This window comes from Actinomadura sp. 3N508, assembly GCF_044326375.1.
In the GTDB taxonomy this organism is placed as follows: domain Bacteria; phylum Actinomycetota; class Actinomycetes; order Streptosporangiales; family Streptosporangiaceae; genus Spirillospora.
In genome coordinates this window covers 171,091-228,761 of sequence record NZ_JBIRAX010000009.1, presented here as the reverse complement: position 1 = coordinate 228,761, position 57,671 = coordinate 171,091, and the positions used below count along the sequence as shown (strand labels likewise).

45 protein-coding genes and 1 pseudogene (2 of these 46 only partly in view) are annotated in these 57,671 nt (G+C 72.4%); 17 read left to right on the top strand and 29 right to left on the bottom strand.

Annotation, left to right across the window (positions count from 1 at the left end; all coding sequences use genetic code 11):
• Positions 1–1,638, top strand: the 3' portion of a protein-coding gene (locus ACH34S_RS29455; protein ID WP_395956081.1) for an ABC transporter ATP-binding protein. It extends 252 nt beyond the left edge of the window; the window shows 1,638 of its 1,890 coding nt (coding positions 253–1,890); its start codon lies off the left edge, out of view; the stop codon is at positions 1,636–1,638.
• A 28-nt stretch (positions 1,639–1,666) separates the two neighbouring features.
• On the opposite strand, the gene ACH34S_RS29450 is transcribed toward ACH34S_RS29455, so the two are convergent.
• Both ACH34S_RS29450 and ACH34S_RS29445 read right to left on the bottom strand, forming a co-directional pair.
• Entirely contained in the window at positions 1,667–2,767 is a 1,101-nt protein-coding gene (locus ACH34S_RS29450; RefSeq protein WP_395956080.1) for a DUF6183 family protein, read from the bottom strand.
• Positions 2,768–2,829: 62 nt separating this feature from the next.
• Positions 2,830–3,051 carry a hypothetical protein gene (locus ACH34S_RS29445; protein WP_395956079.1) on the bottom strand — a complete coding sequence of 74 codons (222 nt, stop codon included), beginning with the start codon at positions 3,049–3,051 and terminating at the stop codon, positions 2,830–2,832.
• 223 nt (positions 3,052–3,274) lie between these two features.
• Between ACH34S_RS29445 and ACH34S_RS29440 the strand changes: the two genes are divergently transcribed.
• On the top strand, positions 3,275–3,775 hold the full coding sequence (locus tag ACH34S_RS29440; protein WP_395956078.1) for a SigE family RNA polymerase sigma factor: 501 nt from the start codon (positions 3,275–3,277) through the stop codon (positions 3,773–3,775).
• Positions 3,768–4,898, top strand: a complete 1,131-nt coding sequence (locus ACH34S_RS29435; RefSeq protein WP_395956077.1) for a hypothetical protein — start codon at positions 3,768–3,770, stop codon at positions 4,896–4,898. Before ACH34S_RS29440 ends, ACH34S_RS29435 begins: the two co-directional genes overlap by 8 nt.
• On the opposite strand, the gene ACH34S_RS29430 is transcribed toward ACH34S_RS29435, so the two are convergent.
• The gene (locus tag ACH34S_RS29430) at positions 4,871–5,761 is read right to left on the bottom strand and encodes a winged helix-turn-helix domain-containing protein (protein ID WP_395956076.1); all 891 of its coding nucleotides are present in this window, start codon (positions 5,759–5,761) and stop codon (positions 4,871–4,873) included. The genes ACH34S_RS29435 and ACH34S_RS29430 overlap by 28 nt on opposite strands.
• A 127-nt stretch (positions 5,762–5,888) precedes the next feature.
• Here ACH34S_RS29430 and ACH34S_RS29425 point away from each other — a divergent pair, with 127 nt between their 5' ends.
• Complete coding sequence (locus tag ACH34S_RS29425; RefSeq protein WP_395956075.1) at positions 5,889–6,614, top strand: class I SAM-dependent DNA methyltransferase; 726 nt, start codon at positions 5,889–5,891, stop codon at positions 6,612–6,614.
• Positions 6,615–6,636: 22 nt separating this feature from the next.
• Here ACH34S_RS29425 and rox read toward each other — a convergent pair.
• Together rox and ACH34S_RS29415 are read right to left on the bottom strand one after the other, a co-directional pair.
• Positions 6,637–8,067, bottom strand: a pseudogene (gene rox / locus ACH34S_RS29420) (rifampin monooxygenase).
• A gap of 196 nt (positions 8,068–8,263) precedes the next feature.
• Positions 8,264–8,809: a TetR/AcrR family transcriptional regulator gene (locus tag ACH34S_RS29415; protein WP_395956074.1), complete on the bottom strand. Its 546-nt coding sequence runs from the start codon at positions 8,807–8,809 to the stop codon at positions 8,264–8,266.
• Between the two features lie 116 nt (positions 8,810–8,925).
• On the opposite strand from ACH34S_RS29415, the gene ACH34S_RS29410 reads away from it, so the two are divergent.
• Together ACH34S_RS29410 and ACH34S_RS29405 are read left to right on the top strand one after the other, a co-directional pair.
• Entirely contained in the window at positions 8,926–9,777 is an 852-nt protein-coding gene (locus ACH34S_RS29410) for an alpha/beta fold hydrolase (protein WP_395956073.1), read from the top strand.
• A complete protein-coding gene (locus ACH34S_RS29405) occupies positions 9,774–11,231 on the top strand; it encodes an erythromycin esterase family protein (protein WP_395956072.1) in 1,458 nt (485 codons plus the stop codon). Before ACH34S_RS29410 ends, ACH34S_RS29405 begins: the two co-directional genes overlap by 4 nt.
• Before the next feature lie 100 nt (positions 11,232–11,331).
• Here the strand turns inward: ACH34S_RS29405 and ACH34S_RS29400 are convergent, their stop codons facing one another.
• Positions 11,332–11,871, bottom strand: a complete 540-nt coding sequence (locus ACH34S_RS29400) for an EF-hand domain-containing protein (protein ID WP_395956071.1) — start codon at positions 11,869–11,871, stop codon at positions 11,332–11,334.
• A gap of 213 nt (positions 11,872–12,084) precedes the next feature.
• Here ACH34S_RS29400 and ACH34S_RS29395 point away from each other — a divergent pair, with 213 nt between their 5' ends.
• Positions 12,085–12,540: a tellurite resistance TerB family protein gene (locus tag ACH34S_RS29395; RefSeq protein ID WP_395956070.1), complete on the top strand. Its 456-nt coding sequence runs from the start codon at positions 12,085–12,087 to the stop codon at positions 12,538–12,540.
• A 15-nt stretch (positions 12,541–12,555) separates the two neighbouring features.
• Here ACH34S_RS29395 and ACH34S_RS29390 read toward each other — a convergent pair whose 3' ends face one another.
• From ACH34S_RS29390 to ACH34S_RS29350, 9 genes are all read right to left on the bottom strand, one after another.
• Positions 12,556–13,485, bottom strand: a complete 930-nt coding sequence (locus ACH34S_RS29390) for a M56 family metallopeptidase (protein WP_395956069.1) — start codon at positions 13,483–13,485, stop codon at positions 12,556–12,558.
• Positions 13,482–13,844 (bottom strand): BlaI/MecI/CopY family transcriptional regulator, encoded by a 363-nt coding sequence (locus tag ACH34S_RS29385; protein ID WP_395956068.1) that lies wholly within the window; start codon positions 13,842–13,844, stop codon positions 13,482–13,484. The genes ACH34S_RS29390 and ACH34S_RS29385 overlap by 4 nt, the downstream gene beginning before the upstream one ends.
• A 207-nt stretch (positions 13,845–14,051) precedes the next feature.
• The gene (locus ACH34S_RS29380) at positions 14,052–14,642 is read right to left on the bottom strand and encodes a snapalysin family zinc-dependent metalloprotease (protein ID WP_395956067.1); all 591 of its coding nucleotides are present in this window, start codon (positions 14,640–14,642) and stop codon (positions 14,052–14,054) included.
• A gap of 263 nt (positions 14,643–14,905) precedes the next feature.
• Entirely contained in the window at positions 14,906–16,300 is a 1,395-nt protein-coding gene (locus ACH34S_RS29375; RefSeq protein WP_395956066.1) for a serine/threonine-protein kinase, read from the bottom strand.
• On the bottom strand, positions 16,287–18,527 hold the full coding sequence (locus ACH34S_RS29370; protein WP_395956065.1) for a serine/threonine-protein kinase: 2,241 nt from the start codon (positions 18,525–18,527) through the stop codon (positions 16,287–16,289). The genes ACH34S_RS29375 and ACH34S_RS29370 overlap by 14 nt, the downstream gene beginning before the upstream one ends.
• A gap of 140 nt (positions 18,528–18,667) precedes the next feature.
• On the bottom strand, positions 18,668–19,903 hold the full coding sequence (locus ACH34S_RS29365; protein ID WP_395956064.1) for an ABC transporter permease: 1,236 nt from the start codon (positions 19,901–19,903) through the stop codon (positions 18,668–18,670).
• A 2-nt stretch (positions 19,904–19,905) separates the two neighbouring features.
• A complete protein-coding gene (locus tag ACH34S_RS29360) occupies positions 19,906–20,670 on the bottom strand; it encodes an ABC transporter ATP-binding protein (protein WP_395956063.1) in 765 nt (254 codons plus the stop codon).
• Positions 20,671–20,675: 5 nt separating this feature from the next.
• On the bottom strand, positions 20,676–21,893 hold the full coding sequence (locus ACH34S_RS29355) for an efflux RND transporter periplasmic adaptor subunit (RefSeq protein WP_395956062.1): 1,218 nt from the start codon (positions 21,891–21,893) through the stop codon (positions 20,676–20,678).
• Positions 21,890–22,402 carry a hypothetical protein gene (locus ACH34S_RS29350; protein ID WP_395956061.1) on the bottom strand — a complete coding sequence of 171 codons (513 nt, stop codon included), beginning with the start codon at positions 22,400–22,402 and terminating at the stop codon, positions 21,890–21,892. The genes ACH34S_RS29355 and ACH34S_RS29350 overlap by 4 nt, the downstream gene beginning before the upstream one ends.
• A gap of 125 nt (positions 22,403–22,527) precedes the next feature.
• Between ACH34S_RS29350 and ACH34S_RS29345 the strand changes: the two genes are divergently transcribed.
• Positions 22,528–23,202, top strand: a complete 675-nt coding sequence (locus tag ACH34S_RS29345) for a response regulator transcription factor (RefSeq protein ID WP_395956060.1) — start codon at positions 22,528–22,530, stop codon at positions 23,200–23,202.
• A 43-nt stretch (positions 23,203–23,245) separates the two neighbouring features.
• Positions 23,246–24,451: a sensor histidine kinase gene (locus ACH34S_RS29340; RefSeq protein WP_395956059.1), complete on the top strand. Its 1,206-nt coding sequence runs from the start codon at positions 23,246–23,248 to the stop codon at positions 24,449–24,451.
• Positions 24,452–24,490: 39 nt separating this feature from the next.
• On the opposite strand, the gene ACH34S_RS29335 is transcribed toward ACH34S_RS29340, so the two are convergent.
• Both ACH34S_RS29335 and ACH34S_RS29330 read right to left on the bottom strand, forming a co-directional pair.
• Complete coding sequence (locus tag ACH34S_RS29335) at positions 24,491–24,739, bottom strand: hypothetical protein (protein WP_395956058.1); 249 nt, start codon at positions 24,737–24,739, stop codon at positions 24,491–24,493.
• A 4,940-nt stretch (positions 24,740–29,679) separates the two neighbouring features.
• Complete coding sequence (locus ACH34S_RS29330; protein WP_395956057.1) at positions 29,680–31,461, bottom strand: phospholipid carrier-dependent glycosyltransferase; 1,782 nt, start codon at positions 31,459–31,461, stop codon at positions 29,680–29,682.
• Between the two features lie 657 nt (positions 31,462–32,118).
• Here ACH34S_RS29330 and ACH34S_RS29325 point away from each other — a divergent pair.
• A complete protein-coding gene (locus ACH34S_RS29325) occupies positions 32,119–33,780 on the top strand; it encodes an alkaline phosphatase D family protein (protein WP_395956056.1) in 1,662 nt (553 codons plus the stop codon).
• A gap of 57 nt (positions 33,781–33,837) precedes the next feature.
• Here ACH34S_RS29325 and ACH34S_RS29320 read toward each other — a convergent pair whose 3' ends face one another.
• Positions 33,838–34,980, bottom strand: coding sequence for a winged helix DNA-binding domain-containing protein (locus tag ACH34S_RS29320; protein ID WP_395956055.1), 1,143 nt, complete (start codon positions 34,978–34,980; stop codon positions 33,838–33,840).
• A 129-nt stretch (positions 34,981–35,109) separates the two neighbouring features.
• Here ACH34S_RS29320 and ACH34S_RS29315 point away from each other — a divergent pair, with 129 nt between their 5' ends.
• Positions 35,110–36,015 carry an LLM class flavin-dependent oxidoreductase gene (locus ACH34S_RS29315; RefSeq protein WP_395956054.1) on the top strand — a complete coding sequence of 302 codons (906 nt, stop codon included), beginning with the start codon at positions 35,110–35,112 and terminating at the stop codon, positions 36,013–36,015.
• Between the two features lie 194 nt (positions 36,016–36,209).
• Here the strand turns inward: ACH34S_RS29315 and ACH34S_RS29310 are convergent, their stop codons facing one another.
• The 5 genes from ACH34S_RS29310 to ACH34S_RS29290 all read right to left on the bottom strand — a co-directional run bounded on the left by ACH34S_RS29310 (position 36,210) and on the right by ACH34S_RS29290 (position 44,498).
• A complete protein-coding gene (locus ACH34S_RS29310) occupies positions 36,210–36,845 on the bottom strand; it encodes a DUF4360 domain-containing protein (RefSeq protein ID WP_395956053.1) in 636 nt (211 codons plus the stop codon).
• Positions 36,846–36,887: 42 nt separating this feature from the next.
• Positions 36,888–37,568: a DUF4360 domain-containing protein gene (locus tag ACH34S_RS29305; RefSeq protein WP_395956052.1), complete on the bottom strand. Its 681-nt coding sequence runs from the start codon at positions 37,566–37,568 to the stop codon at positions 36,888–36,890.
• 792 nt (positions 37,569–38,360) lie between these two features.
• The gene (locus tag ACH34S_RS29300) at positions 38,361–39,671 is read right to left on the bottom strand and encodes a M14 family metallopeptidase (protein ID WP_395956051.1); all 1,311 of its coding nucleotides are present in this window, start codon (positions 39,669–39,671) and stop codon (positions 38,361–38,363) included.
• Between the two features lie 436 nt (positions 39,672–40,107).
• On the bottom strand, positions 40,108–41,397 hold the full coding sequence (locus ACH34S_RS29295) for a S8 family peptidase (protein ID WP_395956050.1): 1,290 nt from the start codon (positions 41,395–41,397) through the stop codon (positions 40,108–40,110).
• Positions 41,398–41,543: 146 nt separating this feature from the next.
• Positions 41,544–44,498 (bottom strand): ATP-binding protein, encoded by a 2,955-nt coding sequence (locus ACH34S_RS29290; RefSeq protein WP_395956049.1) that lies wholly within the window; start codon positions 44,496–44,498, stop codon positions 41,544–41,546.
• A gap of 240 nt (positions 44,499–44,738) precedes the next feature.
• Between ACH34S_RS29290 and ACH34S_RS29285 the strand changes: the two genes are divergently transcribed.
• Entirely contained in the window at positions 44,739–46,583 is a 1,845-nt protein-coding gene (locus ACH34S_RS29285; protein WP_395956048.1) for a serine/threonine-protein kinase, read from the top strand.
• Positions 46,584–46,608: 25 nt separating this feature from the next.
• On the opposite strand, the gene ACH34S_RS29280 is transcribed toward ACH34S_RS29285, so the two are convergent.
• The 3 genes from ACH34S_RS29280 to ACH34S_RS29270 form a co-directional block, all read right to left on the bottom strand.
• The gene (locus ACH34S_RS29280) at positions 46,609–47,454 is read right to left on the bottom strand and encodes a hypothetical protein (protein WP_395956047.1); all 846 of its coding nucleotides are present in this window, start codon (positions 47,452–47,454) and stop codon (positions 46,609–46,611) included.
• A gap of 108 nt (positions 47,455–47,562) precedes the next feature.
• Positions 47,563–49,044 carry a serine/threonine-protein kinase gene (locus ACH34S_RS29275; RefSeq protein ID WP_395956046.1) on the bottom strand — a complete coding sequence of 494 codons (1,482 nt, stop codon included), beginning with the start codon at positions 49,042–49,044 and terminating at the stop codon, positions 47,563–47,565.
• The gene (locus tag ACH34S_RS29270) at positions 49,031–51,217 is read right to left on the bottom strand and encodes a PQQ-binding-like beta-propeller repeat protein (protein WP_395956045.1); all 2,187 of its coding nucleotides are present in this window, start codon (positions 51,215–51,217) and stop codon (positions 49,031–49,033) included. The genes ACH34S_RS29275 and ACH34S_RS29270 overlap by 14 nt, the downstream gene beginning before the upstream one ends.
• A 193-nt stretch (positions 51,218–51,410) precedes the next feature.
• On the opposite strand from ACH34S_RS29270, the gene ACH34S_RS29265 reads away from it, so the two are divergent.
• From ACH34S_RS29265 to ACH34S_RS29250, 4 genes are read left to right on the top strand one after another with little or no spacing between them, the layout of a single operon-like run.
• The gene (locus tag ACH34S_RS29265) at positions 51,411–51,884 is read left to right on the top strand and encodes a 4Fe-4S single cluster domain-containing protein (protein WP_395956044.1); all 474 of its coding nucleotides are present in this window, start codon (positions 51,411–51,413) and stop codon (positions 51,882–51,884) included.
• A 20-nt stretch (positions 51,885–51,904) separates the two neighbouring features.
• Positions 51,905–52,291, top strand: a complete 387-nt coding sequence (locus ACH34S_RS29260) for a YchJ family protein (RefSeq protein WP_395956043.1) — start codon at positions 51,905–51,907, stop codon at positions 52,289–52,291.
• 11 nt (positions 52,292–52,302) lie between these two features.
• Entirely contained in the window at positions 52,303–53,151 is an 849-nt protein-coding gene (gene sigJ, locus ACH34S_RS29255) for an RNA polymerase sigma factor SigJ (protein WP_395956042.1), read from the top strand.
• A 50-nt stretch (positions 53,152–53,201) separates the two neighbouring features.
• Complete coding sequence (locus tag ACH34S_RS29250) at positions 53,202–54,317, top strand: NAD(P)/FAD-dependent oxidoreductase (RefSeq protein ID WP_395956041.1); 1,116 nt, start codon at positions 53,202–53,204, stop codon at positions 54,315–54,317.
• Between the two features lie 62 nt (positions 54,318–54,379).
• Here ACH34S_RS29250 and ACH34S_RS29245 read toward each other — a convergent pair whose 3' ends face one another.
• Positions 54,380–56,398, bottom strand: coding sequence for a GTP-binding protein (locus tag ACH34S_RS29245; RefSeq protein WP_395956040.1), 2,019 nt, complete (start codon positions 56,396–56,398; stop codon positions 54,380–54,382).
• Between the two features lie 285 nt (positions 56,399–56,683).
• Between ACH34S_RS29245 and ACH34S_RS29240 the strand changes: the two genes are divergently transcribed.
• Positions 56,684–57,034 (top strand): DoxX family protein, encoded by a 351-nt coding sequence (locus ACH34S_RS29240; RefSeq protein WP_395956039.1) that lies wholly within the window; start codon positions 56,684–56,686, stop codon positions 57,032–57,034.
• A 3-nt stretch (positions 57,035–57,037) separates the two neighbouring features.
• Here ACH34S_RS29240 and ACH34S_RS29235 read toward each other — a convergent pair whose 3' ends face one another.
• Together ACH34S_RS29235 and ACH34S_RS29230 are read right to left on the bottom strand one after the other, a co-directional pair.
• Positions 57,038–57,445, bottom strand: a complete 408-nt coding sequence (locus tag ACH34S_RS29235) for a cupin domain-containing protein (RefSeq protein WP_395956038.1) — start codon at positions 57,443–57,445, stop codon at positions 57,038–57,040.
• Positions 57,446–57,671: the 3' end of a phosphoenolpyruvate hydrolase family protein gene (locus tag ACH34S_RS29230; RefSeq protein ID WP_395956037.1), read on the bottom strand. Its footprint extends 596 nt past the window's final position; 226 of the gene's 822 nt are visible here — the last part of the coding sequence; the start codon falls outside the window, past its right edge; it ends in the stop codon at positions 57,446–57,448. It lies immediately after the preceding gene.

Genomic DNA, 57,671 nt, shown 5'->3' with positions numbered 1-57,671 from the left:
GTCTTCGCCGGACTCGGGTTGACGGGTGAAGTGCTGTGGCGCGTGGGGTTGCATTTCCTCAACCGGGTGAACGGGCGTGGCATCGAATCGCTCGGTATCGACGGCATGGACGAGTTGCTCGCCAAGGACACCGCGTTCTTCCACGACAACTTCGCCGGTGCGCTGACCAAACGGATACTGAGCTACTCCGGCGGTTTCGAACACTTCGCCGACACGCTCACCTTCTCGGTCGTCGCCAATCTGATCCCGCTGTCGTTCGCCTCGGTGATCCTGTGGCGGTATCACCCGCTCCTGGTCGTCGTCCTGCTGGGGCTGATCGTCGTCACCGGCTTCCTGGTGGCGCCGTTCATCCGCCGCCGGCAGGCGCTGGTGGACGAGCGCGAGGCGGCCAGGGTCCGGGTGTCGGGGCACGTCGCCGACGTGATGACCAACATGGAGACGGTCCGCGCGTTCGCCGCCGAGCGACGGGAGGCCGCCGAGTTCCGGGACCGGATCGCCGAGCAGCACCGCCTGTCGCTGCGCTCCTGGGACTACGCCAACCTGCGGGTCGACACGATCGTCGCGCCGATGTCGATCCTGACCAGTGCCCTGGGGCTGCTCGTCGCGGTGGCGCTGCGCGGCGGGCTCGGGGTGGAGGCCATCGTGGTGACATTCTCCTACTACACCCACGCGACCCGGATCATGTTCGAGTTCAACCAGATCTACCGGCGGCTGGAGAGCACGCTCACCGAGAGCGCGCAGTTCACCGAGTTGCTCCTGGAGCCGCCGACGGTCGTGGACGCGGCCGACCCGCAGCCGCTGCGCCCGGCCGACGCCGCCGTCCGCTTCGAGCGGGTGTTCTTCGCGCACGGCGGCGGCCCGCCCCTGTTCGAGGGGCTGGACCTGGAGATCCCGAGCGGCGCCAAGATCGGCCTGGTGGGCCGGTCCGGTGGCGGCAAGACAACCCTCACCCGGCTGCTGCTGCGCCTGATGGACGTCGACGGCGGCCGGATCCTCATCGGCGGCCAGGACATCGCGCGGCTGCGGCAGAGCGATCTGCGCAACCTGATCGCCTACGTTCCGCAGGAACCGGCGATGTTCCACCGGTCGGTGCGCGACAACATCGCCTTCGCGCGGCCGGGCGCCACCGAGACCGAGATCCTCCAGGCCGCGCGGGCGGCGCACGTCACCGAGTTCGTCGAGGGCCTGCCGGACGGGTTCGACACCCTGGTCGGCGAGCGCGGCGTCAAGCTCTCGGGCGGTCAGCGGCAGCGCGTCGCGCTCGCCCGCGCCATCCTCCGGGACGCCCCGATCCTGCTGCTGGACGAGGCGACCAGCGCGTTGGACTCCGAAAGCGAGCTGCTCGTCCAGGAGGCGCTGTGGCACCTGATGCGCGACCGCACCGCGCTGGTCGTCGCGCACCGGTTGAGCACGGTCGTCCGCATGGACCGGCTCATCGTTCTCGATCGCGGCCGCGTCCTCGAAGACGGCTCCCACCGGGACCTCCTCCAGGCCGAGGGGCCCTATGCCCGTCTCTGGCGCCACCAGTCCGGCGGGTTCCTCACCGATGACGCTCTGGACGCCCGGCACGACGCCCGGCACGACGCCCGGCACGACGCCCGGCGTGAGGAGCAGCGGTCTCAGTCTGCGGCCGGCTGACGCGCGGCTTCCGGCAGGCGGGTGCCGGTCAGTCGGCGTCGGTGGCCGCCAGTACGGCCACGGTCCGGCGGTCGGGGCGGAGGGCGGCGATGCCCACGTCCAGCGTCGGAATGATCCGCATGTGCCAGTCCGAGGTGTAGAAGAGCCAGCCGCACCGGTCGGCGGCCTCTTCGATGGCCGTGACGTTGAACTCCTGGACGTCGGCGAGCGCGGCGAGCGACTCCCAGGACGCGCGTCGCGCGTATGCGCCGTGCATGCCCGGCCCGTAGGCGCCGCCGCCGGCCGCCGCGCCGAAGAGCCTGCGCAGGACGTCCGCGGTGGTCACCCTGCGCACGCCGGTCACGGCCGGGCCGGTGCTCGCCGCGGGGAGGGCGCTGAGCAGCGACGAGCCGAACTCGCCGGCGGCGATGGGACGTCCGAGCCGGAACAGGCGGGCCTCGATGTCCTCGGCGTCCGCCGTCCAGTCGCGGAAGGCGCTGCGCGCCCGTGACGAGTCGGGCCAGTCGACGGCCTCCGCTGCGATGGCGAGGCCGGGAGGTCCCGGCGCCTCCGGCGCGTCGTCGCCGGGCAGGCACCATGCGGGCTTCGGCGGCTCGGGGTAGGCGGTCAGGGCGTGCTCGCGCTCCGCGGGGGCGGGGCGCAGCGGCAGGTCCGCGAGCGGATGCCCGGCCGCGCGCAGCCGCTCGGCGAACTCCGTCGCGGACGTCGCGTCATGGCGCAGCGCCGTCTCCTGCAGCAGGCAGGCCGCGAGCTCGTCCGCGGGGTCGGCGTCGTCGAACACGGCGAGCAGGTGCTCGGGAGGCTGCCCGCAGGCGAGCAGTTCCGCGACCTCGGGCAGGCCGTACCGGACGTCGGCCCAGGCCCGGCCCTGGACGGCGAGCGCGCGGACGTTCGCGACCCGGTCCGCGTCACCGGGCGCGAGCGCCAGCCGCCGCAGCGCGACCTCGAACCCGTACCGCATCGGATAGGTCGGCCGGGTCACCTGGAGCAACGCGCCGAGCAGCGCTTCGAGCCATTCGGGCGCCGCCTTCTGGACGGTGTTGTCGGTCACTTTGACCGCCCGGTTCCAGTGCGGGTCCTTGTAGGTGTTCGCCAGCCCCATCCGCCGGACGGCCTCCGCGATCTCCATTCCGCACGTCTCCCATTCCGGCCGCCGTCGCCTTCAAGGCGAAGCGGCATTCACGCGCCGAGCTAGTAGAGGATGTCCTTCCCGCTGGAATTCCACGCGTTCGTGAGCCCGCCGGCAGGATCTCCGATCTCCAGATACTCCGGCCGGTGGGCTATCGCACCCGGCTCATCCCCCTGCCATTCCACGGTGATGTAGTCACCCTGGCGAATGACCGTCTCCGCTGCCATCGGCTCGAAAACCACGGCGAGAGGTTCCGGTCCGTACGAATAGATCTGAAAGCGCACGTTGCACCTACCCGAAATAGTCACGCCACACTGATCGGCGCGGAGTTGGCGGTTTTACAGTTAATGGGCTCCAATTTCGGGATTGTAGCGGAGGGCGCGACCGCAAAGGATGGGCAAGCCGGGGGCGCGTCCGGTCCGGGCGGGAGAACATGCGTGGGCTCGGCCGCCGTCGCGTGCAGCGCGGGGGCCGGGTCGCGTGTCCTTGGGTGTGAGGAGGTGCATCGTGCCGGACGACGAGCTGGCCCGGTTCGACGATTTCGTGTCGAGCCGGTTGCCGGCGCTCTACCGATACGCCTGCGCGCTCACGGGTAACCGGCACGACGCCGAGGACCTCGTTCAGGAGGCGCTGGCCAGGACGGGCGCCGGGTGGCGGCGGGTGCGGCGCAAGGACGACCCGGAGGGCTATGTCCGCATGACGATGGTGCGGCTCATGCTCAACCGGCGGCGGCGCGACCGGGAACGGCTGGTGGCCGACCCGCCCGATCGGGCGGCCGATGACCGGCGGCTGGACGGTGTGACGGAGCTGGCCGCGACCCAGGCGGTGCTGGCGGGGCTGCCGAGGGGGATGCGGGCCGTGCTCATGCTGCGCTACGTCGACGAGTTCAGCGACGAGCAGATCGCCGACGTGCTCGGATGCAGCGCCAGCACGGTGCGGAGCCAGGCGTGCCGTGCGCTCGCCAAGCTGCGGGCCGCAGCCGACACCCAGGAGGAACCACATGGATGAGTTCGAGCGGACGGTCGGGAAGCTGCTGACCTCGCCGTTCAAGGACGAGGACCCGCCGGCGCCGCTGCAGGGCCGGATCTTGCGGCGCACGGCGGCGGCCCGTCGCCGGAGGGTGGCCGCCGGCGGCATGGTGGCCGCCGCGGTCGCGGGCCTCGGTCCGGTTGCGGTCATGCAGGCCGTCCCGGAGCGGGCCCCCGCCGATGACCTCGCGCCCGTGACGGCGACGGACCTGGGCGCCATTGTCAAGCGCGGCACGATCGTGCGGATTCCGCGAGAACTGCCGAACAAGTCGCCATTCGAGGCAATGGCTCTGAACAAGGACGGCACCGTTCTCGGCGTTCCCCAAGCGGGCGATGGCGGGAATGACGCGCGGTCCACCGGAATCTGGCGCGCGGGCCCGGATGGCGGCCGTCCCGCACTCGTCGCCGAGACCGCGCCCGGCACGCGCGCCTACCTGTGGGCAATGGCGGCCGGGGACGCCGGTTACCTTTGGCCCGACGGTGAGCGGCTTTCCTGCCGCGGACCCGCCGGTGCCGGGCCGTCCCGCACCCTCGACGCGGCCTGGGGTGGACGAGACCGGTTCTTCGCCGACGGCCCGGCCTTCGTCTGGGGCCGCAACGCCGACGTCTTGAGGGTGGCGACCTCCTGCGGTGGCGAGACAAGGACCTATTCGGTCGGCGGGACGCTGGAAGGGTTCTCCTTTCCTTATGCGATCGTCCGGGCGGGGGCCGGTCTCCGGCAGGTCGACGTGCGGGACGGCGCCGTCCGTGACCTCGTCCGGCTGGGGGCCTCGGCCGACCCGGTTCTCGCGGCGAACTCGCGCCTCATCGCCTGGGCGGACGGCGGCGCGCTCACGGTGCTCGACAGGGGCGCCGGCACCTCGCGCCAGGCCGTCCGGACGCTGCCGCACGCCGCGGACCCCACCTATTCGGGCCGCATCACCGCAGGTGACCGGGTCGTCGTCTACACGGCCGAACATCAGGACGAGGATGTGGCCGAGTCGGTGCTCTTCGACGTCCGGACCGGCCGGAAGGTCAGGGTCGGCGGCGAGGCGTGGGCCGCGGGCGGCTGGCTGCTGTGGCGGGAGGGCGCCGACTACCGTCTCGCCCGAGTGCGGTCCTGACCGCCGGCGAGCGCGCCGATGAGGAGGGTGGCGGCGAGACCGCCGGCCAGTGCCCAGAAGCGGGACCACGGGCGGCAGGTCCCGGGTGGTCGCGTACGCGGTCGTCGCCGGTCGACGGTCCGCTCCAGGTCGGCCAGGTCGGTGGCGACGAGCAGGTGGCCGGCACAGGCGGGGAGGACGAGCACCCGCCATGACCGGCCGTTCTCGTCGTCGGTGAGCGTGGAAGGCCGCCCGCTGCGGGCGGCCAGCTCGGCGGGGCTGTCGGGCATATCGCGCGGGAGCGGCGGGGCGGCCTCGTCCTGGACGGTGCTCACCAGCCTCCCGTCCTTGGCGCGCAGCTGCATCGCTGTGGTGCTCGGCAGGCCGCGCGCCCTGCCGCCCGCGTCGTCCAGCTCGTCCACCATCCCGACGGCGATCCGCCTGAGCCGGTCGTCGGTCTCGCCGCGCAGGTGGCTCCGCAGCGCCGAGACGCTCACCACGCTGATCACCACCAGGGCGAGCGCCACCAGCGCCAGCACGACCGCGATGAGCCTCGTCCGGAGGGAGACCCGTGCCGCCGGGCGGCGCGGCACGCCGGTCACCTCGGCACGCGCAGCACGTGACCCGCCCGCGCAGCGTGCGGGTGAGCCGCGGCTCGGTGGTGTCGACCTTGCGCCGCAGGGCGCCGACAGGACACGTCCCGCGTTGGCCATGAAATGGCGCAGCAGCTTGAACTCGGTCGGCGACAGCGGGATGGGATCCCCGGCCCGCCACACCTCGTGCGCGTTCTCGTCCAGCTCGATGTCGGCGAACAGCAGCCGGGCGGGCCGCTCGGCGGCGCCGTCCCGGAAGCGGCGCAGCGCCGCCTCGATGCGGGCGACCAACTCCTCGGCCGCGGACCCGGTCCTCCACTGCGTCGCGGGCGGTGAGGTACAACACCGGCGTCCGGTCATGGGCCCACGGTGCCCGCCCTTCCTGAAGACTCGGCGACAGTCCGAGTAGCCTTGACCGGTGTTCTCGGCTCAAGGTCCTTCTCTGCGCGAGCTGGCGATCCAGGCCCTGTCCTCGGTCGAGGACGCCTATGACCTGCTCGCGCCCAAGTTCGACCACACACCGTTCCGCACCCCGGACAGCGTGCTCGCCGCGACCGCCGACGAGCTGCGCCCGCTCGGGCCGTTCGATGCGGGTCTGGACGTGTGCTGCGGCACCGGCGCGGGAATGCACGTCCTCCAGCCGCTGTGCAAGGAACGGATCTGCGGTGTCGATTTCAGCACCGGAATGCTTGAGCAGGCGCGCAGCGCGCATCCGGACGCCGAATGGGTGCGCGCCGACGTCCGGGCCCTGCCCTTCGACGCGGGCTTCGACCTCGCGGTCAGTTTCGGGGCGCTCGGGCATTTCCTGCCCGCCGAACGTCCGCCGCTGTTCTCCGGGGTGTACCGCGCATTGCGGCCGGGCGGGCTGTTCGCGTTCCCGATCGGTGCGCCGCCGCCCATCGGCTCGGGTGTGTATTGGACGCTCCTCGGATTCGACGTGGTCATGCGGATTCGCAATGCGGTGTGGCGCCCGCCGTTCGTCATGTATTACCGGACCTGGCCGCTGCACGCCCTCCGCGACGAGATGACCGCGGCCGGATTCACCGTGACGACCGTCCCCCTGCACCCCATGGGGCAGCGGGCGGACGGCAGCGCGCGGTACCGGCTCGTACTCGCGCGCAAGCCCGCGAGCACGAGCCGGTAACCGGCCTGTAGCGGCCGGGGCGTCAGGCGGCTGCGCCGAACCAGCGGGGCAGGTGGTCGAGGAGGTCCTGCTGGTCGTCGCCGGCCCACGCCACGTGGCCGTCCGGGCGTAGCAGCACGGCCGGTGCGTCCAGCTCGTCGGCGTGGTCGACTACGTGGTCGACCCGGTCCGCTCAGCCCGCCGCCGAGAGCCGTCCGGTCTGGTCGAGCAGCAGGCCGCGGCCGCCGTGCGTCAGCTCGTAGACGCGACCTCGCTTCAGCTCCATGTCCCGTAGCCGGCGGCCGGCGAGCGGATGCCCGCCGGACCCGTCGCCGAATTCGTAGCGGACGCCGATCGCGATGAGTTTCTCGGTCAGGTGGCGGTTCACTTCCTCGAAGTCCATCAGCTCCGACATGAGCCTGCGCACCGACCGGGGGCCCGCCCCGCCGGCCATGAGCTCGGTCTGCGCGCGGACGTTGTCCAGCACCTCGGCGGCCACGGGGTGCCGTTCGGCGTGGTAAGTGTCCAGCAGCCCGTCCGGCGCCCAGCCGCCGACCGCGGCGGCGAGCTTCCAGCCGAGGTTGAACGCGTCCTGGATGCCGAGGTTGAGGCCCTGCCCGCCCAGCGGCGGGTGGACGTGCGCCGCGTCGCCCGCCAGCAGCACCCGGCCGGACCGGTAGCGCTCGGCCAGCCGGGTCGCGTCGCCGAAGCGCGACAGGCGGCGCGGCGAGTGCACGCCGAAGTCGGTCCCGGCGTAGGCCCGGAGCTGGCGTTTGAACTCCTCCAGGGTCGGCGGGGCCGTGCGGTCGGCGGCCACCCCTTCAGCGGGCACGACGACGCGGTACGCGCCCGCCATGGGGCCGACGCCGAACCGCAGCTGCGTCTTGCGGACGTCCGCGACGATGGCCGCGATCGTCGCGGGGTCTTCGGTCGCCTGCATCTCGCCGAGCAGCGTGTCGGCCCGCGTGGGCTCGCCGGGGAAGCCGACGCCGAGGAGCTTGCGCACGGTGCTGCGGCCGCCGTCGCAGCCGACGAGGTAGCGGGAACGCAGCCGGGTGCCGTCGGCCAGCTCGGCGGTCACCCCCGCGTCGTCCTGGCTCAGCCCGGTCAGCTCGCTGCCGCGCCGGATCTCGGCGCCGAGTTCGGTGGCGCGCTCGGCCAGCAGGCGATCGGTGACGGGCTGCGGGATGCCGAGGACGTAGGGGTGCGTGGTGTCCAGCTTGCTGGGCGGGGGCTTGGGAATGGCGGCGAAGAAGCCGCCGATCGGGTACTTCTGGCCGTGCGCGAGGAACCGTTCCAGCAGGCCGCGCTGGTCCAGCACTTCGATGCTGCGCACGTGCAGGCCGAGCGCGCGGACGAACGAGCTCGGCTCGGCGTCCCTTTCCAGGACGAGCACCCGCACGCCGTGCAGCCGCAACTCGCTCGCCAGCATCATTCCGGTCGGTCCGCCCCCGGCAATGATCACATCAATCATGAACCGCCCATTCGCTGAGGTTGTTTCCGGCCGCAGATTCTCCGGTACGACCCGGGGCTTGCCGCAAGCCCCCCGATGCGCTATAGATTGAAAGTGGCAGGGAGTTGCGGTCTCCCTGCCTTTTTGCTGCCCGCGGGCGAATTGGCCCGCCGGCTCGGCGTTGCGCGGCTCAGCGGCGCGGCTCAGCTTGCGCGGGCTATCGCTGTAGGGCGTCAAGGAACGGTTCTACGACCGCCATCACTTCGCGGCGGGCGGCGGCGGGGTCGTCGGCGGCGCTGATCAGGAGGGCGGTCTCGTCCGCGATCGCGAGCAGCGCGTGGGCGAGCACCTTGACCGGCAGCTCGCGGACCGTCCCGTCGGCCATCCCCTGGGCCAGAAGGCCCTCCATCATGCCGAGGATGTGGCGCTGGCAGATCTCGCGCCAGCGGGCCCAGCCGACCACGGACGGCCCGTCCACCAGGAGGATGCGCTGGAGCTCGGGGTCCTCGCAGGCGTCGAGCCAGGCGAGCATGGCGCGGGTCATCGTCTCCCGGATGTCGCCCTCGGGGGCCGTGGCCGCCGCGTCCGCCACCCGGCGCGCGGCCTCGCCCTCCAGCTCGTCGAGGACGGCGACGAACAGGCCGGTCTTGTCGTCGAAATGGTGGTAGAGCGCGCCGCGGCTGACGTCCGCCGCGCGGACGATCGTGTCGGTGCCGACACCGGCGAAGCCGTGCTCGGCGAAGAGCTTCCGGCCGGCGCGCACGAGGGCCGCCCGGGTGGTGGCCGAGCGGTCTGCTTGCGTTCGACGAGCTTGTTTCATACAGTCTGTCCGTAAGATACATGCAGGTTGTATGTTACTTAACTTAGGAGGTGGGCCGGATGGAAAAGATCGATCTGCCCCACGGAACCGTAAGCTACCGGGCCGCCGGTCCGGAGGACGCCGCGTCGCCGCCGGTCGTCTTCGTCCACGGCTTCCTGGTCGACGGCTCGCTCTGGTCGGGCGTCGCGGACCTGCTGGCCGCCAAGGGCGTCCGGTCCTACGCGCCGCAGTGGCCGCTCGGCGCGCACCGCGTGCCGGTGCCCGGCGCCGACCAGTCGCCGCGGGGCGTCGCCCGGCAGATCCTGGCGTTCCTCGAAGCCCTCGACCTCACCGACGTCACCCTCGTCGGGAACGACACCGGCGGCGCGCTGTGCCAGTACGCCGTCGACACCGACGCGAGCCGCATCGGCCGTTTGGTGCTCACCAACTGCGACGCCTTCGACACCTTCCCGCCGTTCCCCTTCAACGTGATCTTCCAGCTCCTCAAGGGCCCGCGCCGCCTCCGGTTCAACCTGCAGCCGATGAAGCTGCGCGCGTTCCGGCACTCGCCGCTCGGGTTCGGCCTCCTCGCGCGCGAGTTCGACCCGGCGCAGTCCCGCGCCTGGATCGAGCCGGCGCTCACCGACGCGGCCGTCCGGTCGGACGCGGCCCGCTTCCTCCAGGCCGTCGATCCGCGCGAGCTGAACGACGTCGCGACCCGGCTCGCCGCCTTCCGCGGCCCCGTCCGGCTGGTCTGGGGCACCGCCGACCGGGCGTTCAAACCGGCGCTCGGCAGGCGGCTGGCGGAGGCGTTCGGCGGCGCCGAGTTCGTCGAGGTCCCCGGGGCGCGGACGTTCGTCCCGCTCGACGCGCCGCAAGCGCTCGCCGACCAGATCGCCGGCATCGCCACGTCCTCGAAGGAGCAAGCATGACCCGCGAGACAGCAGGGCGGAGCCACGCCCACGGGCTCTCCCGCCGCGCGCTGATCACCGGCGGCACCGCCGCGGCCCTGTCCTTAGGTTTGCCGAGAGCCGCCGGTGCCACGGCCCCGGCGGGCGGAGACGCGCTCGCCGCCTGGCTGGACCGGCACGCGCTGCCGCTCCCCCGCCTCGACGCCGCAGGCCCGCTGGACGACCTGCGGGCGCTGCGTCCGCTGATCGGCGACGCGCGCATCGCCGGGATCGGCGAACCGGTGCACGGCAGCCACACGGTGACGACCCTCAAGCACCGCGTGGCCCGGTTCCTGGTGGAACGGCTCGGCTTCCGGACGATCGCCTGGGAGGAGAGCTGGGCCACCGGAGTCGCCATCGACCGCTACGTCACCACCGGCTCGGGCGACGCCGCCTCGGTGGTCGGCGACGCGATGTTCATGCTCCGCAGCCACGGCATCCTCGAACTGGTGGCGTGGATGCGGGAGTTCAACGAGGGCCGTCCGCCGCACGACCGGGTGCGCTTCCTCGGCGCCGACGTCCTGGAGCTGCGGCAGCGGCTGTACGACGAGATCCGCGTATACGTGCGGGACGTCGCGCCGGACCGGTACGCCGAGCTCGACGGCCACCTGACGGAGATCGCCATGCGCGGCGGGCATCGGGACCATCTGATCTGGTACAACGACCCCGATTTCACCGACGAGCTCAAGCGCCCGTACATCGACCACGCCCGCGCCGTCCTCGACCTGGTCCGCCGCACGGACCCCGGACGAGCGGCGGGTTCGGGCCCTGGACGGTCGGCGGGTTCGGGCCTCGGGCGGGCGGCGGTCTCGTGGGGCGACGCCGTTCAGCACGCGGTGGCCCTCGTCGGCTGGTACGAGTCCTACACCACCGCCGGTGATCGGCGGGACACGCGGGAGCGCTACATCGCCCGGTTCATCGAGTCCTGGCGCCGCCGGACCGGCCATCGCATCGTCTACAGCGCCGCCAACGCGCACACCGCGGGCGTCGAGGAGCAGGTGGTCTCGTTCCCCGACGAGTACCCCGGACCGGACGTCACCCGGCGCCGGATGGCGGGCGGCATCCTGCGGCGCGTCCACGGGCGGCGGTACCGCTCGGTCGCCACCGTCTTCGACCACGGGGACGTCCTCACCGGCTGGGAGCGGGGCGGGCCCAAGGTCTACGCGATGCCGTCCCCGCACGAGTCGTTCATCGACCGCGACCTCGGCTCGGCGGCCCTGCCCGACTACCTGGTCGACCTGCGGCACGGTGCCCCGCCGCCGGTCCGGCGCCGCCTCGACGGGCCCGCCAAGCTGCGCACCGTCAGCGCCGCCTACTTCCCCGAGAACGACGCCGAGTACTACCACGTGGTCGGCTCGCTGTCGGGCGCGTTCGACGCGATCCTGCACATCGACCGGATCGCCCCGACCCGCCTGCTGCCCGCCTCGGAATCTTGACGGAGGCGGCCCCATCGGCCGGCCTGCGCAGACCCGCGCGACAGCACGAGACCGGGTCGCCATCGAAAGCCCGATGACGGCCCGGTCCCATCAGATCCGGTCAGTGGGATCCGCCGAGAAATGACTTCGTTTCGGGGTCGATTTCGAAGTAGAACTTGAGCCAGGCCCTCCGGTACTCCTCCGCGGAGATGGTGCCGTTTCCGTCGGCGTCCATATCGGCTGCGGCCTGGCGTGCCTCGTCCGGGGTGAGGCCGGCGTTCTGGAGGAACGTCTGGAGTTCGGCCAGGTCGATCTGCCCGTTGTCGTCGGTGTCGACGACCGCGAACTCTGCCCCGGCCGCCTCCGCGATGCTCTCGGTGAAGAGCGGTCCGGCGCTCATCCCGCTGGACATGGCGTTGATGAATTCCTCGCGCGTGACGCGTCCGTCGGAGTCGGCGTCGGCGTAGCGGGTGAGGACCTCCCAGAAGCGCTGGTAGGCGGCGTGAAGCGCCTGGCTCTTGGCGGAGTCGGCGGGAACGTTCCCGGCCTGCACGATGCCACTGGCGAGCGCCGCGATATCGCTCGACTCGATCGCCCCGCTGTGGTCGGCGTCGAACAGATCGAAGGTTCGGCCGTACCGGAATGCCGCGCTGTCGCTCATGTGAGCCCTCCCGAGGTCACCGTGCCGGACGCAGGACGTAACCGTAGCCTCACGCATGGTGCCCGTTGAATAGCGGAAAGTGGCCCAGGCCGTAGCCGCGGATGGACATTGGCCATACCTCCGCGCCCACGCCCTCGGATGGCGCGGCGCGCCTACTACGGGTGTAGCAGGTCCGTTAGGGTCGGACGGGACGGACCACGAGCGGAGGAACCGATGCCTTTCTGGGACAAGCTGCGCCAGCAGCTCCCGACCCTGCAGTCGCAGCTGCTCAGCAAGAAGAACGACCTGAAGAGCGGCGCGTTCCGGGACGCGAGCATGGCGATGTGCGCGCTGGTCGCCGCCGCCGACGGCAGCGTCGACCCGGCCGAGCGGCAGCGGACCGCGTCCCTGATCACGAGCAACGAGGTGCTGAAGAACTTCCCCGCGGACGACCTGCAGCGCCGCTTCAACGACAACGTGTCGAAGCTGACCGCGGACTTCGACTTCGGGAAGGTCTCCATCCTGCAGGACATCGGCAAGGCCAAGAAGAACCCCGACGAGGCGCGTGCCGTGATCCAGATCGGCATCATCATCGGCGGCGCGGACGGGAACTTCGACGCCACCGAGAAGGGCGTCGTCCGCGAGGCGTGCTTCGCGCTGGGCCTCAACCCGTCCGAGTTCGAGCTCTGACCGCCGCCCGCGTTCTCAGCGGAGCGCGAGCAGGGCCAGCAGGCAGGACAGGGCGGCCTGGTCGAGCTGGAGGGTCGCGGCGGTCAGCGAGCTGGTGACGAAGCCGTTGCCCATGAACAGCAGCGGGCCGGTGACCGCGTTCCTGTCCGGTGGCGTGCCGAGCAGCGCCTCGACGCGCTCGACGACGCCGGACTCGGCGAACGCGATCGCCGGTCCGGCGGGCGGTTCCGCGGGACGTCCGGCGGCCGGACCGGCGGGCGGCGGCGGGTGGGCGAGGGCGGCCTTGGCGATCGTGCGGGCGACGAGCGCGCGGTCGCCGGTCGCCTCCGCCGCGTCCTCGTCGGCCCACCGCTCCACCGCGAGCCGCAGCCGCTCGTTCAGCGGCCGGAGCGGCCGCAGCACCGCCGCGCCGAGCGCACCGGCCGCCGCATAGCGGTGGTGCCGGTGCCGCAGGTGGGACGACTCGTGCTGGAAGACGACATGCAGTTCGGTGGCGGTGAACGTCCGGAGCATGCCCTTGGACAGCAGCACCCCGCCGTGCCGGCCCGGGACCGCGACGGCGATCGGGACCTCGGTCTGCAGCGGCTCCCGCGCCTGCGCTCGGGCGGTGCGCAGCTCGTCCAGCCAGCTCGCGGCGGCCCGGGCGGCGGCGAGCAGCCCGGCGGCGGACAGGACGGTCGCCGGGATCCCCACCACGGCCGGGACCGGCGCGTCGTCGCCGAACAGCGCCCACTCGGGGACGTGCGCGGCGGCGGACGGCGCGAGCGTCGCCGCGTAGTTGATCGCCACGAAGATGCCGGTACCGAGCGCGGCTACCGCGGTCATCGCGCCGGTCGTGGCCAGGAGCCGCGCCGACCAGGACGGATGCAGGGGCAGCCGCGTCCGGCCGAGCGCCGAGCTCAGCGCCAGCATGATGGCGAGGGGCATGAAGGTGAACCAGGTCACCTGCTCTCCTCCGGCCGGTCGAGGAAGTCGCGCAGCTGGCGCGCCTCCTCGTCCGTGAGCGTCTGGACGAACCGGTTCAGCACCCCGCCGGGATCGCTGGCATGGCGGAGGTGCTCGCGCATGCGGTCCGCGACGAGTTCCGACTCGTCGACGGCGAGCCGGTAGCGGTAGTGGCGGCCCGCCCGCGTCCGCGACACCAGCTTCTTCTCATGCAGCCGGTGCAGGATCGTGTTGACCGTCGTGTACGCCGGGTTTCCGTCGAGCCGTTCGACGAGCTCGGCGGTCCGGGCCGAGCCGCCGAGCCCGGCCAGCGCCGCCAGCACCTCCGCCTCCAGCTGACCCAGCGGCCTACGCGACAACGGCTTCTCCCTCCACGGTCGCCTCCGCCACGAGCCGCGGATAGAACGGCGGGCAGACGAATCTGCTTTGTAGCAGATCGGGCGGCCGGAATGGAGTACGGCGGCCGGACGGCCACCGCGGATGCCCGGTCACGAGCATCCGCGGTGTGCGTTCACGGGCACGCGCGGGGCGAGCTCACGGGCACGCGCGGTGTGCGCGGTGTGCGCTCACGGCGCGTCGACCATGAGGCTCCCGGCGAAGGGGAAGTTCGCGGCGGCGGCACGGGCGCGGGCGCGGTAGTTGGCCTCGGCGCGCGCCTTCTCCGTGGCGTTCGGAAGGGCGTTCTTGCAGCTCACCCCGCCGGTCGACCCGGACATCAAGGACGAGCACGGTCCGGGCTTCATGTCGGGCAGGCCAAGGCTGTGACCCAGCTCGTGGGAGGCGATCCGGGTGAGGTCGTACCCCTGGGTGACGGCTTGGCGGCCGTACCACACCTGGACGCGTCCACCGGGCCGGACGGGACCGAGGATGGCGCGCGGCCACCCGTTGTCGGCGATGATCTGGATCTCCGCCCGGCCGCCGGGCTGGGCCTTGACCAGCTCGACGTTCTGGAGGTTGTCGTTCCACACCTTGACGCCGGCGGCGATCGCGTCCTTGAACTCGGCGGCCTGGCTGTCGTCGTAGTACAGCGTCGTCTGCAGGACGGGGCGGGGAGCCGGGGCGGGCGCCTTGGCGGGAGCCGCCGCGGCCGCCGGGGCCACGGACAAGGTGATCGCGGCGGCGGCGATCATTGCGCCGACGCTCAGCTTTCGCAGCATGCGGGGGGCCTCCTGGTTCGAGGGGTGGGAGCTACTGCGGGTGACCCGCGTTGGGTCGGCCCGAGCATATTGGCGGCACCTCTACACAACAACTGGCGTGAACTGTCATAGATATCGCCTTCGACATGGCAGTTCTGCGCATCCGGGCACCATGCGGCGGGCCGGATTGCTACCACATTTGTCGTAGGATCGGATCCGGCCATTGAATTGATTAATATGGGGCCGGCGCGATCAATCAGGTGCCGTAAATCGGTGCGGCGGGATCAGACGGCTCCTTTGTAGGAATCGGAGACGTCCTTGCTTTCGCTGGAGCCTCCCGCGCTTGAGCGCTCGGTCCCGTCCACGATCACTTTGGTGACGAAAGTGCCCGCGCCGAAGCGGTAGTCGATCCGCCAGGCGACGCGCTGCGGCTCGGCCGGTATCTGGACCACCCGCCGGTAGGGCAGCCGCTGGTTCCGCACCGTCACGCTCTGCCCGTTCACGGTGGTGGTCAGCGATCTGAGGGGGCTCGTCCCGAAGATGTAGAACTCCAGCGTCCGGGTCGCCGGGGCGGATGCCGGGGCCGTCCGGCCGGTGGCGGGGGTGCTGCTCGGCCGGGCCGTGGCCGTCTCGGGTTCGTCGTCCGGGGACAGCAATTGCGGGACGACGAAGGCCAACGCCAATGCCGCGGCGCAGGCGCCGCCCAAGAGCGCCAGAGGGCGGCGGCGTGCGCCTCTTGGAACGGGAACGGGAACGGGAACGGGAGCGGGAGTGGGTGTGGGATTGGGAATGGGTGTTGCGTTCGGGGTCGGGAGCGGGGCGGGCGTCGGGGGGTTGGCCGCTTCGCTCGCCCGGCGGTCGATCTCTGCCCGCACGACCGGCGGCAGATGGCGGGCCGAGTGGGCCCCGGCACCCGCGAGGGCCAGCTCGGCGGCCAGTTCGGGCACCGTGGGCCGGGTGGACGGGTCGGGACGCAGGCAGCCGGAGATCAGCGCCCGGAGCCGGTCGTCGGCGATCCCGTCCAGCCCTCCCTCGCCGGACGGCGGCCGTCCCGTGCAGGCGTGCGCAAGCGTCGCGCCGAAGGAGTAGACGTCGCTCGCCGGGGAGACCGGCCGCCCGCCCGACTCCTGCTCCGGCGCCATGAATCCCCAGGTCCCGGCCGGTTCTCCGCCGGGCGGGGCCGCGCCGGGACGCAGGTCGGCGGCGATCCCGAAGTCGATCAGCCGTGGCCCGTCGGCGGTCAGCAGGACGTTCGCCGGCTTCAGGTCCAGGTGGACGATCCCGGCGCCATGGACGGACGCGAGCGCCTCCACGATCCCCGCGGCCAGCGGGATCACCAGGCCGGGCGGCATCCGCCCGCCGAGCAGCCCGGCCGCTTCCCGCAGCGACACCGACGGCAGGAACTGCGTCGCGAGCCAGGGGCGTGCGGCGTCGGGGTCGGCGTCCAGGACGCCCGGGCTGTAGCGCCCGCTGACCGTCCGGGTGGCCGCCACCTCGCGGCGGAAGCGTTCCCGGTACCCGGGCTCGCGGGCGAACTCGGCGTGCATCAGCTTGACCGCGACGGGACGGCCGCTCCCGGACCGCCCGAAGTAGATCATCGCCATGCCGCCCGCGCCGATCCGGGCCAGGATCCGGCAGCGGCCGGCCGTCCGCGGATCGGACGGCTCAAGACCCCGCACGGGGACCTCCGTCCGGTGGGGCGACGGCTTCCACGGTGCCCGCCCGGGTGCCGACGAAGACCAGTCCGGCGGTGCTCGCGATCACGGGATCACGATCGATCTGGGCCTTGTGCGTCCACAGGATCCGTCCGTCGGCCGCGTTCAGGGCGTACAGCGTGCCGGTGTGCGAGCATGCGGCGAACAGCGTGCCACCGGCCAGGGCGAGCTCGCTGTCGTCGTCGAGGAAGCGGGACCAGCGCTCCGCACCGGTCGCGGGGTCGATGGCGACCACGCTGCCGTGCCCCCCGTCGGCGTACAGCACGCCGCCGGACGAAATGAGCGACGAGCCGTTGAACCAGGTCGGGCCGCGTCCCTTCCGCCAGGCGAGCGTCCCGTCGGCGGCGCGGAGCGCATGCAGGACGCCCTCCCGGTCGCCGACGAAGACGAAGCCGTCGCCGACCAGGAACGCGTAGGTCAGGTAGTCCCGGAGGTCAAGCGGGTGGGCCCAGCGCTTCCGTCCGCTGCGCGGGTCGAGCCCGACCACCTCGGTCTTGTTCACGGCGGCGACCAGGGCGGAGTCGGCGGCCAGCCCGGTCTCGGGGGACACGTCCGCGACCCAGCGCGTCCTGCCGTCGCGCACGCCCACCGCCCTGATCGGCCCCTCGTACCCGAAGCAGGCCACCGGCCCGGAGATGACCATGTGCACCGTCCCCTCCCGGTAGTTGCCCTCCCAGCGCGTCCTGCCGGTGGCGGCGTCGACCGCCGTCAGCCATGGCTGTATGGGATTGCTGAGGTATACCGAATCGCCGAAGGCATGGCTCCCGTTCCCCGCGTGCTCTTTCCACAGGGTCTTTCCGGTCTGGACGTCCAGGGCGCGAACGTCGTTCTCCTGCCCTTCCGCGACCACCACGCCGCCCGCGATGGACACCTTGGGGTAGTAGTCGCTCACCTTGGCCTTCCAACGCAGGACACCCTGCGGGGGCGGGGTCGGCGACGAGCCCTTCGGTGATCGCCGGGCGCTCGCACGCGGCGATTCGGTGTCGCGGGCCCGGACGACCGCCACCGCGCCGATGGCCGCGAGCGCAAGCGGCGCTGAGACGACCAGCGCCCGCCGGCTGAGTTGCTGCGGCATCCCCGGCCGGGAGGGCGGGGTGGGCGGTGAGGTGTCGTCTGCCGGAGCACCGTCGGATGCGGTGGCGTGCTCACGCTGTGACTGCTCGCGTCCAGCCGCCGGATCCGCGGTTTCCGGTTCGTCCGTCTCCGCGTCGAGGACGTGTAGCGCGTCCCCGGCGAGCGGTTTCGCTAGCCGCTCCTCCGGCCGGACTTCCGGACGAGCCTCCGGCCAGACCTCCGGCCGGACTTCTGCGGCGCGGCGGTCGATCGCTTCCGCCAGGGCGGCGGGCAACCATCCGGTGCCGTGGTCAGGGGACGGCGGTGCGTCCTCGCCGATCCGGTCGAGCATGTCGAGGATCTGGACGGCCGAGGGCCGCTCCCCCGGGTCCCGGCGCAGGCAGGCCGCGATCAGACCCGCAAGCCCGAGGTCGGTGACGCCGCCGAGATCCGCCCGCGCCTCGGCGACGCGGCGGCGCATGGTGGCCGCGTCGCCGCGTCCGAACGGTTCCCGCCCCGTCGCCGCGTACGCCAGGACGGCGCCGAACGAGAAGACGTCGCTCTCCGGACCGGCCACGCCCCCGGACGCCTGCTCGGGCGACATGAAACCCGGTGTCCCGAGGACGGCGCCGACCTTCGTGATCGCCGTGCCGCCGTCCGGCCGGGCGATCCCGAAGTCGATCACCCGCGGGCCGTCGGCGGTCAGCATGATGTTGCCGGGCTTCAGGTCCCGGTGCGCCAGCCCGGCGCGGTGGATGTCGGCGAGCGCCTCGGCCAGCCCCATGGCGAGGACGCGGGCGGGCACCGCCGGGAGGGCACCGAACGTCCCGACCGCCTCCCGCAGCGTCAGCCCCGGGAGGTAGGCGGTGACCAGCCACGGCATGGCGGCGTCCGGGTCGGCGTCCAGGATCGGGGCGGTGAACGCCCCCGTCACCGTGCGCGCCGCGGCCACCTCCCGGCGGAACCGGGCGCGGAACACCGCGTCGGCCGCGTACCGCTCCTTGATGATCTTGACGGCGACCGGCCGGCCGGCGGGCGAGCGGCCGAGGTAGACCACGCCCATGCCGCCCGCGCCCAGCCGGCCGAGCAGCCGGTATCCGCCAACCTGGCGCGGGTCGCCCGGCCGGATCGGGTCCACTGCCTGCTGACCTCCGTCGCCCTGCCGCCCTCCGCCGCCCTGGCACCGGGATGCCGACCGGAGGGTCCGGTTCGTCCGTCCGACGAACGCTACATGGGACGTGGACGGCGGGGCCCGGCACCGCCCACGGCCGGGCCGGGTCAGGCCGTTCGCAGGGCCTCGGTCGGGGACAGCCGGGCGGCGCGGAGCGCGGGGATCAGCCCGGCGATCGCGCCGATGAGGACGGCCGAGCCGATACCGCCCGCCCACGCCTCGGCCGGGATGACGACCGTCCAGCCCTTGACGGCGGCGTACACGGCGGTCGCCACCCCCCCGGCGGCCACGCCGGCCACGCCGCCGAGCACCGCCAGCATGATCGCCTCCGCCAGGAACTGGCCGCGGATCTGTCCCCGCGTCGCGCCGAGCGCGCGGCGCAGCCCGATCTCCGAGCGGCGCTCCAGCACCGAGATGATCATGATGTTGGCCACCCCGACCGCCCCGACGATCAGCGCCACCACGCCGAGTCCGAGGAACAGGCTGTTGAAGGCCCCCTTCGCGGCGGCGCGGGCGGTGAGCGCGTCGGAGGGCTGGCTCACGTTGACCTCGTTCGGCGCCTCGGGATTCGCGGTCCGGGCGAGCACCGCCTGGACCTCGCCGACCGCGTCGGTCTCCGCCCGGACGTAGAGCGTGCTCGGCGGACCGTCCGCCGGCTCGCCGCGGGCCATGGCGGTGTGGCCGAGATAGCGCCGCGCGGCCGGATATCCGACCAGGGCGCTGGTGTCGACGTCCGGCGCGAGCGTCGCGGAGGTGAGGACCCCGGCGACGTAGAACCACTGCCCGTCCAGCCATACGCGCTGCCCGGGGTGGACGCGGCTGATCCCCAGCCGCTCCGCCGCCGCCGCGCCCAGCACGACGACCGGCTGCGTCGCCGTCGCCTCGTTGAGCCAGCGGCCATGGGCGACGCCGGCGCCCGCCACCCGCGGCAGGTTCAGGCTCGCCGCCCGCACCTTCAGCCCGTTGGTGTTGATCGCCGGTATCAGCGGGCTCCGGTAGACCTTCGCGTCGCCGACCGCGCCGGTGTGCGCCACCTCCTCGACGGACGCGAGCCGCGCCACCCGGCCGGGCGCGGCGACCGGCATGACCGCGGCCTCCTGGGAGAAGCTCTGGCCGGTCTTGACGGTCAGCAGGTTCGTGCCGAGCCGGTCGATCTCCGCGAGCAGCCCGGCCTGGGACGACGCCGACAGCCCGAGGACCGCGACGATCGCCGTGGTGCCGATCGCGATCCCGAGCGCGGACAGCGCGGCCCGCAGCGGCCGGGCGCGCAGCCCGGTGCTCGCCACCCGGGCCTGGTCACCGGCGCGCAGGCGGGCCGGAACGAGCTGGGTCGGAATCCGCATCGTCACTCCACCTCTCCTGACCCGCCGTACGCGGCGGCTATGGGGGCGGGGGGCGTGCCGCTGTCGGAGACGATCCGGCCGTCCAGGACGTGCACCTGGCGGGGCAGCCGCGCGGCCAGGTCACCGTCGTGCGTGATCATGATGATCGTCGCGCCCTCGGCGTTGAGCTCGCGCAGCAGCTCCAGGATCGAGGCGCCGGTGCTGCTGTCGAGGTTGCCGGTGGGCTCGTCGGCGAGCACGATCGCGGGCCTGCCGACCAGCGCGCGGGCGATGGCCACGCGCTGCCGCTCGCCGCCGGACATCTTCGTCGGGCGGGAGTCGCGGCGATGCGCGAGCCCGACCCGGTCGAGCGCGTCCGCGGCCCGGCGCCGCCGCTCGCCGGCCTCGACGCCCGCGTACAGGAGGCCGTCCGCGACGTTCTCCAGGGCGGTGGAATGCTCGGCCAGGAAGAACTGCTGGAACACGAACCCGATGCTGCGGGCGCGCAACGCGGCGAGCTCCCGGTCGCCGAGCCCGGCCGCGTCGACCCCGTCGATCCGGACCAGCCCGTCCGTGGGACGCTCCAGCGTGCCCATGACGTGCAGGAGCGTCGTCTTCCCCGACCCCGACGGCCCGACGATGGCGACAAGCTCGCCGTGCCGGACGGTGAAGCTCACACCGCGCAGCGCGGGCACGGGCGGCTGCCCTCCGTAGACCTTGGTGACACCGGCCAGCTCCAGCGCGGGCGCCGGGCCGTCCTGCCCGGGGGTCTTGTTCGTATGGTTCATGGGGTTCATGAGGCGGGCACCACGACCTGATCGCCGGGGGCCAGGGCCCCGGACACCTGGACGAGCCCGTTGCCGCTGTCGAACATGCCGAGCGTCACCGGAACCAGGCGGCGCCGGCCGTTCGCCGGGTCGGCGACCTCGACCACGTAGCCGCCTCCCGCCTTGCCCATCAACGCGGTGACCGGGACGATCAGCGCCTTCGCGATCCCGTCGGTCGTGATCTGCACCCGGACCGGGGCCTCGTCCAGCTTCCCGGCGTCCTTGGGGCGGGTGAGCGCGATGTACACCGGGAGCGTGGAGCCGGACGAGTCCTTCTTGGCGCCGTCCTCGTCGTCAGCGGATTTCGCGACCGTCCCGATACGGCTCACCTTGCCCGGGGTCGTCCTGTTGTCCGGAAGGATGATCTGGGCGCGGTCGCCGACCTTGACCTGGGACTGCTGACCGGGGGCGAGCTCCACCGTCACCTGCCGCCGGGCGGAGGTCGCCTGCGCCACCTGCCCGCCCGGCGCCGCCCGCGTCCCGGCCTTGGCGAGCGCCTTCGTCACCAGGAGCGGACCCGGCAGGAACACCGCGTCGCCGAGGTCGAGCCGCCCGGTCTGGACGACGCCCAGCGCGTCCTGCAGTTCGGCGACCGCCTCCGCCGTCTCGGATCCGTAGTGGTCCGAGCGGGGATCGATCTCGGTCTTCTCGGCGTATCCGAGCTTCACGAGGTTCGCGTTGAGGTCGCGCACCTCGCGCCCTTCGTCGCCCACCGAGAGGGCACGGTAGGCCGGTGTGCCGCCGCAGATCAGCACCACCGGCTTCTCGTCCGCGCGGTACAGCGTCTTGCCGCAGCCGATCTCCCTGCCTTCGCCGGGGACCCAGGTGTAGATGCCTTTGGCCTGGTTGACGACGGCGTAGGGGGTTCCGTCCCGATGGGCCGCGTACGAGAGCGTCCCGCTCAAGGTCACCTGCGTGGACAAGGCCCCTTCCCGGACGGCCACCAGCGAGGTGCCATCGGCAGAGGACGCGGGCCGCGCGCCGTCCCCATCACCGAAGGGCCCCAGGACGGCGACGGCGGCACCCGCACCGGCCAGCACCAGCCCGCCCGCCCCGGCGAGAACCTTCCGCCGTCCACCCCGGCGTTGCTGCCGGCGGCCTGGCCCCGGAACCCCGGCGGCATCGGCAGGCGGCCCGGCGGCATCGGCCGTCCCGGAAGGCGCCTCATCGATGTCGGCGCTCATCCCCCACCGCCCGCCGGCCGCAACGACCGGCATGCCTGCTCGGCGGCCTTGAACTGCGGCGAGTCGAGATCGACGGAACCCGGGTCCAGCTTTCCGTCCTGGGGGTCGGGGAACTCGGGCACCCCGTTCTTACGAATGCACTGCGCGTACTTCAGCATCTTGCCCTGCAAGGACGGATCCTGCTGTGACGTCCATCCAGGCGGACGCACCGACTCACATTTCTTCTCCGCCTCCTTGAACTGCGGGGAATCGGGGTTGATCTTCCCCTTCGGCATGCGGAACTTCGTCCCGTCAATGGGGTCCGGCCAATCCGGGACGCCGTTCTCGCGCATGCATTGCGCGAACTTCACATACTGATCGTTGCCGTTACCGGCGGCGGCACCACCGCCCGCCGCGGCCCCCGAACCGCTCCCGCCGGACGGGTCGTCCGACCCGCCGCAGGCCGCGAGCACCGGCAGCAGCAGCATCGCGAGCGCCACCAGCGGCCGTTTCGCCTTCGCCGTCGACATGCAGTCGTCTCCTTCACATCCGTAGATGGGTGCTGGAGGCCATTTCTAGGCAACGGGCGGTCACACCACGGTCCGAGCGCCTGTGACCCGGCTGTGACCGCGGCGGTGGTTAACCTGTCCGGACGATGAGAGTGCTGGTGGCCGAGGACCAGGCCGAACTCGCGGCGTCCGTGGCGAGGGTCCTTCGCCGCGAGGGAATGGCCGTCGACGTGGTCCACGACGGCGAGGCCGCCCTTGAGCGGGCCTCGCTGCTGGACTACGACGTCGTCGTCCTCGACCGGGACCTGCCCGGCGTCCACGGCGACGAGGTGTGCCGCTCGCTGATGAGCCGGACGCGCCGCACCCGCGTGCTGATGCTGACCGCGTCCGGCACGATCGCCGACCGGGTCTCGGGCCTGAGCCTCGGCGCCGACGACTACCTGCCCAAGCCGTTCGCCTACGCCGAGCTCGTCGCCCGGATCCGGGCGCTCGGCCGCCGGGCGCAACCGGCGCTGCCGCCGGTCCTCGTCCACCGTGACCTGCGGCTGGACCCGGCGCAGCGGATCGCGACCCGCGCGGGGCTGCGGCTGGCGCTGAGCCCGAAGGAATTCGCGGTCCTGGAATACCTGCTCGGCGCCGGCGGCCGTGCCGTGTCCGCCGAGGAACTGCTGGAACGGGTGTGGGACGAGGCGGCCGACCCGTTCACGACCACCGTCAAGGCCACGATGAACCGGCTGCGGTCGAAGCTCGGCCCGCCACCGGTGATCGAGACCGTCCAACAGGGCGGCTACCGGATAGGCGACCCCGATGCGCCTTCATGACCGCCTCCACCCCCACACCTCCCCCCGCCATTCATTCCGGACCGTGCGCATTCGCCTGACGGCCCTGTACAGCACACTTTTCACGATTTCCGGCGCGGCCCTTCTCGCCATCACCTATTGGCTCATGCGCCGTTCCAAGACGGGCCTGGTGGTCATCGTCTACGACGAGCGCGGCCCGGAAATCCGCGAGCATCTGCGACGGATCCGGGAAGCGCAGCTGCGCGAGCTCCTGATGCAGTCCGCGGTCGCCCTCGCGATCATGGTGGTGATCTCGATCGCGCTGGGCTGGCTGGTCGCCGGACGGGTCCTGCGGCCCCTGCGCACGATGACGGCGACGATCCAGCAGATCTCGGCCCGCAACGTGCACGAACGGCTCGCCGTCCCCGGCCCCCGCGACGAGATGAAAGACCTCGCCGACACCGTCGACGGCCTGCTCGGCCGCCTGGAGACGGCCCTCGACGCGCACAAACGCTTCGTCGCCAACGCCGCACACGAACTGCGCACGCCGCTCACCCTGGAGCGCGCCCTCCTGGAGGAGACACTCACCGACCGCGACGCCACCCTGGAGTCCTACCGGGCGACCTCGGAGCGGCTGCTAGCACTCAGCAAGGACCAAGGCCGGCTCCTGGACGCCCTGCTCACACTGGCCAGCAGCGAACGCGGCCTCGACCGCCAGGACCCCTTCGACCTGTCCGATCTCGCCCGCGAGGCCCTCGACGCGGCCCGCCCCAAGGCCGACGCGCGCGGCATAGGCATCGACACCCGCATCACGTCCGCCCCGTCCGCGGGCGACCCGGCGCTGGCCGCACGCCTGGTCGCCAACCTCGTCGACAACGCCGTCCACCACAACGTGACCGGCGGCCACGTGGAAATCTCGACCGGCACCAGGGGCGGACGGGCGCTCGTCTCGGTGGTCAATACCGGCGAGGTCATCCCCCCGCGGCAGGTCGCCCGGCTCTTCGAGCCCTTCCAGCGGCTCGGCGGACGGACAGCGCGCAGCGACGGCCACCACGGCCTCGGCCTGTCGATCGTCCGGGCCATCGCGACCGCACACGGCGCCGGCATCACCGCACAAGCCCGCCCGGGCGGCGGCCTGACCATCGAGATCCGATTCCCCGCGTCCGGTAGTCGTCCACCTGGCGCGGGCCGCCCGGACCGAACGGGTCCACAGCCCGCCCTCCGCCCCCCGATAGAAAACGATCACCCTCCGGGTTCGCCGGCGATGGTCACCGACGAACCCGGAGGGTGATCGACTACTCGGACCGCCCCCTACAGCGGTCTTATTCGGTCACGCGCTCATCCTCAGGCAGATCGCCCAGACCGTCATCGTCTGGGCAGCCGATGCCCGGCCCCACGCAGTCCAAGCCTGGCCTGCCGTGGAGGGCTCGGTACCCGCGATGATGCCGCTGTCCGTGAGCCCCATCTGCGCCCCGCCGCCGGTGACGGTGTAACCGGAGGGGCAGTAGGCGGCGCCCTGGACCGATTGGCCCGTTCCGGGAACGTTGACCACGGCCGACACGCGAGTGGTCTCGGTCACCCCCTGGGCCAAAGGCCCAGTGGGCCCTGTCGGCCCAGCGGCACCCGTCGGACCCCGCGTACCGGTGGCACCCGCCGGCCCAGTCGGACCAGTGGCACCAACCCCGGCCGGCCCCGTCGGCCCCGCAGGACCAGTGGCACCGACTCCGGTCGGCCCTGTCGGCCCCGTTGGACCAGCCGGGCCAGTGGCACCATCGTCACCCGCAGGACCGGTTGGACCAGCAGGACCGGTCGCGCCATCGGCACCGGGCAGACCCCGCGGACCAGTCTCACCGGCAGGACCGGTAGGACCAGCGGCACCTGCCGGCCCTGTCGGACCAGTCGGGCCATCATCGCCCGCCGGGCCCGCAGGCCCAGTGGCACCATCGGCGCCTGCCGGACCCGTCGGCCCAGCCGGCCCCGCAGGACCGGTCGCGCCATCAGCGCCAGGCAGACCCCGCGGACCAATCTCACCCGCAGGACCCGTAGGACCAGTCGCCCCATCGGCACCCGCCGGACCCGTAGCGCCAACAGCACCCGCCGGTCCGGTGGGACCAGCGGGACCAGTCGCGCCATCAGCGCCCGCCGGACCCGTCGCGCCATCAGCACCTGTCGGCCCCGTCGGTCCAGCCGGACCCGCCGGACCAGTTGCGCCATCAGCGCCAGGCAGACCCTGCGGACCAGTCTCACCCGCAGGACCCGTCGGACCAGTCGCACCATCAGCACCCGCCGGACCCGCAGGCCCAGTGGCACCGTCAGCACCTGCCGGACCCGTAGGACCAGCCGGACCCGCCGGACCGGTGGCCCCGTCGTCGCCCGCAGGACCAGTCGCGCCATCAGCACCTGCCGGACCCGTGGGTCCAGCCGGCCCCGCAGGACCAGTCGCGCCATCGGCGCCAGCCGGGCCGGTCGGGCCATCGGCACCCGCCGGACCCGTAGCGCCATCAGCACCTGCGGGTCCGGTGGGACCAGCCGGGCCAGTCGCACCATCAGCACCCGCCGGACCGGTAGCGCCATCGGCGCCTGTCGGACCCGTCGGGCCAGCCGGACCGGCCGGGCCAGTCGCGCCGTCATCGCCCGTTGGACCCGCTGGACCCGCTGGACCAGTGGCGCCGTCAGCGCCTGCCGGTCCTGTAGCGCCAACAGCACCCGTCGGACCGGTGGGACCGGTGGGCCCTGTCGCACCGTCAGCGCCAGCGGGGCCGGCGGGCCCAGTCGCGCCGTCGGCACCAGGAAGACCACGCGGGCCCGTCGCACCCGCCGGACCGGTAGCTCCATCGGCACCGGCTGGCCCCGTGGGACCAGGCGCACCATCCTCGCCCGCAGGACCCGTCGGGCCAGTCGCACCATCGGCTCCGGCAGGACCGGTTGCACCGTCAGCGCCAGCGGGGCCAGTCGGGCCAGTCGCGCCATCTTCACCCGCAGGACCGGTCGCGCCATCCGCGCCAGCCGGGCCGGTCGGGCCATCGGCACCTGTCGGACCCGTCGGACCCGCAGGACCCGTCGCACCGTCGGCACCGGCAGGACCGGTCGGGCCAGTCGCGCCGTCCGCACCGTCAGCGCCAGCGGGGCCAGTAGGACCCGTCGCACCATCTTCACCCGCTGGACCGGTCGCGCCATCCGCGCCAGCCGGGCCGGTCGGGCCGTCCGCGCCTGTCGGGCCCGGTGCGCCAACCGCGCCTTCTGGACCTGTCGGGCCCTCGGGACCGGTCGGACCTTCCGGACCCGTCGCACCGTCCACACCATCAGCGCCAGCAGGACCCGTCGGACCCGTGGGGCCAGTCGCGCCATCTGCACCGTCAGCGCCAGCGGGGCCAGTCGGACCCGTCGCACCATCTTCACCCGCAGGACCGGTCGCGCCATCGGCACCTGTCGGGCCCGTCGGACCCGCGGGACCCGTCGCGCCATCCGCACCCGCAGGACCGGTCGGGCCAGTCGCACCATCGGCACCGTCAGCGCCAGCGGGGCCAGTCGGACCCGTCGCGCCATCTTCACCCGCAGGGCCCGTCGCGCCATCCGCGCCAGCCGGGCCGGTCGGGCCATCGGCACCTGTCGGGCCCGTCGGACCCGCGGGACCCGTCGCACCATCCGCACCGGCAGGACCGGTCGGGCCAGTCGCACCGTCCGCACCGTCAGCGCCTGCGGGGCCAGTCGGACCCGTCGCGCCATCTTCACCCGCTGGACCGGTCGCGCCATCGGCGCCAGCCGGGCCGGTCGGGCCGTCCGCGCCTGTCGGGCCCGGTGCGCCAACTGCGCCTTCTGGACCTGTCGGGCCCTCGGGACCGGTCGGACCTTCCGGACCCGTCGCACCGTCCACGCCAGCAGGACCCGTCGGACCCGCGGGACCCGTCGCACCGTCGGCACCGGCAGGACCGGTCGGGCCAGTCGCGCCGTCTGCACCGTCAGCGCCAGCGGGGCCAGTCGGACCCGTCGCACCATCTTCACCCGCAGGACCCGTCGCGCCATCGGCGCCAGCCGGGCCGGTCGGGCCATCAGCACCTGTCGGGCCCGGCGCGCCAACCGCGCCCTCCGGACCCGTCGGACCCTCGGGACCAGTCGGACCTTCCGGACCCGCCGGACCCGTCGCGCCGTCCACGCCATCAGCGCCAGCAGGACCCGTCGGACCCGTGGGGCCCGTCGCGCCATCTGCACCGGCAGGACCGGCAGGGCCGGCGGGGCCGGTCGCGCCGTCTGCACCGTCAGCGCCAGCGGGACCAGTCGGACCCGTCGCGCCATCTTCACCCGCAGGACCGGTCGCGCCGTCAGCGCCAGCCGGGCCGGTCGGGCCATCGGCACCTGTCGGGCCCGTCGGACCCGCGGGACCCGTCGCACCATCCGCACCGGCAGGACCGGTCGGGCCAGTCGCACCATCGGCACCGTCAGCGCCTGCGGGACCAGTCGGACCCGTCGCACCATCTTCACCCGCAGGACCAGTCGCGCCGTCCGCGCCAGCCGGGCCGGTCGGGCCGTCCGCGCCTGTCGGGCCCGGTGCGCCAACCGCGCCTTCTGGACCTGTCGGGCCCTCGGGACCGGTCGGACCTTCCGGACCTTCCGGACCCGTCGCGCCGTCCACGCCATCTGCACCAGCAGGACCCGTCGGACCCGTGGGGCCCGTCGCGCCATCCGCGCCTGCCGGGCCCGTCGGGCCTGCTGGGCCGGTCGCGCCGTCCGCGCCCTCCGGACCCGTTGGACCCTCCGGACCGGTCGGGCCTTCCGGACCCGTCGCGCCGTCCACGCCGTCAGCGCCAGCGGGGCCTGTCGGACCTGTCGCGCCGTCGGCACCGGCAGGACCGGTCGGGCCAGTCGCGCCATCTTCACCGGCGGGGCCGGTCGCGCCGTCGGCACCTGCCGGGCCGGTCGGGCCATCGGCACCTGTCGGGCCCGGTGCGCCAACCGCGCCCTCTGGGCCCGTCGGACCTTCCGGACCGGTCGGGCCTTCCGGACCTGTCGCGCCGTCCACGCCGTCAGCGCCGGCGGGGCCTGTCGGGCCCGTGGGGCCCGGCGCGCCATCTTCACCCGCTGGGCCAGGCGGGCCGTCGGCACCTGTCGGGCCGGTTGGGCCCGCCGGGCCGGTCGCGCCGTCCATGCCGTCCTCGCCTGCCGGGCCGGTTGGTCCCGCCGGGCCGGTCGCGCCGTCTGCACCGGCGGCACCCGTTGGGCCGGTCGGACCCGCCGGGCCAGTCGCGCCGTCCGCACCGTCAGCGCCAGCTGGGCCTGTCGGACCCATCTCGCCGGCGGGGCCGGTCGGGCCAGTGGCTCCGTCCTCTCCGTCAGCACCGGCAGGGCCGGTGGCGCCCGTTGGGCCAATCGGACCGGTCGGGCCTGCTGGGCCGGTCGCTCCGTCCTGGCCGTCGGCGCCTGTGGGGCCTGTGGGGCCGGTGGCGCCGTCTTCGCCTGCCGGGCCGGTCGGGCCCTCCGGGCCGGTCGGACCAGTCGCGCCGTCCTGGCCGTCGGCGCCTGCGGGGCCTGTGGGGCCGGTGGCGCCGTCCATGCCGTCCTCGCCTGCCGGGCCCGTTGGGCCTGGTGCGCCGTCGGCGCCGTCCTCGCCTGCGGGGCCTGTCGGGCCGGGGGCGCCGTCTTCGCCTGCCGGGCCGGTCGGGCCTGTGGGGCCGGGGGCGCCGTCCTCGCCGTCCATGCCGTCGGCGCCCGCGGGGCCTGTCGGGCCCTCAGGGCCTGTGGGGCCGGTCGCGCCGTCGGCGCCTGCTGGGCCCGTTGGGCCCGTGGCGCCGTCCTCGCCGCCAGGGCCGGTTGGACCGGTGGGGCCCTCGGGGCCCGGTGGGCCTGGAGGACCCGGCTTGCACTTCTTCTTGCAGCACTTCTTTTTGCAGCATTTCTTCTTGCAGCACTTGTGCTTCCCGCAGCCGCCGCCACCGCCGCCCATGCGTACAGGCTCGTGGTGGCTCGGCTCGGGGTTGTTGCTGATCGGCTTGCGTGACCCGCTACTCGTCGCGGCGGAGGAACTCCGGGAGACCAGTGGCTGAACCAGTGCAAGCAGGAGCAATGTAGCCATGATCAGGGCGATTCTGGCCTTATGCCTTCGTCGCAGGATCCAGTAGAACACGCGATGATTCCCCCTTGGCGATGAGCGCGCCAAATGGCATGGTCGGCGCGCCCCACTCTTCTGTGAGCTCTCGACAGGAGCCGCCGGCAGGCCAGGCGGCAAGGACCGAAACGTTATGAACGGTCCCCGCATCCTGATCAAGCATGACGGCGAAGTGCACTCTTTTAGATCTTTTGCATATCCAGTTGAAGTGCATTGAGGAAATCGCTTAGGCGCTGGCCAAGAGCAGGCGTGATGAATAACGTCCTGGCCGTCCGCCCGGGTAGCGCAGTTTTGCGGAGATTTGTCCCGGCGGATTCATGGTGGACGTCGTTTTACGTGGCGTGTGGCCGGTTACTGGCCTTAACGTCCGGGGTCCTGGCTATTTTGGGACTACCCGGCAAATGTCCGCTCCGGGGTGATCACGGCGCCGTGGTCATGCTCATCCTGCGCCAGGCCACCCAGCCGCCGAAGCCGGGCTGACGTGCCGAGATGACCTGCCAGCCTGCTGGTGCGGCCGGCCACGTCTTCGTGATGGGAACGCCCCGAGTCCAGGGGACGACGACCACGGTCAGTTCTGCCGGCAGGGGGAAACGGCCGAAACGGTCGATCGGCACCAGGCCGTGGCGGGATTGGAATGCCTGGAGGACCCAGATTCGCCACTCCATGTCGGGGAAATTCACGCCGACTCTGTCAGTGGGGCGAAGCTCGTGCTTCAGGCTGGCTGTTGCGGCGAATCGTTCATCCCAGGGGGCGACGACCTGATTGGTCGTGGCGACCACGGCGGCGATGTTGAGGGCGGCGACCATTCCGGCAACGCCCAGCATCCCTCGCCTGCCGCCGTAGGCGATCAGTGCGGCGGCACCCGCGAGGAGCAGCAGCGCCACAATGGTCACGATCCACAGGTGGAACTCTTCCCAGTTCCAGGAGAGGAAGCTGCTCTCGGCGAAGTCCGTGGAGAGGAAGAAGTCCTTGGAGAGCTGGTCGCCGGCATGCAGCCATACGATGACGCCGGCGGCCAGTGTGACGGCCGCGGCGATGGGCGCTGCGCGGAGCGCGGTCGGCTTCGGGGCCTGCATGACGAGGACAATGGCGGCCAGGAAGAGAATTGGCGCCAGGCAGGTCAGGTACCGGCCGTAGACGAAATTGGCCACCGTGCCCTCGTCCGGTGTGGCGGCCGAGGTGGCGAATGCGATGCCGGCCGTGGAGATGGCGGCCTGGGCGGCGACGACGCGCGTGACCAGGGGGACGCTGGTGCGGGTCATGGCGATGGCCAGGGCGACCATCCCGACTCCGGCGATCCCCCAGGTCGAGACGATCAGGTACCAGAGCTTTCCGGCGGTCAGCGAGATCGTCCAGCCGAGTCCGGAGAGGCTGGTGAGCCGGTCGGCCAGGAGGCCGTCCAGCCCGTAGGTGCCCCGGGGATACAGCCGCGAGCTCAGCAGGTCGTTGAGCTGCATCCCCGCGACGGTGGTCATGACGAGCAGCCAGGCCGCGATCGTGATGCCGCGCCGGTTCGCCCACCGCTGCCACCACGCCACGCCCAGCGTTACCGCGAACACGATGACGATGACGAAGCCGCGTACGTGGACCCAGGACATGTAGGCCGCCAACACGGCGGCCATCGCACCGGATATCCGCCGTTCGGACGCGAGCCAGGAATGCACCAGCAGGAGCCAGCCGAGGACCATCACCGGGAGGACCGCGTCGGTCAACGCGAACTGGCTGTAGTGGACGTTCGACGGTATGAGCGCGGTCAGCGTGGCGGCGATGTAGGCGGGAAGCTGGTTCATCCCGAGCCGCCGCAGTGCGAGGTACGCCAACGGGAGCAGCGACGCGGCGATCAAGGCGTTGGTGACCAGGGCGGCCCGGTACATGACCGACGGATCGTCGCTTATCCAGTTCGCCGGTGTGAGGAGGAGGGCATAGCCGCTGTAGTACAGCGGGCGTCCGGTCAGGTCGGCGACCGCACCGCCGGCGAAGAAGCGGCCCGCCAGCAGATAGCCGACCTCGTCCGGGACGTAGAGCGGGACGTTGCGCCAGGTCTCCAGCGCCACCCGGAACAGCACTTGGGCCAGCCAGCCGGCCGCCAGCAGCACCGTCCACCAGGGGACCCGTCCGGTCACCTTTTCCGGCGCGGTCTCCTGATCGCGTTGGGTGACCGACTTCATTCGATCGCGTAGTGCCCCGTCGATGCCGAACATTGCTAGCCCCCTGGATAATGCCGCCGCCCCACTACGGCCGGGTGCGGTGTCCGTTATTCGCCGATTATTCGTACATTTACGTGGAACGGCTGGCGAACCTTTTGCTTTGGTCGAGCCTCGATGCCGTGCGGCCGCTGTATGGCCACGCCGCAAGTGAAGGTATCCAGGGGGCGAAGAACTCGAACGTTCCTCAAGCGCTATTGGTGAAATCCATAGGCAACTCTTCGCCTATCAAGACCAACCGCCCAGCGGCGGCGGCCCCCCGCTACCGGCCCCCTATCAGCGAGCGGGTTGCGGCGGCTGGGTGGTCATCTGCTGGGCGAGTGGTGAGCGACGGCTGTGGCCGCGGCCGTGCTCGGTGCCTGGGGCGCTGGTCTGGGGATGCTTGCGGTCCCGCCCATGGTCCCGTTCGTAGTCCCTGACGTCAGAGTGCATCCTGAAAGGGTGCAATAGCGGATGCTTATGGCCTTATAAGGCTCCTGGATAGCGTCCCCGAAACTCGCTCGGGCGATGGACGTTTCTCAGCGACATCTTGGGCGCTTATGCGCAGGTGAGAGGGACGTTGTTCGCGTTCCGGCCGCTTCGGTGTCAGCTTTCGCCCCTGCCGACGTTCACCGATCTGCGATCATCCTCCTGTATTGATTGCAAGGAGGGTGTATGTCGGAAATGTATCCGCGACGCCGGTTCCTCGCCACCGGCGGAGTCGCATCGGCGCTGGCCACGGGCCATATTCTGGTCGGCCCGGCGCTGCTCGGACAGGACGGCGCGGTCGCCGCCGTCCGCTCGCATGGTGGCGCCCCGCTCCCGAACAACCTGTTCACCCTCGGTGTCGCGTCCGGTGACCCGCTGCCCGACGGGTTCGTGCTGTGGACGCGCCTCGCCCCCCGCCCCGTCGACGGCGGCGGTATGCCCGACCGGCAGGTGCCGGTGGCCTGGCAGGTCGCCGAGGACGAGCGCTTCCAGCGCGTCCGCGCCCAGGGGGTGGAGGTGGCGCGGCCCGAGCGCGGGCACGCGGTGCACGTCGAGGTCGGCGGGCTCCAGCCGGACCGCGTGTACTTCTACCGGTTCCGCGTCGAGAAGCAGATCTCGCCCGTCGGGCGCAGCCGCACGGCGCCTTCGGCGGGAACGGTCAACCGGCAGTTGCGGTTCGCGTTCGCCAGCTGCCAGTCCTGGCAGGACGGCTACTACACCGCCTACCACCACCTGGCGCAGGAGGATCTGGCGTTCGTCGCCTTCCTCGGCGACTACATCTACGAGTCCGTCCCCCGGACGACGACCGTCCGCACCCATGAGGGCAAGGACGAGCCGTACACGCTGGTCCAGTACCGCAACCGGCACGCGCAGTACAAGACCGACACCGACCTCCAGGCCGCGCACGCCGCGTTCCCCTGGATCGTGACACTGGACGACCACGAGATCGACAACAACTGGGCCGACGAGATCCCCCAGGACCCCGACAAGCAGCCGCGCGAGAAGTTCCTCGCCCGCCGCGCCGCCGCGTTCCAGGCCTACTACGAGCACATGCCGCTGCGCCGGTCCGCCCTTCCGAAGGGGATCGACATGCGGCTCTACCGCAGGCTCGGCTTCGGGCGGCTCGCCGCGATGCACGTGCTCGACACCCGGCAGTACCGCAGCGACCAGCCGGCCACCCTCGCCGAGGCCAACGATCCGGCCCGTACCATGACGGGCGCGGAGCAGGAGAAGTGGCTGGTGGACGGCATGTCCCGCTCGGGCGCCCGCTGGAACCTGCTGGCCAACCAGCTGATGTGGGCGTCCAACGACCGCAAGGCGGGCCCCGACCAGGTCTTCGACTTCGACAACTGGGACGGCTACCGGGTGCAGCGCCGCCGCATGCTGGAGTTCTTCGGCTCCGGCAAGGCGTCCAACCCGGTGGTGCTCACCGGGGACCGGCACGCCACCTGGGTGTGCGACCTGAAGCCCGACTTCGACGACGAGGCGTCCCCGGTCACCGGCGCGGAGATCACCGGGACGTCGATCAGCTCGGGCGGCGACTCCGACCCCGTCGCGTTCCACAAGACCTACGACCCGATCATGGCCGAGAGCCCGCACTGGAAGTACATCGGCAACCGGCGCGGATATGTCGTCTGCGACGTCAGCCCGTCCCGGCTGCTGGCCTCGCTCCGCATCGTCAGCACGGTGTGGACGCCTGGCGACACGACGATCGCCACGGCCGCGCGGTTCGAGGTCGAGGCGGGGCGTCCCGGGATCCGCGTCGTCGACCAGATCTCCCCCGAGACCGAGGAGCGGACACTCAAGGGAACGCCACACCGCTACGACGTCGACGACGACCAGTTCTGACGCGACCCGCCATCAGCGAGCCGGCGGAATGCGTCCCTCCGGCTTCCCGGACCCGTGTCAGGCGTGGCCGCCGACGGTCACCGGGCCGATCGTGAAGGTGGTCCTGGTGGCTTCCAGGACGTGCGCCACGCGCTCGACCTGCTCCTCCAGTTCCGTGTGCTGCGCCTTGGTCAGGGGGACGAGCGGCTCCGCGGTGACGTCGAGGCGGCGGCCCGAACGGCGCTGGTGCCACAGGCCAGCGACGACGCCGTCCACGAGCAGGAGCTGGAAGTTGCCGCGCAGCGCCCGCTCGGCGGCAGGTCCCGGAAACAGCAGCTCCGGGGGCTGGTTGCCGACACGGTAGGCGTAGACGTCGAAGTACGGCAGCAGCCGCACGCCGCGCGGAGCGTCCGCCGGCAGTTCGGTGTCGCCCGCCGCGACCCACGCTTCCGCGCCTTCCACCTCCACCCGTTCCAGGTCGAGGGACGCGAACAGCTCGGCCGCCCATCCGGCGGGCGCGTTCAGCCAGTGCGCGAACCGGGCGGGTGTCGAAGGGCCGTAGGCGTGCAGGTAGGAGTGGACGAGCCAGGCGAGCGCCGCGTCCGGCGGGGCGGGCCGGAAATCGGGGACCAGGCGGCGGGGGCTGGAATAGGTGACCTTGCGTCCCCGCGACGGGCCGAAGCACATCGCGCCGCGCTGCCCCGCCTGGCCCATCGCCTGCCGCCAGCGCGGCCACAGGGTCTGGAAGGCCGGCATGACCAGGTCGCCGGCCCACGGCCCGGTCCGCTCGACGACGGCCTCGGTGAGCTCGTCGACGGTCAGGTCCGCCTCGTCGACGGCGGCGGCGATGGCCGCGATGACCTCCTCGGTCTGCTCCGGGGTCATGCGCACGCCGTCCTGGAACGGGCTCGGCGGCGCGGGCGGCGCCGACAGCGCCCCGGCCCACATCGGGAGGTCGCGCGCGGGCAGTACGTGCACCGTCCCGCGCGGCCCGTGGGCCTTGACGAGGGTCCGTTCCTCCCACAGCGCGCGCCGCACGTCGGCGCGGGTGGCTCCGTCCAGGCGCAGCCCGATCCCGAGCTCGGCCGCGGTCATCACCTGCGCGTGGACGCCGGCCATCCCCGCCGCCACCTCCGCGCACCCGCCCTTGGACGGGACCGCCAGCGCATGCCGCTCCAGCCGCCGTGCGCACACGTCGGCCCATGACATCTTCACCGTCACCGCCGGCTCCTCGGGTGTCCGTTCCGTAGCGGAATGTCGCGTCCGAGTTAGGCTACTTGGAGTGGCCGGACGCGCCGCATCCGTCAAACACCGTCCTCCACGCCGCCGCGCATGCGGCCTACCTTGGCCATGACGACCCCGTCCGCCGCGAAGCCCGCCACCGGAAGGACGCACATGGACATCGGAATCGGCCTGCCCGCGACCATCCCCGGCACCCCGGGCACGCAGATCGTCCAGTGGGCGAAGTCCGCCGAAGAGCGCGGCTTCGCCACGCTCGGCGTGATCGACCGGCTGGTGTACGGCAACTGCGAGCCGCTCGTGACGCTGGGCGCTGCGGCCGCGGTCACCGCGCGGATCCGGCTGATGACCTCGATCCTGCTGGTGCCGTTCCGCGGCAACGCCGCGCTGCTCGCCAAGCAGGCCGCGACCGTGAACCATCTGTCGGGTGGACGGCTCGTGCTCGGCATGGCCGTCGGCGGATACGAGGACGACTACGCCGCCTCGGGCGTCCCCTTCTCCGGGCGGGGCCGCCGCTTCGACGCGATGCTGGACGAGATGACGCGAATCTGGGCCGGGGAACCGCGCGGCGCCGCCGGAGCGATCGGTCCCCGGCCGGGGCTGCCGGCCGAGCGGCTCGTGTTCGGCGGCCATGGCGAGCGGCCCTTCGCCAGGGTGGCCGCCCGCGGCGCCGGCTGGATCGCGGGGAGCCGGGGCGTCGAGACGTTCCGGGAGGGGGCGCGGGCGGTCCGGGACGCGTGGGCGCGGCATGGTCGCGACGGCGAGCCGCGGCTGATGGCGCAGCCGTACTTCTCCCTCGGGCCCCGGGCGCGGGAGGACGCCGAGACCTTCCTCATGGACCACTACGCCGTCGAGGGGTGGGACGCGGAGAAGGTCGCGTCCCTGGCGCTCACGAGCACCGCGGCGGTCCGCGATGCCGTCGCCGCCTACGAAGAGGCCGGCTGCGACGAGCTCATCCTCTTCCCATGCAGCCCTGACCCGGAGCAGGTCCGGCTGCTGGCGGACGCCGTCCGATAGCCCGGAGTCTGATGGCGCGGAGTCTGATGGCCTGGACGCACCGGGCGGCGCGGGCGTTGTCTCGCGGGTGAGCGAACCCCGCCGGTCGCCGGGGCGGCGGGGCGGCCGGCGGCTCGGCGGGGTGGCCCGGTCATGCGGAGCGGGCCGCGCGCTCCTGGCTGAAGGGCGCGGCCCGGCCCGTCCGGATCAGACTTCTAGCACTTCTTCCAGGAGATGTGGTAGATCGTCTTGACGCTGCCGTCGGTGGAGTCGAAGGACATGAAGCTCGTCTCCTTCGAACTGCCCTTGTTCACGCGCAGCTCGGTGTTGACGTTGAGGTTGCGCTCCTCACCACAGGGCTTCCAGACCAGCTCGGCGATCTCGGTGCGGTCCGTGAACTGCCAGTTGTTGGAGTACGGGCCGTTGATGTTGTGAGACTTGGGCGTCGTCTGCGACATGCCCTGGAAGTAGTAGTTCGCGCGTTCCATACCGGATGCGCCCTTGGCCAGATGCGCGAATCCGCGGTAGTCCGCGCTCGCGATCGCATACGTGAATCCCTGCGGGATGTTGATCTGCATGCTGATCTGGCAGTTCTTGCGCATGTCCGTCGGGTTGGAGTCCCCGCCAGCCTGCGCCATGTAGTCGCTGTAGGTGACGGTGAACGCCGTGGCGTCACTCGACGGGGCCACCGCGGTGGTGCCGGCGGGGCAGCCGGAGCCGTTCACGGTCTTCACATCGATGGTGATCTTGTCGGGAGCCGCGAGAGTGTTCGCAGAGGCCGACGGGACAACGCCCGCGGTCAGGGACAGGGCGGCGAGGCAGGCTGCCGAAGCAGTCACTCCTTTGCGCATGGATTTCTCCTTTGGGGGTTTGCGCGGGGTGATGCGGGAGGATTACGGGCAGGTCTTCCACGAGAAGTGGTACGTGGTCTTGATGCTGCCGTCCGTCGAGTCCATGGCGATGAAGCTGGTCTTCGTCTTGTCGGTGCCGGCCGTCGCGCGGACCTCGGTGTTGATGTTGAAGTTCCGCTGCTCGCCGCACTTCTTCCAGACGATGGCGCCCACCGGGATCTTGTCGGTGAACTGCCAGTTGTTGTCGTAGGCGCCCGGGATGTTGTGCTGGATCACCCCGGTCGGCGAGTTGCCCTGGAACCAGTAGCTGGCCTTCTGGACGCCCGTCGCGCCCTTCTCCAGGTAGGCGTACCCGCGGTAGTCCGTCTGCGCGATGCCGTAGGTGAAGCCCTGCGGGACGTGCACCTTCATGCTGATCACACAGTTCTTACGGCCATCGGTGGGCTTGGAGTTGCCGCCCGCCTGCGCCATGTAGTCGCTGTAGGTGACCGTGAAGGCTTCCTTGTCGTCCGAGATGGCCACCGCCGTGGTGCCGGCCGGGCAGCCGGAGCCGTTGACGGTCGCGATGTCGATGGTGACGCCGTCGGGCCCGCGGGTGAGGAGCCGCGAGGACGCGGCGGTGGCGGGCGCGATGGACGCCGCGGTCAGCCCAAGCGCCGCGGCGGCCGCGGTCAGCCCAAGCGCCGCGGCGGCCGCGGCGGTAATGGCGATCCCTTTACGCATGTGATTCCCTCTTCGCTGGGAGTGGACGCATTTTTTTCTTCGGCGACCGAAGAGAGGCGAGTACCGCTAATCCGGATTAATCGGCACTCGTCAATGGACGTAGATCCAGGATCTGGAATGGAGCGTAACTTTCACACCTGGTGGTGTCAATCATCGGTTTTTAACTTTTCTTGACCTGCATTCAATTAGTTAGGCGGCACATACCGTCAATCTTGATCATCGATTATCGAATGTCAACGGCCAGGTTTTTGACAAGGACCGTTCCATTAAGATGATCATCATCGATAAACCCCGCCGCGGCGGCCGTGTGCGGACACCGTCCGCAGGTCAGCGGGCCGCGCGGACGGCGGGAGGCATGGGCCGCACGGACCGCGCGCGGAGGTCTTCGGAAGTGTCCGCGTCCACCGCGTCGGCCTCGCTGACCTGGAAGAACGCAACAGGTGACACAGCGGCCACCACCGCCGGCGGCCGGGGACGAAGACCATCAACAGCGGAAAACCGCGTTCCACTTCGGCCTTGGCGGCCACTGGAGATGGCGCGCCGCCGGAAGGCACGACAATGTCTCTCTTCGTGTCTTTCCCTTCGCGCATTGCGACGGAAACGGGGGGTTCCCGGGCACCTGGCACTGTTGAAAGGGCCGGCTGTTAAATGATTCGGCGTTGGAAGCGGCGCGGCGGCCGCCCCTGTGGATGGGGACGGCCGCCGCGCCATGGCGAGACCGAACGCGGCGAGACCGGCCGGTGCGGCCGGTCTCGCTCTGTCGTGGGACGCGCTGCCACCTGGTGGAGGACGTCAGCAGTACTGGTCCTGCTTGCCGATCGCCCGGTACGGGCAGTCCGCGTAACCGGTCAGGGCCAGCACGGCCGCGCGGTTGCGGGACGTCTCCCGGGCGATGACCTCGTCCGGCGGGTAGAAGTCGGCGTTCCGCGGATACATCTCGAACGTGTACGAGAAGATGTCGTGCTCGGCCCACATCCAGTCGTTGACCGACCCGTCGGTGATGTACAGGTCGCTGGACTGCTGCGGCGTGTAGCGGTTCGTCGCCGCCATCTCGCGGCCGATCGTGGCGAACGTGCGGTTCGCGTCCGCGCTCATGTCGGGCCCGGTGTCGTCGTAGGTGTGGCCCATCGGCCACAGCACCAGCTCGCTGTAGGTGTGGAAGTCGATGTGCGCTTTGATCTGCTGCTTGCCGCCGACGACGCGGCTGCGCACGTAGTTCGCGACCGCCTTTGTCTCGACCCCGGCCTCCGGCGCGGGCCCGCGGTAGGTCTCGGCGCCCGGGGTGCCGGACGAGCCGCCGCAGCAGCCCCACTTGTAGGCCCAGTTGCGATTGAGGTCGATGCCGATCGCGCCCGTGACCGGCTGCCGGTTGTGGCGCCACATCCGGTACTGGGGGACTGCGATGTCGTACTCCAGGCCGTCCGGGTTCACCGACGCGATGATCACGATCTCCCGGCCGTCGACCAGTTCGGTGATCTTGCTGTCGGAGCCGTGGCCGTCGGTGAAGAGATTGGCGGCGTAGAGCGCCATCTCGGGGGTGAGGTGCTCGCGGGCGTGCTGGTTGGCGGTGAACAGGACTTCGGGCTCGTCCTCGTCGGACGCCACATTGTCGCTGATCTTGATGGCCGGGATATCGCGGCCCTGGTAGGTCCGGCCGACGGTCACCCGCTGCGCGATCGCCGGGTGCTCCCGGACGATCTTGTCGAGCTCGGCGACGATCTCCGCGTAGTCGTGGTAGAGCGCGTCCTCGGGCGGATATCCGAGTTTCAGGGCGAGCTCGTCCACCCGGAAGCCCATCTTCCTGATCAGCCCGGCCTGGGCGGGCTGGCCGGTGATCACGACCGAGTCCTTCTTGACCTCGTCGATGGACACTCCGGTGCCGGCGATGGCCGTCCGCTCCTCGCGGGTGTCGGGGCCGGTCACCGTGTAGCGATGCGGGAGGGACTCGGTGGCCTGGGCGGGAGCCTTGCCGTAGGAGCCGTAGGAGCCGTAGGAGCCGTAGGAGCCGTTCGGGCCGTTCGCGTTGGCGAGGGCGGAGGGGAGCGCGAGCGAGGTCGCGGCCAGCAGGGCGCCGGCCGCGATGGCGAGGGGACGTTTTCGCATAGGGAATCTCCGTTGCCTTCCGTGAAGCACGGCTGCTTTCCGTGAAGCACGACGGCGGGCCGGCGATAAACCCCCGGCTGTGCGGCCTGGCCGCCTTTTCATTCCCCGTGATTTGCTATATTGAGATCATCGCCGGATGGAACAATCCGCGATGAGTTAAGCGGGCACCCCGTATTGTTACGACGGCCGCGCGCGCCGGACAAGGCCGCGGAGCGCAGAAATTATTGACGCTGTCAGGTAGTGACAAGACCCTGAACCAGGACGCGCGGGACGCCGATCAGAATGTGCCAGGCACGCGGCCGGGGAAATACGGGCGGATCCCGTGGACGCATCTCCGGGAGAGACCAGGGCCGGGAGCCTGTGCCCTGCGGAAGATGCGGCCACGGGACGTCCACCCGCCAAGACCGGTCGCCTAAGGCCGGTCAGCCGAGACCGGTCAGCCGAGGCCGGTCACGTTGAGCAGCCTGTTCGGGGAGCCGCTGCCAGGGTTGCCGACCTTGCCCGACTCGGCCGCGCTCACCAGCGCGTCGTGCATCTGCTGCGCGGTGGCGCCCGGGTGGGCGGACAGGTACAGCGCGGCGGCGCCCGCCACGTGCGGCGACGCCATCGACGTGCCGTTCATCGAGGCCGTCCCGCCGCCCATCCGCGTGGAGACGATGCTGCTGCCCGGCGCGAACAGGTCGAGGCAGCGGCCGTAGTTGGAGAAGCTCGACCGGGCGTCACCCTGGGCCGTCGAGCCGACCGTGAGCGCCGAGGGCTCCCGCGCGGGGCTGGAGTTGCACGCGTTGGTGGACGCGTTGCCCGCGGCGACCGCGAACACGACGCCGTCCTGCGCCGCGCCGCGCACCGCAGCGTCCACGCTGGCGGACGCGGGTCCGCTGAGGCTCATGTTGCCGACCGCGGGACCGGACGCGTTCCGCGCCGCCCATTCGATGCCGGAGATGACCCCGGAGTAGGGGCCGCTGCCCGCGCAGTCCAGCACCCGCACGGCGACGATGGTCGCCTTCTTCGCGACGCCGTAGTCCTTGCTGCCGACGGTGCCTGACACGTGGGTGCCGTGGCCCTGGCAGTCGTCGGCGTCGTTGTCGTCGTCGATGAAGTCGTAGCCGCTCTTGGCGCGGCCCTCGAAGTTGGGGTGCGAGAGGTCCGTGCCGGTGTCGGCGACGTAGACGGTCACGCCCGCGCCCTCGTTCGGGTAGGCGTAGACCCTGTTCATCGAGCCGTCGATCCGGTCGAGGCCCCACGACGGCGGGTTCTGCTGCTCGCCGGCGGCGTGCGCGAGGACGTCCGCCTCGACGTACCGCACCTCGGGAGCGGCGGCTAGCTTCCGGGCCTGCGCCTTGCTGGCCTTCACGGCGAAACCGCGGAAGACCGTCGAGTACACCCGGTCGACCTTGCCGCCGTGGGCGGCGACCAGATCCTGCGCCTCGGCGCGGACGGCCGCCGCACCACCCGGCCGGACGGACGGCGCGCCCTTCAGCGCCACGATGTAGCTGCCGGGGATCACGCCGGGCGCGGCGGCGTTCCGGATCTCGGTCTTGGCGGGGACCGGGGCGGCGGCGGGGGCGGGGGGCGCCGGCGGGACCGCCTGCCCGGCAGTGCCGGTCTGCCCGGCCATGCCGGTCTGGCCCGCCAGGGCGGTCCCGCCGGACACTGTGAGCGCCGCCGCCAGCGCGGCGACGCCGAGGCCACCGAACGTGCTGAGCCGTCTCTTGTTCATATGCATCCCTCTGCTCCTCCGTGGGGGTCGCCTGAGCCGCGGGGGGTGGGCTCAGGCCGGGGGCGAGGTTCACTTTCGCCGCCTGAGCAGGGGCTTACAATCCGTGCTGCGGTAGGTAGAGGTACGTAATCAAGTGCCGGCGACCGGCGGCTTCACATCCGGCCGACCTCGGCCCGCGAACTCACGTTGAGCTTGCGCAGCACCTTGGCGACGTGCTGCTCGACGGTCCGCGTCGACAGGAACAGCGCGTCGGCGATCTGCCGGTTGGTGTGGCCGAGCGCGACCAGCCGGGCCACCTCGCTCTCGCGGGGTGACAGCTGGTCGCCGTAGCCGCGGCGGCCCCGCCGGGACGGCACCGTGACGCCGTGCCCGCGCAGCACCCGGCGGCAGCGCGCGGCGTCCCGGAGCGCGCCGAGCTCGCCGAACTCCTCCGCGAGCAGCGCGAGGTCCCGGGCCCCGCGCTCGTCGCCCGCGGTCATCCGGCACCGGGCCGCCGCCTCCGCGGCGCGGGCCGCCTCGTACGGCTGCGGCAGCGCGGCATAGGCCGCGTGCGCGGCGGCGAACGCCTCGATCGCCTCCGCCGGACGTTCGCGTCCCAGGGCGAGGACGCCCCGGCACGCGGGCAGCGCGGCGGCGGCCAGCAGAGCGTCCCGGCCCGCGATGCCCTCGGCGAACTCGGCGGTCAGCCGCTCGGCCTCCGCGAGCGAGCCGCCGCGCACCAGCGCGACGACGGCCATCGGGACCAGGTCGCCCGCCCACACCCAGATGCCCTTCCGGCGCAGCCGGGCGATGCCGCGCTCCGCCTCGGCGCGGCCCCCGGCCAGGTCGCCGCGGGCGATCAGCAGCCGGGTCATGGCGCCCGACGCGGCGGCGAGGACGGTCACGGGCGCGTTGCCGGGGTCGGCGAGCCCGGCGGCGTTCAGCTCCTCCGCCGCCGTGTCCCAGTCGCCGACCGCCGACGCCAGCAGCCCGAGGACGAGATGCGCGTCGGAGGCGATCCCGGAGACGCCGTGGACCGCCTCCAGCGTCCGCCGCGCCCGTTCGGCGAGCCCGTCCCAGCGGCCCGTGTACCAGTCGAGGCGCAGCGCGGTGCCGTCCACGATGCCCTCGTAGAACGCGGCGCCGCACTCGGCGGCGAGCCGACCGCCCTCGGCGCGGAACCGCTGCGCCCGCGCGTAATGCCCGAGCCAGGTGGCGGCGTCGGCGAAGTTCCCGCAGGCGCGGGCGATCTGCCGGCGGTCCGCGTCCAGGTCCGTGCACGGGTCGGTGGCCGGATCGGTGGCCGCTGCGGCGCCGCCGATGAGGGCCTCGGCCTGTGCCCAGGCGGCGGAGTCTCCCGCGGACATCAGCAGCGCCAGATGGTTCCCCCGGACCGCCGTCCGCACGGCGGGGTCGCAGGGGTCGCTCACCTCGGCCACCAGGTCCTCGGCCCGCTCGATCCAGCGGCGGCAGACGTCGTAGGGCCGGTCGTCCCAGATCGTCATCGCCAGGGCCGCCATGCCGCGGGCCGCGAGCGCGGGACGGTCCCGCAGCTCCTCGACGGCGGCCTCGATGCAGATGCGGCCCGCCTCGTAGTCGCCGATCTGGTTGCGCAGGAGCAGCCCGACGTTCAGCCTGATCTCGCCGCGCACGTCGTCGGGGACGTGCTCGTCCCGGACGACGGTGCTCAGCAGCTCGACGGCCCTGCGGTGGGTGAGCCCGAGCACCGCGTCCCGGCTCAGCTCGACCGCGATCCGGGCCCGTTCCGCACGCCCGAGCCGGGCGTCGGACAGCAGTTCCTCCAGGAGCTCCACGGCGACGGCGAAGTCGCCCATCTCGCGGGCCGTCGCGGCGGCGGCCTCGGCGTGGCGCTGCCACTCGGCCACCATCCCGGCCTCCCGCGCGTGGTAGGCGAGCTGGACGAGCGGCGGCGTTTCGTCACTCGCCGGCGCCTGCAACGCGCGCATGGCCCGGCGGTGCAGCAGGCGCCGGTCCGGGCCGGGCAGCGCGGAGTAGACGGCCTGCTGGGCGAGCGTGTGCCGGAACCCGTACCTGTCCTGGCCCCACTCGTGCAGGACCCCGGCGAGCAGCGCCTCGCGGACGGCGGACGGCCCGTCCTCCCCCGGCGGCCCGTCCTCCTTCGGCGGCGCCCCGCCCGCCACGGCGCCGATCAGCGCCTCCCCCGCCGGGACGCGGAGCACCGAGGCGGCCCGGACGGCGCCGGCCGCCGCGGGCGAGAGCAGGCTCATCCGGTCGGCGATGGCGTCCTGGAGGAGCGCGGGCACCTCCAGGTCATCGAGGACACCGCCGTCGAGGACGCCGCCGTCGGCCGCCGCCGCGTCGCGCCCCCGGGCGCCGCCGGGCAGTGCGCGGACGACCTCCTCCACCACGAACGGGATGCCCGCCGTCCGCCGGTGCAGCTCGCCGGCGAGGCCCGCCGTGAGCTCCGCGACGCCGGTGATCGCGGTGAACATGCCGCGCACGCCCTGGACGTCGAGCGGCTCCAGCGACAGGAACACCGCGGTGATGCCAGGCGGGGGCCGGTACGCGCGGCCCAGCGGGAGCCGCGCGCCGGGCAGGTCCTCGCGGCGGTAGCTGAGCACCGTGGACAGCCCGGCGGGCGGCTCGTCCACGAGGAAGCGCAGCAGGTCGCGGGTGCCGTCGTCGGCCCAGTGCAGGTCCTCGACGATCATGACGGTGTCGCCGAGCGCGGCCAGCAGTGCCCGGACGGCGCGGAACAGCCTGTGCTCCCGGGCGCGCACGTCCTGCAGCGGGTCGGGCGCGGGCGGCAGCCGGTCGGCGAGTTCCGGCAGATAGGGGCGCAGCGCGCCGCAGACGGGGCTGAGCCCGGCGACACGGTCCCCGCCCAGATGGCGCAGCAGTTCGAAGACGGGGCCGTACGGGAACGGCTCGCGGAGCGGATGGCAGATGCCGGACAGGACGCGTCGCCCGCGCGCCGACCGGTGCCGAAGCGCCTCGTGGATGAGCCGCGTCTTGCCGATCCCCGCCTCGCCCTCCACGAGCGCCACGGCCGGCGGATGCGTGACGGCCTCCAGCAAGGAGTGCAGCTCTCCCGAACGGCCGATCAGAACGGGCGCTGCCGGGGTGCGAATGAGCGGGGGGTTCATATGCGACTCCGGCGGGTGCGGCCGCGAGAACACCGTGACGGAGCGGTTTCGGGTGGTCACCGCGGTGCCGTCGAAGCTAAGCCTTCCGGGCGGCCGCGACAACCCCGCGGGGCCCGATTCGCGTGCCCGGGAAACGGCGTGTGTCCGGTCCGTCACCCAGTAGGTTGGTCGCGCGACGCGAGACATCGTCGTGTATGTCGCGAATGGACCGCGTCGGCCGATCGGCTGAGGGGAGTCACGGTGCGGCTGGGAGCGCTGATCGCCGGACGGTACCGGCTCGTCAAGGGGCCCATCCGCGGCGGGACGGGCGAGGTGTGGCACGCCGAGGACACCCTCCTGCCGCGCACCGTCGTGCTCAAGCGGGCGGCGTTCCGCGACGACCGCTCCGGCGCCTTCGACCGGTTGTGGTCGGAGGCGCGCGCGCAGGCGCGCTTCGACCATCCGCACGTGGTCACGCTGCACGACATCGTCGAGGAGGCGGAGGAGACGGGCGGGCAGGTGACGTCCTGGCTCGTCCTGGAGTATGTGCCGGGCGGCAGCCTGGACGCGTGGCCCGTGATGTCCCCGGAGGCCGCGGCCCGCGTCGGCGCGCAGATCGCCGCCGCGTTAGCCGCGCTGCACGCCCAGGGCATCGTGCACTGCGACGTCAAGCCGGGCAACATCGTCGTCACCGAGGACAGGACGGCCAAGCTCGCCGACTTCGGCGCCGCCTACCGGCTGGGCGGCACGGACACGATCACGCCGAACGGCCCCGTCAGCCACACGCCCGCGTTCGCCGCGCCGGAGGTCCTGCGCGGCAACCCGGAACCGGCGTCCGACGTGTACTCCTTGGGCGCCACCGTCTACGCGCTCGCCGTGGGCGAGCCGCCCGGAGCCGAGCCGGGATACGGCGGGCTGGGCCCGCTGGGCGGCGTCCTCGACACGCTGATGCGGGCGGCACCGGATGACCGGCCGGGCGCGGACGAGGCCCGCCGGATGCTGGACGAGGTGGCCGGGGCCGGCCGGCCGGAACCGCCCGGCCACTCCGCCCCGACCGAGAACGACGGCCCCAGCACCGAGCAGAAACGCCGAGCTGGACAGGAACGCGGGTGGCGGCGTGCGGCGGGTTTCGTGCGGCGGCATCCGCGGGCCGTCGCGGCGGCGGTGGTCGCGGTCGCGGCGGTGGCCGTCGCGGCCGCGGTGCTGATCCCCTCCGGCGGCCAGCGGGCACCGGCCCGGTCGAAGCCCGCCTCGCTGATCGGCGACCCGCGCACCGCCGACCCCTGCGCGCTCGCCGACCCGGCCGCGCTCGGCAGGTTCGGCGAGGCGGAACTCGACAACGACTACGGCAACTTCGACCGGTGCGACGTCCTCGTGAACGACGCCGTCGACGTCAGGATCGGCATGGCCAGCGGCTCGGGCCCGGAGGCGGGCCGCGGCGGCCCGGCGCGGACGATGGGGCGCGTGCGGGTGCTCGCCGAGGCGCCCGAGAAGGACGAGTGCGGCCGGATGCTGGTCCTGCCGTCCCCCGACGGCGGCACCACCATCTCGATCGACGCCCGGCAGGTCGAGGAGCCGCGGCCCGGGGACGCCCCCGCGCCGCTCTGCCCGATCGCCGACACCGCCGTCGCGTCCGCGGCCGCGGTGCTGAACCGCGGCCCGATCCCGCGCCGGACGCCGCCGTTCCCGCCGCGGTCGCTGGCGCACAAGGACGCCTGCACGATGCTCGGCAACGACGCGCTCGACGCCGTCCCGGGGATCGACGCGGGCGATCCCGAGGTCGGCTACGGCGGCTGGAACTGCGAGTGGCACAGCACCACCCAGGACATCCAGGTCAAGCTGCGGTTCGACCGCGGCCAGCCGCTCACCGCCGAGGACGGCAGCCCCACCCGGTTCGGCGCGCACCGCGCGTTCGTCGAACCGGACGGGGAGGGCGAGGGGACGTGCCTCGTCCGGGTCGTCCACCGCACGTACGCCGACCAGCACGGCGACGACGCGATCGAGATGCTGTTCCTCGTCGTGCAGGGCGACCCGTCCACGGAACGGCTGTGCTCGATGGCGACACGGCTGGGCGGCGCGGCCGCCGCACGCCTCCCCGCCGCCTGACCCCTGCGGCGAGCGGGCCCGTCCGCTAGCCGTCGATGAGGGCGAGGTCCTGGGTGCGGAGCCTGGTGTGGACCAGCAGCGCGACGATCAGGTTGTGGTTGAGCGCGTTGCCGATCGGCGGCGGGATCTCCTCCTCGCGCAGCCCGCCCACGTGCGGGCTGAGCCGGTTGCGCACCTCGGTGACGACGCGGGCGGCCTTCCGCCAGTTCCAGTTCTCCGCCGGGCGGAGCCTGCCGATCTCGTCGGCGACCTGCGCCCACGTGAGCGGCTGCGGCCAGGGCTCCTGCCGCAGGTACCGCTGGGCGAGGCACACCAGGACGAGCCGCTCCTGCTCGCTGAGCCGCCACGGGTTCGCGCGCTCGGCGATGGCGCGCTCGGCGTTCGCGCGCTCGGCGTCGGGGTCGTCCGGGTCGTAGGTCGCGAGCTCGTGCACGTCGATCGAGCCGGACGCGGCCTGTCCCGCCGCGATCCGCACCTCGAGGAGATGCTCCTGGCCGGGCGAGACGATGAACAGCGGCGTGTACATGACCGGCAGCTCCGCCCGGTGCCCGCCGAGCACCAGCCGCGATCCGGGGAACCGGATGGCGAGCTTGCCGAGGTTGTACAGCACCCAGCGGGAGTGCTCGCGGGTGATGATGCCGTGCTGGCGGCTGACGCGCGTGTCGTCCCCGCCGACGCAGACGTGGACGTCCGGCGCGCACCGTCCGAACACGACGTTGAACCGGGCGTCGGGCGACACCCGCATCCCGCCGTTCGAGCCCTTGACGAACAGCGTCCCGGGCTCGGCCGGGGGCAGGCCGGTGGCCAGGCTCCCGATCTCCTCCGGAAGGATGTCGACCTTGCCCTGCGGCTTCCGCATCATCGTCGACATGGGACCCCGTCCTCTCTGCGTGCACGCCCGCGCTCAGCGTAACCCGGCGCGGCGGGAGGGGTCCCGCTCCTGTTATGGCAGGGCTCAGTAGACGCCTTCGGCGCCTGCTCAGTAGACGCCTTCGGCGCCCAGGTCGGTGCCCGCGCTCCCCTGCCCGCTCATGACGTTGTTGCCGTCCACCTCGACGGTGAAGCTGCTCCCGCCGGACGGGGCCCGGTAGTCCAGCTTCCAGATGATCCGCGGGGGCCAGAGCGGCATCGGGACCGTCTTCCGCCAGGGCAGCTTCACGTCCTCCAGCTTCGTGGTGGTCCCGTTGACCATGTAGCTCAGCGAGGCGACCGTGCCGCTGCCCTCGACGGTGAAGGTGATGTCACCCCGCGTCCCGGTCGGTCTCGGCGAGGACGAGGCCGCCGATGACGCGGAGGCGGCGGGCGAAGCGGCGGACGTAGGCGCGGCCTCCGCGCCGGAGCCGCCACCGCCGCGCATGACGGCCCAGAGGCCGACCGGGATACCGATGCTGAGGAGCAGCGCGACGACGGCCGCGGCCCCGGCCAGCGCGACGTTGGGCCGCCGCGGCCCGCCCGGGTTCGTCGGCGTCCCGGGCGGAAGCGGAGGCGGGGGGCCCGCGAACCCCGGCGGCGCGTGGGTGGCGGGGGCGGGCGGTTCGAGCCGGGGGCGCGGGACGGGCGGGTTCTCGGCGGCCGTGCGCCGCCTGGCGATCTCGGCGGCGACGGCCGGCGGCAGCGACGCGGCGCCCCGCTCCCCGGGACCGACGCCGCGTCCGGCCAGGCGTTCGGCCAGTTCGGCGGCGGTCGGACGGCGGTCGGGATCGCGCTCCATGCACGTCTCGATCAGCGAGCGCAGTTCGGGGTCGTCGATCCCGTCCAGCCGGGGCGCCTCGGACTGGACGCGGCGCAGCTTCACATGCCACACGCCGTCGCCGAACGGCTCCCGTCCCGTGGCGGCGTACACCAGCGTCGACCCGAGCGAGAAGACGTCGCCGGCCGCACCGATCGCCGACCCCGCCGCCTGCTCCGGCGACATGAACCCGGCGGCACCGGCGCGCGTCCCGGGGCGGGAGACCGACGACGCCTCGATCGCGCGGGCGATGCCGAAGTCGATGACGCGCGGGCCGTCGGCGGTCAGCAGGACGTTCGCGGGGCTCAGGTCCCGGTGCACGACGCCCGCCTCGTGGATCGAGACGAGCGCCTCCGCGATCCCGGCCGCGAGCTCCCACACCGCGTCCGCCGCGAGCGGCCCGGACGACCGGACGGCGTCGCGCACCGACACCGAAGGCAGGTACTCGGTGACCAGCCAGGGGAGCTCGGCCTCCGGGTCGGCGTCGATGACCGCCGCCGTGAACCCGCCGCCGACCCGCCGCGCGACCGCCGCCTCGCGCTGGAAGCGGTCGCGGAACTCGTCGTCGGCGGCGAACTCGGGATGCACCACCTTGATGGCCACGGCCCGTCCGGCGGCGGAGCGGCCGAGGTAGACGACGCCCATCCCGCCGGACCCGATGCGGGCCAGGATGCGGTAGCGGCGTCCGTCTGTCTCGACCTCGCGGGGGTCGTCGGGCTCAAGGGGTCGCACGTGGTCCTCCGTCGGTGCGCGGTGTGGCGGGTGGTGGCGCGACGGCCCGGACGTCGCCGTTCTCCGTGGCGATGAAGACGAGCCCGTCCGCGGTCACGGGCCGGGTGCGGTTGGGCGCGTCGTCGCCGTACGTCCATTGGATGCGGCCGTCGGCGGTGCTCAGCGCGTAGAGGACGCCGTCGGTGCAGGAGACGTAGAGCGTGGGTCCGGCGAGGCCCAGCGCGGTCGCCTGGCCGCGCGGGTCGTCCGTCCGCCGGGACAGCAGTTCGCGTGACCAGAGCTGCCTGCCGGTCGCGCCGTCCAGGGCCAGGACCTCGCCGTCGGCCGCTTCGAGGAAGCAGCGGCCGCCGCCCGCCTGGCTGCCCCAGCCGCTGATGTCCGGCCGCTGCCAGGCGCGCGCGCCGTTGTCGGTCCGCACCGCGTGCATGGTTCCGAACCGGTCGACGGCGTAGACGAGGCCGTCGCCGACGACCTGGAAGTCGGGGTAGTCCATGGGGTATTTCCATCTGGTCTTGCCGGACGCGGCGTCCATGCCGATCAGGGCGTCCCCCGCCAGGAGGATCAGCAGGTCGCCCACCCCGGAGACCCCGTAGCGGCCGGGCAGCTTGGAGGTCCAGCGCCGCCGCCCGCTGGAACGGCTGAGCGCGGTGATCTCGTCGATGCCGAACACGATGACCGAGTCGGTGATCGCCAGCTCGTCGGTCGGGCCGCTCTCCTTGAAGGAGAGGTCATACGTCCACAGGGTCTTGCCGGTCGTGGTGCGGACCGCGCAGATCTGCCGGCCCTCGGCCTGCGCCAGGTAGGTGACGTCGCCGTAGGGGGTGGCCCGCATGCCGCCGTCGCGCGTCCATCTGATCTTGCCGGTGCGCGGGTCGAGGGCGTGGAGGATCTCGTTGCCGTCGTCGCCGTTCGCCAGCACCACCCCGCCACCGGCGGCGAGTTCCAGGTACCTGCCCTTCTTGCTGACGTGACGCTTCCACCGCGCGGCTCCGCCGGGCGGCGGCCCCTGCGGCGTCTCCGGGGCGCCGGACCGCCCCGAGGCGGCGGGGTCCCGGTTCGGGTCGCGGTCGTCGCCGGTCAGCCGCCACACGAGCGACCCGACCCCGGTCACGGTCATCAGCCCGGCACCGGCTCCGAGGAGGAGCGTCCGGCGCCCCGTCCCGGGAGGCGGGGGCAGCGTCCGCGGGCCGTCACCGAGGCCGGGGCCAGGGCCGGTGTCGGACGTCGCGACGCTGCTGAGGGCAAGGTTCTGGGGAGCCGGAGGAGCAGCGGGGTTCTCCAGCGGCGCGGCCTCGGTGGTGCGGCGGTCGATCTCCTCCGCGACGGCCGCGGGCAGCCAGCGGGTGCCGAGCAGGGACGGGGCGTCGTCGCCCGCCACTCCGAGCCGTTCGAGGACGCCCGCCGCGGACGGGCGGCTCTCCGGATCGAGCAGCAGGCACGCCCCGATCAGGTCGAGGAGCCAGGGCTCGGTGATCCCGCCGAGGTCGGCCTGCCCGTTCAGCACGCGCAGGTCGCGGGACTCCATCGGCCCGTCACCGAACGGCTCCTTCCCCGTCGCGGCGTACGCGAGCGTCGCACCGAGGACGAAGATGTCGGCGGACGGTTCGGCCTTCTCGGCGCGGAGCTGCTCGGGCGCCATGAACCCGGGCGTTCCGATGGGCGTGTTCGCGCGGGTGATGGTCACCGCGTCCTCCGGCCGGGAGATGCCGAAGTCGATCACCCGTGGCCCGCCCGCGGTGAGCATCACGTTGCCCGGCTTCAGGTCGCGGTGCACGACGCCTGCGCGGTGGATCTCGCCGAGCGCCTCGGCCAGCCCGGCGGCCAGCGGGCGGACGGCCGCCGGCGGCAGCGGCCCGAACCGCGTGACGGCCTCGCGTAACGACAGCCCCGGCAGGTAGGCGGTGACGAGCCACGGCGTCGGCGCGTCCGGGTCGGCGTCCAGCACGGGTGCGGTGAACGCGCCGGTCACCCGGCGGGCGGCGGCGACCTCCCGGCGGAACCGCGCGGCGAACCGCGGCTCCCCCGCGAACCGCCGCTGGATCACCTTGATCGCGACGGGCCGCCCGCTCGGCGACCGGCCGAGATACACCACGCCCATCCCGCCCGCGCCGAGCCGGCCGAGCAACCGGTACGGGCCCATCCGGTCGGGGTCGGCACCCTGAAGCGGTTGCAACGCCGTCCCCCTTCCGAATCCGATCAGTTGCACGATAGTCGCGGAGAGTGTCTCGGGACCGGTCCCGGAGCAACGGCGGTGAAATCGGGACGTGACCGACGAACGCGGAAAAGACGGCGCGGCCGGTGAAGGCCCACGTCCCGGACGGAATCCGCCCCGCGGTGGAACGCGACCGGTACGTCCGCCGCGCCCGTTGCGGGTCCACGCGTTCGAGCCGTACAGCCGGGCCAACGGCCCCGGCACCCGCGCGGTGGTGTGGCTGCAGGGCTGCACCCTCGCCTGTCCCGGCTGTTTCACCCCGGAAACGCACGCCGGCGGCGGCCTCGAGGTCACGGTCGACGAGATGTTCGCGCACATCGCCGTGCTCGGCGGCCGGATCGAGGGCGTGACGGTCAGCGGCGGCGAGCCGCTGCAGCAGTTCCGTCCGCTGCTGCGGCTGCTGACGCGCATCCGGGAGGAGACGTCCCTGTCGGTGCTGGTGCTCACCGGCTTCGGGTGGGACGAGATCGTCCGGATGCCGGGCGCGGCGGCGCTGCGCGAGCGCGTGGACGTCCTGCTGGCCGGACGGTACGAGCGCGACCTGCGTCTCGGGCGGGGGCTGCGCGGCTCGTCCAACAAGACCGTCCACCTGTTCACGGACCGCTACACGGCGTCCGACCTCTTGTAGCGGGGAGGCAGAATGCGGGGATGGCCAGGTGTCCTTGCGGAGTCGGTGACCGCTACCGGGATTGCTGCGGGCGGCTGCACCGCGGCGAGGCGTCCGCCGCGACGGCGGCTGAGCTGATGCGCTCACGCTTCAGCGCCTTCGCCAGGCAGGACGAGGCGTATCTGCTGGCCACCTGGCACCCGGCAACACGACCGGAGCAGATCGGCTTCGAGAACGCCCTGCGCTGGACGCAGCTCGAAATCGTCCGTGAGGAGGCCGGCGGCCCGGACGACGACAAGGGGATCGTGGAGTTCCGCGCCCGCTACGTCACCGGATCGGAGCCCGGGGAGCTGCACGAGGTGAGCCGCTTCGTCCGGCATGACGGTCGGTGGGTCTACGTCCGAGGCAAGATCATCCCTGCCGGGTAGGCTCCGCTGGCGTGGACGACCTGGACTGGGCGGCGCACCGTCCCGCGGTGTTCGGCGCGGCGTACCGGCTGCTCGGCAGCGTGGCGGAGGCCGAGGACGTCGTCCAGGACGTATGGCTGCGGGCCGAATCCGCCGACCGCTCTGGGGTCGAGAACCCGCGCGCGTGGCTGGTCACGATCGCGGCGCGCCTGGCCTACAACGTCCTCAAATCGGCCCGGGTCCGCCGCGAGACGTACACCGGCCCATGGCTCCCCGAGCCGCTGCCCACCGGCCCCGACGCCGCCGACCAGGTCATCGCGGACGAGTCGGTGAGCACCGCCATGCTCCTCGTCATGGAGGAGCTGACGCCGCCGGAGCGGGTGGCGTTCGTCCTGCACGACGTGTTCGACGTCCCGTTCGACCAGGTCGCCGGAGTGCTGGGGAACTCGTCGGCGGCATCCCGGAAACTCGCATCCCGAGCCCGCAAACGAGTAACGGAAGCCAGCGACCAGCACCCGGCGGCAACCCCCGCCGAACGGAGCCGAGTCCTGAAGGCGTTCCGCGCTGCAACAGACCAGGGCGACTTCGACCAGCTCCTGAAACTCCTGCACCCGGACGCCGTCTACATCGCGGACGGCGGCGGCAAGGTCGCGGCGTCCCGGCGTCCCGTACTCGGCGCCGCACGCATCGCCCGCCTCCTCGCCCGCGCCACAGCGCACTACCGGGTCGACCAGATCGCCTTCATCGAGCTCAACGGCGAGCTTTCGCTGGCCACCTACCGCGACGGCCGCCCCATCTGGATCGACACGGTCGAGATCGCCGGCGGCCGGATCACCGCCGTCCGCCGAGTGGCGAACCCGGAGAAGCTCGGTCACATCTGACCGGCCCGTCTTGTCTCCCTGCCGCAGACCAACCGGAGAGGGAGAGACAGATGCCGCACGTGGTGATCGTCGGAGGCGGTTTCGCCGGAATATGGAGCGCCGCCGCAGCCGCCCGGGTACGCGGGGGAAACGACCTGCGCATAACCCTGATCGCACCCGCCACGGACCTGATCCTGCGTCCTCGCCTATACGAGCCGGAGCCCGAACGCGCAGCCGTCGCCCTGAAGCGCATCCTGGACCCGATCGGGGTCGACCATCTACAAGCGGCAGTCCAGACCATAGACGTGGACGCCCACCGAGTCACAGCGGACGGTGCGGAAATCGCCTACGACCGCCTGGTCCTCGCCGCGGGAAGCCGTCTCGTCCGCCCCACCATCAAGGGCGCCGACCACCTCTTCGACGTGGACACCCTGCCCGCAGCCCAACGCCTCAGAGGCCACCTGCGAAACCGTGACGGATACACGGCAATCGTCGTCGGCGCCGGTTTCGCCGGCCTGGAAATCGCCACGGAACTGGCCGGACGGGGACGGGTCGTCCTGGTCGAGCAAGCCGGAGAGATAGCCCCCGACCTAGGATTCGGCCCCCGCCCAGCCATCGAGGTGGCCCTGGATCACCTAGCAATCGAACGACGCCTAGAAACGACGGTCACCGAGGTAAAGGAGAACGGCGCCGTCCTGACCGATGGCTCCTTCGTCCCCGCCGACGCGGTCATATGGACGGCGGGTCTCCAGGCGAGCCCCCTCACCGCACAGGTCCCCGGCGACCGCGACCGTCTCGGCCGCCTGATCGTCGACGAGCACCTCCGCGTGTCCGGCGACGTGTTCGCCGCCGGAGACGTCGCCGCGGCCCGCGCCGACGAGGGCCACTGGACGGTACAGAGCTGCCAGCACGCCGTCCCAATGGGCAAAACGGCCGGACACAACGCGGCGGCCGACCTGCTGGGCATCCCACTGGTCGACTTCGCCCCGGCCCCATACGTCACAGGCCTGGACCTAGGCGCGGCAGGCGCCGTCTACGCCCGCGGCTGGGACCGCCTGATCGCCCTCTCCGGCGCCGAAGGCAAATGGGTGAAGCGCTGGATCATGGACGTGATCCACCCCCCACTGGACGACCCCGCGACCATCTACGCCCACGCCGCCGCCATCACGACCCCGATCCCCTTCTGACCCGGCGAAGGCGCCTGTGCCGTCCCGCCGGGCCATCCGACGACCGGCCGGAACGTCCCGCGTCAGCCGCCGGGCCCGTCGGGACGGACACGGCGCAGGACGCGCAGCAGGTACTCCTCCCTGTTCAGGGGGTCGTGGTCGGTGCGGGGACGGGCCGGGACAGCGCCGTGGACGGGGGCGTAGTGGTCGAAGGCCGACTCCAGCACGCCCTCGCCGCTGGTCAGCGACGGGAGCCGCTGTTCCAGGTCGTGGACGCGGGCGGCCGGGATCTCCCCCTCGATCAGGTAGGCGTCACCCACGGACACGGGCTCCCCGGGGACGGCGCGGAGGCGTCCGAGGACGGGCAGGACCGCGCCATAGAGCTCGGCGGGGATCTCCAGCCGGAACCGGTGGACGGGCTCCAGGACCTCGGTGCCGGCCTCGGTCAGCGCGGCCATCAGGACCAGCGGGGTGAGATGGCGGAAGTCGCCGGCCGTGCTGGACATGCTCTTGTCGAACGTCGCGTGGGCGTGGCTCTGGCGGGGCCAGTAGCCGGAGTGGGTCATCGTCACCAGGCAGCCGGTGACCCGCCAGCCGTACAAGCCCTGCTCCAGGGTCTCCACAACGGTCTCCTCGACGGCACGGAAGAAGGTGAAGGGCATCGCCCCGAGCTCCACACCGAGCCGGAACTCCACCCCCGAGCCGGGCGGTGCCGGGTCGACCCGCAGGCCGACCGTGGCGAGGAACGGATTGGCCCCGGTGGCGATGACCTCCAGTGCGGACCCGCTCCCCACCGGACGCTCGACGCAGATCGTCGTCGTCTCCCGGAAGGTCACCTCGATGCCGAAGTCGTCGGCGAGCGTGGCCTGGACGACCTCCTTCTGGACCTCGCCGTAGAGCGAGACGGAGATCTCCCGCCGAACCGGGTCGGCGCGGAGCGCGATCAGCGGGTCCTGCTCGGCGAGCTGCGCCAGGGCGAGGTGGAGAGCGCCCCGGTCCACGCGCTCCGCCGGGACGACGACCGTCTCCAGGGTCGGCGGAGCGAACTGCCGGGCCTCCGGGTTCGGTGGCGCGACGGTCCCGATCGGATCGCCGACCCGGACCCCGTCCAGGCCGCGGATCCTGGCGATCAGCCCGGCTCCGGCCGCGGACCGCCGGACGACCTCCCCCTGGTCGAACACCTCGATCCCGGTGACCTTCCCCTCCTCGGCCGTCGTCTCGCCGTGGCGGATGGGGAGCCGGTCGCGGACGCGGACCGTGCCGGAGAACAGGCGCGCGTAGGCGACCCGCTCTCCGCCCGGACCGCGCTCGATCTTGAAGACGGTGCCCGACACAGGGCCGTCGGAGCGCCCCTCGCCGGTGGGCAGCAGCTCGGTGAGGCCCCCGATGAGATCGGGTACCCCCGCGCCGGTGATCGCCGAACCGAAGAAGAGCGGATGGACGAGGCCCTGCCGGGTCTGCGCGGCGAGCTCCGAGCGGAGCCGCGGGTAGGCGGGCGGCAGCTCCTCCAGGTAGGCATGGAGCAGGCCGTCGTCGTTCTCGGCGAGCAGTTCCAGTAGCCGGGCGGAGAAGCCGGAGTCGGCCTCCCCATAAGGGGTGCAGCGGGCATCGCGCGTACCGAGACCGGCGACCGAGCCCATCGGGATCACACCCGCGGCCAGCCGTTCGGAGATTCTCCGCAGCAGGTCCTCGTCCCGCGCCCCGGCCCTGTCGACCTTGTTGACGAAGACGAGGGTCGGGATGCCCAGCCGGCGCAGCACCCGCATCAGCACCCGGGTCTGCGCCTGGACCCCCTCCACCGCCGAGACCACCAGCACCGCGCCGTCGAGCACGCTGAGCACCCGTTCCACCTCGGCGATGAAGTCCGGGTGGCCGGGGGTGTCGATCAGGTTGACGGTGACCGCGTCCACGACGAAGGACACGACGGCGGACTTGATGGTGATCCCGCGCCGCCGTTCCAGCGCCAGGGAGTCGGTCCGGGCACTGCCGTCGTCGACGCTGCCGAGCTCGTCGATGACCCCGGCGGCGTACAGCAGCCGCTCGGTCAGGCTTGTCTTACCGGCGTCTACATGCGCCAATATCCCCAGGTTCAGTGTTCGCACTGACGTTCATGCCCCTTGCGTAGCCGATGGTGACCTGCTGGGTGGACATGAACGTGCGGCGCATCGCTTCCCCTGTTCTAACGACTTCTGCCCCCAGTACAGCCACGGTGCCCGAGTCCGCGCAACCGAGTTATCAGAGCCGGAGTTCGTCCCTAGAGCTGTATGAGGTGACCGTTTAGGCCCCAGCCGGGGTTGGCGTCGGTCACCGCCGAAGCGACCTGAGGCGGTCACCTTCTGCGGGGCTCGCGCGTCTGTGTGGGGACACCCGGACATCGAGGGGGAATCATGTACGTCGCGTACGTTGTGGTCACCGTTGTGACGGTCTTGGCCAATGCCTCTATCGTCGTCGCCGATCTGATGCGAGCCGACTTCGTTCTCGCCAACGCGGCCGAAGTGGGTGTGCGGCAGCGGTCCGTTCCGGCCTTGGCCGCGCTCAAGGCCGCCGGTGCGGGCGGGCTCGTCCTCGGGCTGCTGGGGCTGGACCTGATCGGCATCGCCGCGGCCGCTGGACTCGTGGCCTTCTTCGTCGGCGCGGTCGCCATTCATCTGTGGAAACGCGTTCTGCACAACATCGCGTTCCCGGGCACCTACCTCGCCCTGGCCGTCGCCTCCCTGGCTCTTGCTGCCACGCAGTGACGGCTAGGCCTGGCGCCATTCTGGGATCGTGTCGGGGGCATGTAGGCAGAAGTCGGGGGCTGCTTCCAATGCCTTTTCTTCGCCGCCGGGTGTGTAAGTGACTATCAGGCGGAGGGGGCGCCAGGTTGTGTTGTACGTGGAATGCCAGACGCCCTTGGGGATGTGGACGGCGTCGCCCTCTCGGATGGTGAACGGGTCGGCGTCGTCCACCATCTGGGTGGCCTCGCCGGAGATCACATAGATGATCTCCTCGGCGGTGGGGTGGTTGTGGCGCGCGTGGCCCTTGCCGGGGTTGACGATCACCTCGCCGAGCGTGCTGCTCGCGCCCGGCACGCCGGACGGGGTGACGAACCATTTGATCGAGCCCCAGTCGAAGGTCATCGTCGCCACGTCGCCGGGATTCAGCAGCATTCACAGCTCCAGGTTCTTGAAGGCGGCCACCTGCTGGGTGATGGCCCGCTCGGTCGGCAGCCGTTCGACGGAGGAGGCACCGAAGAAGCCCACGACGCCTTCGGTGCGGGACAGGACGTAGGCGGCGTCTTCCGGTTCGGCGATGGGGCCGCCGTGGCAGAGGACCAGGATGTCGGAGCGGACGGCGGACGCGGCGTCCCGCATCGCCTGCACTCGGGCGACTGCT

What these genes read in the sequence shown, in the direction of transcription:
- ACH34S_RS29310 (WP_395956053.1), bottom strand. Translation starts at nt 36,845, where the DNA reads ATGCGCAAAGGAGTGACTGCTTCGGCAGCCTGCCTCGCCGCCCTGTCC.
- ACH34S_RS29360 (WP_395956063.1), bottom strand. Translation starts at nt 20,670, where the DNA reads ATGAACCATACGAACAAGACCCCCGGGCAGGACGGCCCGGCGCCCGCG.
- ACH34S_RS29365 (WP_395956064.1), bottom strand. Translation starts at nt 19,903, where the DNA reads ATGCGGATTCCGACCCAGCTCGTTCCGGCCCGCCTGCGCGCCGGTGAC.
- ACH34S_RS29295 (WP_395956050.1), bottom strand. Translation starts at nt 41,397, where the DNA reads ATGCATATGAACAAGAGACGGCTCAGCACGTTCGGTGGCCTCGGCGTC.
- ACH34S_RS29435 (WP_395956077.1), top strand. Translation starts at nt 3,768, where the DNA reads ATGGATGAGTTCGAGCGGACGGTCGGGAAGCTGCTGACCTCGCCGTTC.
- ACH34S_RS29280 (WP_395956047.1), bottom strand. Translation starts at nt 47,454, where the DNA reads ATGTCGACGATGATGCGGAAGCCGCAGGGCAAGGTCGACATCCTTCCG.
- ACH34S_RS29350 (WP_395956061.1), bottom strand. Translation starts at nt 22,402, where the DNA reads ATGTCGACGGCGAAGGCGAAACGGCCGCTGGTGGCGCTCGCGATGCTG.
- ACH34S_RS29410 (WP_395956073.1), top strand. Translation starts at nt 8,926, where the DNA reads ATGGAAAAGATCGATCTGCCCCACGGAACCGTAAGCTACCGGGCCGCC.
- ACH34S_RS29330 (WP_395956057.1), bottom strand. Translation starts at nt 31,461, where the DNA reads ATGTTCGGCATCGACGGGGCACTACGCGATCGAATGAAGTCGGTCACC.
- ACH34S_RS29305 (WP_395956052.1), bottom strand. Translation starts at nt 37,568, where the DNA reads ATGCGTAAAGGGATCGCCATTACCGCCGCGGCCGCCGCGGCGCTTGGG.
- ACH34S_RS29405 (WP_395956072.1), top strand. Translation starts at nt 9,774, where the DNA reads ATGACCCGCGAGACAGCAGGGCGGAGCCACGCCCACGGGCTCTCCCGC.
- ACH34S_RS29290 (WP_395956049.1), bottom strand. Translation starts at nt 44,498, where the DNA reads ATGAACCCCCCGCTCATTCGCACCCCGGCAGCGCCCGTTCTGATCGGC.
- ACH34S_RS29260 (WP_395956043.1), top strand. Translation starts at nt 51,905, where the DNA reads ATGGCCAGGTGTCCTTGCGGAGTCGGTGACCGCTACCGGGATTGCTGC.
- ACH34S_RS29315 (WP_395956054.1), top strand. Translation starts at nt 35,110, where the DNA reads ATGACGACCCCGTCCGCCGCGAAGCCCGCCACCGGAAGGACGCACATG.
- ACH34S_RS29400 (WP_395956071.1), bottom strand. Translation starts at nt 11,871, where the DNA reads ATGAGCGACAGCGCGGCATTCCGGTACGGCCGAACCTTCGATCTGTTC.
- ACH34S_RS29380 (WP_395956067.1), bottom strand. Translation starts at nt 14,642, where the DNA reads ATGCTGCGAAAGCTGAGCGTCGGCGCAATGATCGCCGCCGCCGCGATC.
- ACH34S_RS29300 (WP_395956051.1), bottom strand. Translation starts at nt 39,671, where the DNA reads ATGCGAAAACGTCCCCTCGCCATCGCGGCCGGCGCCCTGCTGGCCGCG.
- ACH34S_RS29345 (WP_395956060.1), top strand. Translation starts at nt 22,528, where the DNA reads ATGAGAGTGCTGGTGGCCGAGGACCAGGCCGAACTCGCGGCGTCCGTG.
- ACH34S_RS29235 (WP_395956038.1), bottom strand. Translation starts at nt 57,445, where the DNA reads ATGCTGCTGAATCCCGGCGACGTGGCGACGATGACCTTCGACTGGGGC.
- ACH34S_RS29450 (WP_395956080.1), bottom strand. Translation starts at nt 2,767, where the DNA reads ATGGAGATCGCGGAGGCCGTCCGGCGGATGGGGCTGGCGAACACCTAC.
- ACH34S_RS29395 (WP_395956070.1), top strand. Translation starts at nt 12,085, where the DNA reads ATGCCTTTCTGGGACAAGCTGCGCCAGCAGCTCCCGACCCTGCAGTCG.
- ACH34S_RS29240 (WP_395956039.1), top strand. Translation starts at nt 56,684, where the DNA reads ATGTACGTCGCGTACGTTGTGGTCACCGTTGTGACGGTCTTGGCCAAT.
- ACH34S_RS29250 (WP_395956041.1), top strand. Translation starts at nt 53,202, where the DNA reads ATGCCGCACGTGGTGATCGTCGGAGGCGGTTTCGCCGGAATATGGAGC.
- ACH34S_RS29355 (WP_395956062.1), bottom strand. Translation starts at nt 21,893, where the DNA reads ATGAGCGCCGACATCGATGAGGCGCCTTCCGGGACGGCCGATGCCGCC.
- ACH34S_RS29325 (WP_395956056.1), top strand. Translation starts at nt 32,119, where the DNA reads ATGTCGGAAATGTATCCGCGACGCCGGTTCCTCGCCACCGGCGGAGTC.